Source organism: Roseiarcus fermentans (assembly GCF_003315135.1).
Classification (GTDB): domain Bacteria; phylum Pseudomonadota; class Alphaproteobacteria; order Rhizobiales; family Beijerinckiaceae; genus Roseiarcus; species Roseiarcus fermentans.
The window spans coordinates 1-57,671 of the sequence record NZ_QNRK01000029.1; the positions used below are offsets into that span (position 1 = coordinate 1).

The 57,671-nt window shown below is 67.5% G+C and carries 48 protein-coding genes and 2 pseudogenes (1 of these 50 running past the window's edge); 24 read left to right on the forward strand and 26 right to left on the reverse strand.

Features of this window, described 5'->3' with window-relative positions:
• The first annotated feature begins 354 nt into the window (after positions 1-354).
• The gene (gene rpsA, locus DFR50_RS22140; RefSeq protein WP_113891448.1) at positions 355-2,097 is read left to right on the forward strand and encodes a 30S ribosomal protein S1; all 1,743 of its coding nucleotides are present in this window, start codon (positions 355-357) and stop codon (positions 2,095-2,097) included.
• A gap of 211 nt (positions 2,098-2,308) precedes the next feature.
• On the opposite strand, the gene DFR50_RS22145 is transcribed toward rpsA, so the two are convergent.
• The 6 genes from DFR50_RS22145 to DFR50_RS22170 form a co-directional block, all read right to left on the reverse strand.
• Positions 2,309-3,721 (reverse strand): FAD-binding oxidoreductase, encoded by a 1,413-nt coding sequence (locus DFR50_RS22145; RefSeq protein ID WP_113891449.1) that lies wholly within the window; start codon positions 3,719-3,721, stop codon positions 2,309-2,311.
• A gap of 354 nt (positions 3,722-4,075) precedes the next feature.
• Entirely contained in the window at positions 4,076-4,363 is a 288-nt protein-coding gene (locus tag DFR50_RS22150) for a BrnA antitoxin family protein (RefSeq protein ID WP_113891450.1), read from the reverse strand.
• Positions 4,323-4,595 carry a BrnT family toxin gene (locus DFR50_RS22155; RefSeq protein WP_113891451.1) on the reverse strand — a complete coding sequence of 91 codons (273 nt, stop codon included), beginning with the start codon at positions 4,593-4,595 and terminating at the stop codon, positions 4,323-4,325. The genes DFR50_RS22150 and DFR50_RS22155 overlap by 41 nt, the downstream gene beginning before the upstream one ends.
• Before the next feature lie 124 nt (positions 4,596-4,719).
• The gene (locus tag DFR50_RS22160; RefSeq protein WP_113891452.1) at positions 4,720-5,982 is read right to left on the reverse strand and encodes a class I SAM-dependent RNA methyltransferase; all 1,263 of its coding nucleotides are present in this window, start codon (positions 5,980-5,982) and stop codon (positions 4,720-4,722) included.
• Positions 5,975-6,700, reverse strand: coding sequence for a TlyA family RNA methyltransferase (locus DFR50_RS22165; protein ID WP_113891453.1), 726 nt, complete (start codon positions 6,698-6,700; stop codon positions 5,975-5,977). Before DFR50_RS22165 ends, DFR50_RS22160 begins: the two co-directional genes overlap by 8 nt.
• 141 nt (positions 6,701-6,841) lie before the next feature.
• The gene (locus tag DFR50_RS22170; RefSeq protein ID WP_113891511.1) at positions 6,842-7,447 is read right to left on the reverse strand and encodes a LysE family translocator; all 606 of its coding nucleotides are present in this window, start codon (positions 7,445-7,447) and stop codon (positions 6,842-6,844) included.
• Positions 7,448-7,727: 280 nt separating this feature from the next.
• Between DFR50_RS22170 and DFR50_RS22175 the strand changes: the two genes are divergently transcribed.
• On the forward strand, positions 7,728-7,973 hold the full coding sequence (locus DFR50_RS22175) for a hypothetical protein (protein WP_113891454.1): 246 nt from the start codon (positions 7,728-7,730) through the stop codon (positions 7,971-7,973).
• Between the two features lie 254 nt (positions 7,974-8,227).
• Here DFR50_RS22175 and DFR50_RS22180 read toward each other — a convergent pair whose 3' ends face one another.
• Together DFR50_RS22180 and DFR50_RS22185 are read right to left on the reverse strand one after the other, a co-directional pair.
• Positions 8,228-8,911 carry a DUF2155 domain-containing protein gene (locus DFR50_RS22180; protein ID WP_113891455.1) on the reverse strand — a complete coding sequence of 228 codons (684 nt, stop codon included), beginning with the start codon at positions 8,909-8,911 and terminating at the stop codon, positions 8,228-8,230.
• A gap of 40 nt (positions 8,912-8,951) precedes the next feature.
• On the reverse strand, positions 8,952-9,359 hold the full coding sequence (locus DFR50_RS22185; RefSeq protein WP_113891512.1) for an NADH:ubiquinone oxidoreductase subunit NDUFA12: 408 nt from the start codon (positions 9,357-9,359) through the stop codon (positions 8,952-8,954).
• 186 nt (positions 9,360-9,545) lie between these two features.
• On the opposite strand from DFR50_RS22185, the gene DFR50_RS22190 reads away from it, so the two are divergent.
• The 11 genes and pseudogenes from DFR50_RS22190 (at position 9,546) to DFR50_RS22240 (ending at position 22,093) form a co-directional block, all read left to right on the forward strand.
• Entirely contained in the window at positions 9,546-10,133 is a 588-nt protein-coding gene (locus DFR50_RS22190) for a TetR/AcrR family transcriptional regulator (RefSeq protein ID WP_170153338.1), read from the forward strand.
• A gap of 3 nt (positions 10,134-10,136) precedes the next feature.
• Positions 10,137-11,438 carry a glycosyltransferase gene (locus tag DFR50_RS22195; protein ID WP_113891457.1) on the forward strand — a complete coding sequence of 434 codons (1,302 nt, stop codon included), beginning with the start codon at positions 10,137-10,139 and terminating at the stop codon, positions 11,436-11,438.
• 473 nt (positions 11,439-11,911) lie between these two features.
• Positions 11,912-16,780, forward strand: coding sequence for an LAGLIDADG family homing endonuclease (locus DFR50_RS22200; RefSeq protein ID WP_113891458.1), 4,869 nt, complete (start codon positions 11,912-11,914; stop codon positions 16,778-16,780).
• A gap of 7 nt (positions 16,781-16,787) precedes the next feature.
• The gene (locus DFR50_RS33650; RefSeq protein WP_113891459.1) at positions 16,788-17,441 is read left to right on the forward strand and encodes an ImmA/IrrE family metallo-endopeptidase; all 654 of its coding nucleotides are present in this window, start codon (positions 16,788-16,790) and stop codon (positions 17,439-17,441) included.
• Positions 17,442-17,609: 168 nt separating this feature from the next.
• Positions 17,610-17,822, forward strand: a pseudogene (locus tag DFR50_RS33655) (hypothetical protein); the annotation flags it as partial.
• Positions 17,823-17,830: 8 nt separating this feature from the next.
• A complete protein-coding gene (locus DFR50_RS22215; protein WP_113891461.1) occupies positions 17,831-18,025 on the forward strand; it encodes a type II toxin-antitoxin system HicA family toxin in 195 nt (64 codons plus the stop codon).
• A 4-nt stretch (positions 18,026-18,029) separates the two neighbouring features.
• Complete coding sequence (locus tag DFR50_RS22220) at positions 18,030-18,251, forward strand: type II toxin-antitoxin system HicB family antitoxin (protein WP_113891462.1); 222 nt, start codon at positions 18,030-18,032, stop codon at positions 18,249-18,251.
• A 150-nt stretch (positions 18,252-18,401) separates the two neighbouring features.
• Positions 18,402-18,646 (forward strand): annotated as a pseudogene (locus DFR50_RS33150) (GIY-YIG nuclease family protein).
• Positions 18,647-18,777: 131 nt separating this feature from the next.
• Entirely contained in the window at positions 18,778-19,794 is a 1,017-nt protein-coding gene (locus DFR50_RS31580) for a hypothetical protein (RefSeq protein ID WP_147262852.1), read from the forward strand.
• Positions 19,795-20,559: 765 nt separating this feature from the next.
• Positions 20,560-20,850 carry a GIY-YIG nuclease family protein gene (locus tag DFR50_RS22235; RefSeq protein ID WP_113891463.1) on the forward strand — a complete coding sequence of 97 codons (291 nt, stop codon included), beginning with the start codon at positions 20,560-20,562 and terminating at the stop codon, positions 20,848-20,850.
• Between the two features lie 532 nt (positions 20,851-21,382).
• Positions 21,383-22,093 carry a L,D-transpeptidase family protein gene (locus DFR50_RS22240; protein ID WP_113891464.1) on the forward strand — a complete coding sequence of 237 codons (711 nt, stop codon included), beginning with the start codon at positions 21,383-21,385 and terminating at the stop codon, positions 22,091-22,093.
• A gap of 31 nt (positions 22,094-22,124) precedes the next feature.
• Here DFR50_RS22240 and DFR50_RS22245 read toward each other — a convergent pair whose 3' ends face one another.
• The 11 genes from DFR50_RS22245 to DFR50_RS22290 form a co-directional block, all read right to left on the reverse strand.
• Positions 22,125-22,304, reverse strand: coding sequence for a hypothetical protein (locus DFR50_RS22245; RefSeq protein WP_113891465.1), 180 nt, complete (start codon positions 22,302-22,304; stop codon positions 22,125-22,127).
• A 186-nt stretch (positions 22,305-22,490) separates the two neighbouring features.
• Complete coding sequence (locus DFR50_RS22250; RefSeq protein WP_113891466.1) at positions 22,491-22,919, reverse strand: nuclear transport factor 2 family protein; 429 nt, start codon at positions 22,917-22,919, stop codon at positions 22,491-22,493.
• Between the two features lie 136 nt (positions 22,920-23,055).
• Positions 23,056-23,232 carry a hypothetical protein gene (locus DFR50_RS32235; protein ID WP_170153339.1) on the reverse strand — a complete coding sequence of 59 codons (177 nt, stop codon included), beginning with the start codon at positions 23,230-23,232 and terminating at the stop codon, positions 23,056-23,058.
• Between the two features lie 375 nt (positions 23,233-23,607).
• Positions 23,608-25,050 (reverse strand): aldehyde dehydrogenase, encoded by a 1,443-nt coding sequence (locus DFR50_RS22255; protein ID WP_113891467.1) that lies wholly within the window; start codon positions 25,048-25,050, stop codon positions 23,608-23,610.
• 47 nt (positions 25,051-25,097) lie between these two features.
• Positions 25,098-25,883 (reverse strand): coniferyl-alcohol dehydrogenase, encoded by a 786-nt coding sequence (locus tag DFR50_RS22260; protein ID WP_113891468.1) that lies wholly within the window; start codon positions 25,881-25,883, stop codon positions 25,098-25,100.
• Positions 25,884-25,887: 4 nt separating this feature from the next.
• The gene (locus DFR50_RS22265; RefSeq protein ID WP_113891469.1) at positions 25,888-26,937 is read right to left on the reverse strand and encodes a branched-chain amino acid ABC transporter permease; all 1,050 of its coding nucleotides are present in this window, start codon (positions 26,935-26,937) and stop codon (positions 25,888-25,890) included.
• A complete protein-coding gene (locus DFR50_RS22270) occupies positions 26,934-27,830 on the reverse strand; it encodes a branched-chain amino acid ABC transporter permease (protein ID WP_113891470.1) in 897 nt (298 codons plus the stop codon). The genes DFR50_RS22265 and DFR50_RS22270 overlap by 4 nt, the downstream gene beginning before the upstream one ends.
• Positions 27,827-28,549 (reverse strand): ABC transporter ATP-binding protein, encoded by a 723-nt coding sequence (locus tag DFR50_RS22275; protein WP_113891471.1) that lies wholly within the window; start codon positions 28,547-28,549, stop codon positions 27,827-27,829. The genes DFR50_RS22270 and DFR50_RS22275 overlap by 4 nt, the downstream gene beginning before the upstream one ends.
• A complete protein-coding gene (locus tag DFR50_RS22280) occupies positions 28,536-29,279 on the reverse strand; it encodes an ABC transporter ATP-binding protein (protein ID WP_113891472.1) in 744 nt (247 codons plus the stop codon). Before DFR50_RS22280 ends, DFR50_RS22275 begins: the two co-directional genes overlap by 14 nt.
• 18 nt (positions 29,280-29,297) lie before the next feature.
• Positions 29,298-30,623: an ABC transporter substrate-binding protein gene (locus DFR50_RS22285; RefSeq protein ID WP_425376086.1), complete on the reverse strand. Its 1,326-nt coding sequence runs from the start codon at positions 30,621-30,623 to the stop codon at positions 29,298-29,300.
• A gap of 53 nt (positions 30,624-30,676) precedes the next feature.
• Complete coding sequence (locus tag DFR50_RS22290) at positions 30,677-32,173, reverse strand: aldehyde dehydrogenase (protein ID WP_210209005.1); 1,497 nt, start codon at positions 32,171-32,173, stop codon at positions 30,677-30,679.
• Between the two features lie 184 nt (positions 32,174-32,357).
• Here DFR50_RS22290 and DFR50_RS22295 point away from each other — a divergent pair, with 184 nt between their 5' ends.
• The gene (locus tag DFR50_RS22295) at positions 32,358-33,212 is read left to right on the forward strand and encodes a helix-turn-helix domain-containing protein (RefSeq protein ID WP_170153340.1); all 855 of its coding nucleotides are present in this window, start codon (positions 32,358-32,360) and stop codon (positions 33,210-33,212) included.
• Between the two features lies 1 nt (position 33,213).
• On the opposite strand, the gene DFR50_RS22300 is transcribed toward DFR50_RS22295, so the two are convergent.
• Positions 33,214-34,743: a pyridoxal phosphate-dependent decarboxylase family protein gene (locus DFR50_RS22300; RefSeq protein WP_113891475.1), complete on the reverse strand. Its 1,530-nt coding sequence runs from the start codon at positions 34,741-34,743 to the stop codon at positions 33,214-33,216.
• Positions 34,744-35,107: 364 nt separating this feature from the next.
• On the opposite strand from DFR50_RS22300, the gene ectB reads away from it, so the two are divergent.
• Positions 35,108-36,418, forward strand: a complete 1,311-nt coding sequence (gene ectB / locus DFR50_RS22305) for a diaminobutyrate--2-oxoglutarate transaminase (RefSeq protein ID WP_281017055.1) — start codon at positions 35,108-35,110, stop codon at positions 36,416-36,418.
• Here the strand turns inward: ectB and DFR50_RS22310 are convergent.
• The 3 genes from DFR50_RS22310 to DFR50_RS22320 form a co-directional block, all read right to left on the reverse strand.
• Entirely contained in the window at positions 36,382-38,061 is a 1,680-nt protein-coding gene (locus DFR50_RS22310; RefSeq protein WP_113891476.1) for an ATP-binding cassette domain-containing protein, read from the reverse strand. The genes ectB and DFR50_RS22310 overlap by 37 nt on opposite strands.
• Positions 38,058-39,692 (reverse strand): ATP-binding cassette domain-containing protein, encoded by a 1,635-nt coding sequence (locus DFR50_RS22315; RefSeq protein WP_245428046.1) that lies wholly within the window; start codon positions 39,690-39,692, stop codon positions 38,058-38,060. Before DFR50_RS22315 ends, DFR50_RS22310 begins: the two co-directional genes overlap by 4 nt.
• 564 nt (positions 39,693-40,256) lie before the next feature.
• The gene (locus DFR50_RS22320; protein ID WP_147262853.1) at positions 40,257-40,445 is read right to left on the reverse strand and encodes a hypothetical protein; all 189 of its coding nucleotides are present in this window, start codon (positions 40,443-40,445) and stop codon (positions 40,257-40,259) included.
• Positions 40,446-40,725: 280 nt separating this feature from the next.
• On the opposite strand from DFR50_RS22320, the gene DFR50_RS22325 reads away from it, so the two are divergent.
• Positions 40,726-41,778, forward strand: coding sequence for a fatty acid desaturase (locus DFR50_RS22325; RefSeq protein ID WP_113891479.1), 1,053 nt, complete (start codon positions 40,726-40,728; stop codon positions 41,776-41,778).
• Positions 41,779-41,872: 94 nt separating this feature from the next.
• Here DFR50_RS22325 and DFR50_RS22330 read toward each other — a convergent pair whose 3' ends face one another.
• Positions 41,873-43,465 (reverse strand): glucosamine inositolphosphorylceramide transferase family protein, encoded by a 1,593-nt coding sequence (locus tag DFR50_RS22330; RefSeq protein ID WP_113891480.1) that lies wholly within the window; start codon positions 43,463-43,465, stop codon positions 41,873-41,875.
• A 105-nt stretch (positions 43,466-43,570) separates the two neighbouring features.
• Positions 43,571-44,461 carry a class I SAM-dependent methyltransferase gene (locus tag DFR50_RS22335; RefSeq protein WP_113891481.1) on the reverse strand — a complete coding sequence of 297 codons (891 nt, stop codon included), beginning with the start codon at positions 44,459-44,461 and terminating at the stop codon, positions 43,571-43,573.
• A gap of 588 nt (positions 44,462-45,049) precedes the next feature.
• On the opposite strand from DFR50_RS22335, the gene DFR50_RS22340 reads away from it, so the two are divergent.
• The 8 genes from DFR50_RS22340 (at position 45,050) to DFR50_RS22375 (ending at position 56,261) form a co-directional block, all read left to right on the forward strand.
• Complete coding sequence (locus tag DFR50_RS22340) at positions 45,050-45,814, forward strand: glycosyltransferase family 2 protein (RefSeq protein WP_245428044.1); 765 nt, start codon at positions 45,050-45,052, stop codon at positions 45,812-45,814.
• Complete coding sequence (locus tag DFR50_RS22345) at positions 45,811-47,034, forward strand: glycosyltransferase family 4 protein (protein WP_113891483.1); 1,224 nt, start codon at positions 45,811-45,813, stop codon at positions 47,032-47,034. Before DFR50_RS22340 ends, DFR50_RS22345 begins: the two co-directional genes overlap by 4 nt.
• Positions 47,035-47,073: 39 nt before the next feature.
• Positions 47,074-49,275, forward strand: a complete 2,202-nt coding sequence (locus DFR50_RS22350) for a hypothetical protein (protein WP_113891484.1) — start codon at positions 47,074-47,076, stop codon at positions 49,273-49,275.
• Entirely contained in the window at positions 49,262-50,164 is a 903-nt protein-coding gene (locus tag DFR50_RS22355) for a hypothetical protein (protein WP_113891485.1), read from the forward strand. The genes DFR50_RS22350 and DFR50_RS22355 overlap by 14 nt, the downstream gene beginning before the upstream one ends.
• Entirely contained in the window at positions 50,152-51,453 is a 1,302-nt protein-coding gene (locus DFR50_RS22360; RefSeq protein WP_170153342.1) for a glycosyltransferase family 4 protein, read from the forward strand. The genes DFR50_RS22355 and DFR50_RS22360 overlap by 13 nt, the downstream gene beginning before the upstream one ends.
• Before the next feature lie 109 nt (positions 51,454-51,562).
• Positions 51,563-54,016: a glycosyltransferase gene (locus DFR50_RS22365; protein WP_170153343.1), complete on the forward strand. Its 2,454-nt coding sequence runs from the start codon at positions 51,563-51,565 to the stop codon at positions 54,014-54,016.
• Between the two features lie 61 nt (positions 54,017-54,077).
• A complete protein-coding gene (locus DFR50_RS22370) occupies positions 54,078-55,415 on the forward strand; it encodes a polysaccharide biosynthesis/export family protein (protein WP_170153344.1) in 1,338 nt (445 codons plus the stop codon).
• 111 nt (positions 55,416-55,526) lie between these two features.
• Positions 55,527-56,261, forward strand: coding sequence for a class I SAM-dependent methyltransferase (locus DFR50_RS22375; protein WP_113891489.1), 735 nt, complete (start codon positions 55,527-55,529; stop codon positions 56,259-56,261).
• Between the two features lie 100 nt (positions 56,262-56,361).
• On the opposite strand, the gene DFR50_RS22380 is transcribed toward DFR50_RS22375, so the two are convergent.
• A protein-coding gene (locus DFR50_RS22380; protein WP_113891490.1) for a glycoside hydrolase family 16 protein crosses the window boundary here: on the reverse strand, positions 56,362-57,671 show its 3' portion. Its footprint extends 211 nt past the window's final position; the window shows 1,310 of its 1,521 coding nt (coding positions 212-1,521); its start codon lies off the right edge, out of view; the stop codon is at positions 56,362-56,364.

Sequence of the window (57,671 nt, forward strand, 5' to 3'; positions counted from 1 at the left end):
CCGATGAGGAAATCCGCAACCGGAGAGCCGTGTGCGGGAGAACCGCTCGCACGGTTCGGAGGGAGGGGAGGCGAAAGCCTTCCCTACCCCTATCCGGATTCGCGCCGCCCGTCAAAATTCGCGACAGGCGCGCCCTTCCTCCTTGCTCCCGCGGGCCTTTTCTGGTAGCGGCTGGCGCTCGCCGCATGAATTTTCCATCTGCGGCGTCCCGGGCGTTCTGTCGCCGGCCCATGCGCCGGCCCGCTGCAAAGAGCGGTGAGAGGGTTGCAAGACCTTCCCGGCGAGGGGCCGTCCGACCGTCAACTCGAACCCAAGCCGCCGGCGCCGCCCGTTTTGGGCACATCAGGAGACCCAATGTCGCGAACTCAGACCCACGCGCCCTCGCGCGAGGATTTCGCCGCGCTTCTCAGTGAGACCTATGGCGATGACGAGGCCTTTGAAGGCTCGGTCGTCAAGGGCCGCGTGGTCGCTATCGAAAAAGACATGGCCGTCATCGACGTCGGCCTGAAGACCGAGGGCCGCGTCGCCCTCAAGGAATTCACCAATCACGGCCGCGATCCCGCCCCCGGATTGGGCGACGAGGTCGAGGTCTACCTCGAGCGGATCGAGAACGCGCTCGGCGAAGCCGTCCTGTCGCGCGACAAGGCGCGCCGCGAGGAGAGCTGGGTCAAGCTCGAGCAGGCGTTCGAGAAGAACGAGAAGGTCGAGGGCGTGATCTTCAACCAGGTCAAGGGCGGCTTCACCGTCGACCTCGACGGCGCCGTCGCCTTCCTGCCGCGCAGCCAGGTCGACATCCGCCCGGTGCGCGACGTCGCGCCGCTGATGAACGTGCCGCAGCCGTTCCAGATCCTGAAGATGGATCGCCGCCGCGGCAACATCGTGGTGTCGCGCCGCACCGTGCTCGAGGAGAGCCGCGCCGAGCAGCGTCACGAGATCGTCGCCAACCTCGCCGAGGGCCAGGTGGTCGACGGCACGGTCAAGAACCTCACCGATTACGGCGCGTTCGTCGACCTCGGCGGCATCGACGGCCTCTTGCACGTCACCGACATCGCCTGGCGGCGCGTCAACCATCCTGGCGAGGTGCTGACCATCGGCCAGCAGGTCAAGGTCCGGATCATCAAGATCAACCACGAGACGCACCGCATCTCCCTCGGCATGAAGCAGCTGCAGGAAGATCCGTGGTCGAACATCGAGACCCGCTACAGCGTCAACCAGAAGCTGCGCGGCCGGGTGACCAACATCGCCGACTACGGCGCGTTCGTCGAGCTCGAGCCGGGCATCGAGGGCCTGATCCACGTCTCGGAAATGTCGTGGACCAAGAAGAACGTCCACCCGGGCAAGATCGTCTCCACCAGCCAGGAGGTCGAGGTCCAGGTGCTCGAGGTCGATTCGGCCAAGCGCCGCATCTCGCTCGGCCTCAAGCAGACCCTGCAGAATCCGTGGGAGGGCTTCCTCGAACGCCATCCGATCGGATCGACGGTCGAGGGCGAGGTCAAGAACAAGACCGAGTTCGGCCTGTTCATCGGCCTCGACGGCGACGTCGACGGCATGGTCCACCTCTCCGACCTCGACTGGACCCGTCCGGGCGAGCAGGCGATCGAGGACTACAAGAAGGGCGACCGGGTCAGCGCCAAGGTGCTCGACGTCGACGTCGAGAAGGAGCGCATCGCCATCGGCATCAAGCAGCTCGCTTCCGACCCATTCGCCGCGCGCAAGACCGGCGAAGAGGGCGCGGCCGGCGCGACCGAGGGCGGCGACCTGCGCAAGGGCGGCGTCGTCACCTGCGAGGTGCTCGAGGTCAAGGACGGCGGCCTCGAGGTGAAGATCGCGGGCACTGACCTCACGACCTTCATCAAGCGCAACGAACTCGCCCGCGATCGCGGCGACCAGCGCCCCGAGCGCTTCTCGGTCGGCGAGAAGGTCGACGCGCGCATCGTGCAGTTCGACCGCCGCGCCCGCAAGGTCGCGGTCTCGATCAAGGCGCTCGAAGTGGCCGAGGAGAAGGAGGCGATCGCCCAGTACGGCTCGGCCGACTCGGGCGCTTCGCTCGGCGACATCCTCGGCGCGGCCCTCAAGGCCCGCGAGCAGAAGAAGTAAGCCAGACCGGCGGCGCTCCCGCGAGCGCCGCCGAAGCCCGCCCGGCGCGCCCGGCCCTTGCGCCGCGCCGGCCAACGGCGCGGCTTTTTTGTAACCGGGACGGATTTCCGGGGCGCGGCCCTTGTAGGGCGCGCTCGCTGAGCGCGCCGGCGGGGTCAGCGACCCCGCCCTACACCGGCGCCCCGGAATCTGCGCCGGTTACGGCTTTTTGTTACAGCACCTTGCCCGGATTCATGATCCCGTTCGGGTCGAGCGCCGCCTTGATCCGGCGCATCACGTCGAGCGCCCCCGGGTCCTTGACGCGCGCGAGCAGATCGCGCTTCAGCCGTCCCACCCCGTGCTCGGCCGAGAACGAGCCGCCCATCCGGGCGACGATCGCGTGCACCACCTCATTCATCGCGTCCCAGCGCGCCACGAACGCGTCCCTGTCGGCGGCGACGGGCTGCGACACGTTGAAGTGGATGTTGCCGTCGCCGAGATGGCCGAAGGCGCAGACGCGGGCGCCCGGCTCGAACGCTTCGACCGCCTTCGTCGCCTCGGCGATGAAGGCCGGGACGTCGCCGACGGCGACCGACACGTCGTGCTTGATCGAACCGCCCTCGCGGTTCTGCGCCTCCGGGATCGACTCGCGCAAGGTCCAGAAGGCGTGGCGCTGGTCGAGCGAGGCGGCGATCACCGCATCGTCGATCACGCCCTCGTCGAACGCCGCCTCCAGCATGGCGGCGAACGCCTCGTCGAAGCCCTGCGGGATCTGCGTCGAGGCCTCGATCAGCACGCTCCACGGCGGGTCGCCCGCGAGCGGCGCGCGCGCGAGGCCGTGCCGGACGGTGATGTCGGAGGCGAAGCGCGCGATCAGTTCGAAGCTGGTCACGCCGCCGCCGAGCCGCGCGCGCGCCAGCGCCAGCAGGTCGAGCGCTTTCTCGGGGCTCTCCAGCCCGACGAACGCCGTCGCCCGCGCGCGCGGGTTGGGGAAGAGCCTGAGCGACGCGGCCGTGACCACGCCGAGCGTCCCCTCCGAGCCGACGAACAGGCCCTTGACGTCGTATCCGGTGTTGTCCTTGCGCAGCTTCGACAGCGCGTTGACGATTTCGCCGTTGGGCAGCACCGCCTCGACCCCGGTCACGAGGTCGCGGGCGTTGCCGTAGGCGATCACCGCGACGCCGCCGGCGTTGGTCGAGGCGTTGCCGCCGATGGTGCAGGTTCCTTCGGCGGCGAGCGACAGCGGAAACAGCCGGTCGACGTCGAGCGCCGCCGCCTGCGCTTCCGCCAGCGTCACGCCGGCCTCGCAGATCATCACGTCGGCGTGCGGGTCGATGTCGCGGATCGCCTTCAGCCGCCGGGTCGAGAGAATGATCGCGTCGCCCGATTCATCGGGCGTCTGGCCGCCGACGAGGCCGGTGTTGCCGCCCTGCGGCGTCACCGCGACGCCCGCCCCGTCGCACCACGCGAGCACGGCCGCGACCTCCGCGGTCGATCCAGGCCGCACCAGCGCCAGCGCCTTGCCGCGGAACAGCCCGCGCGGCTCGATCAGCGCGCCGGCGATCAGGTCGGGATCGGTCAGCGCGTGGGCGGCGCCCACGATGCCGGCGAGCGCGTCGAGCGCGGCCTCACGGTCAACCTTCATCCAAGCCGTCTCCGCGCCCGCCGCTTCGCCTTCGCACGGCGGAAAACGGCTGCGATTTCGATGGGGGGCGAATGGGGTACGCCGTGTCCGAAGGCGCCCGCCGCCATCCTGAAACCGATGTTTTCCCGCTAAGCGCCACTTAGGCGAGTCCCACCTCGTCCGACTATAGCCCGCCCGTCGCCCGCCGCAATGGATGGCGCGGCGGAGGGTTCAGACGCCGGCGTCGGAACGGCGATCGACGTGCGCGAGGTCACAGGCGGAGCGATCCCAATTGGGGAGGGCTCTACCTTGTCGTGAGCCCTCCGCGCAAGGCGCCAAGGCGGCGAACTGGGACCGTGCGTCGCGCGCAGACCGCTATCCGACGCCGAGGGCCTTTCGCAAGACCTGGTTCATCCGTGCTTGCCATCCCGGCCCGCTCGCGCGCAGGGCGGCGAGCACGTCGGGGTCGAGGCGCACGGAAATCTGTGTCTTCGGGCTGGCCAGCTTCGGGCGCCCGCGGCGGCGTGTGAGCGTGCCCTGGGCCTCGCGGACGACCTTGCCGCCGACGGCGTATTCGGCCCGCTCGATCTGCGCGTCCGTCCATTCCGGGGCGTCGTCGGGGTCAGCCCATTCGGGCGCGGACTTTGGCTGCTTCGCGTTCATGGCAATACCTCATCGAAATGACGTGCCGCGCGGGCGCGCGATCCGTCCAGACCACCATCACCACGCGATCGCCGACAAAGCCGTAGGTCTGATACCGGACTTCCCCATACGCTTTCCGGTCGTCGATCAGCGTGAGCGTTCGTCCGGAAAACACCATCTCGGCATCGAGAAAGTCGAGCCCGCGCTCTTGAAGAGTCCTTTCGCGCTTCGCGGGGTCGCAAGTGACCGTCATAGGCTTATTTGTATCACGACAAATAGTTCTGTCTATACCGTATCACGAAAAATAATCTCACCCAGAGGCGGATCGCCCTGATCCAACATCCCGCCTCGTCGTCGTTCGCAGATTGCGCCATGCTTCAGCGCAGGACGCCGCGCGGCTTCCGCTGTCTTTTCCGCGTGAACACCGCGGCGATTTCGATGTGGGGGGAAAAGCGGAACTGGTCGACCGGCGCCACCGTTCCGATGCGGAACCCGCCGTCGATCAGAATGCGGGCGTCGCGGGCGAAGGTCGCGGCGTTGCACGAGACGGCGACGACCAGCGGCAGACCGCTCGCCGCGAATTCCCGTGCCTGGGCCTCGGCGCCGGCGCGCGGCGGATCGAACAGCGCCCCGTCGAAGGCGGCAAGTTCGTCGGCCCGCAGCGGCCGGCGGAACAGGTCGCGCGTCTCGGCGGCGATCGGTTTCAGCGCCCGCCCGCCGGAGGCGGCGCGCGCGAGCGCGGCGATCGAGGCGGCGTCCGAGTCGACGGCGAGGACCTCGCATTTCCGGGCGAGGCGCAAGGCGAAGGCGCCCGCGCCGCAGAAGAGGTCCGCTGCCGCCCTGGCGCCGTCGAGCGCCCCGGCGGCGATCGCCGCGAGTTGCGCTTCGCCCGCCTCGGTCGCCTGAAGGAAGCCGCCCGGGGGAAGCGCGGCCAGCGTGTCGCCGAACTGGACGCGCGGCTGACGGCGCTCGATCACGACCGCGCCGTGGTTGGAAACGCGGGCGAGATCGAGCGCCTCGGCGGTCCGGGCGAGCTTGCGCTGTTCGGCGAGCCCGAGCGGACCCGAGCCGCGCAGGTCGACGTCGAGGCCGTCGAGCGTCGCGGTCACGCCGATGTCGAGGGGCTTGGCGAGGCCGCGAAGGTCGCCGGCGAGCGCCCGGGCGGCGGCGAGCGCGCCGACGAGCGCCGGCGCGAACAGCGGGCAGCCGTCGATCGCGACGATCGCGTGCGAGCGCGCGCGCATGAAGCCGACTTCGTCCGGCTCGCCGTGGGGAAAGCGGGCGTGGAACGTCGCCCGCCGCCGGCCGGCCCCGTGCGCGTCGATCAGCGGCCCGACCTCGGCGTCGACCCGCGCCCGGGCCAGCGCGTCCACCACGAGGCCGCGCTTCCAGTCGCGATAGAGCGCCTCCGACATGTGCTGGGTCGCGCAGCCGCCGCAGCGGCCGTACCAGGGGCAAAAGGGCGTCGCCCGTTCGGACGAGGCCGCCAGAACCTCGACCAGTTCCGTCCGTTCGCCGCCGTCGCGGATCCGGACGCGCTCGCCGGGGAGGGCGCCCGCAACCGCCTCGCCCATCGCCGTCACGCCGTCGCCGCGCGCGTCGAGCGCGACGATCGAGACGTCCGAAATCGCTTCAGTCATGGCGCGCCCCGATCAGGAATTCCTTGGCCCCGGCGCCGCCCGGCACCGGCGAGGGGACGAGGCCGACGACGCGCCAGCCCTCGGCCTCGATCGCCGCCCCGACGTCGTCGCAGGCGCGCGCGAGCGCCGCCTCGCTCTTCACCCGGCCCTTGACGATCCCGGCGGGCCCGACCTCGAACTGCGGCTTGATCAGGCTGACGAGCCAGGCCGACCGCGCCGCCAGCGCGAGAACATGCGGCAGCACAAGCCTTTGCGAGATGAAGCTGACGTCGCAGACGATCGCCTCGGGCTGATCGCCCACGAGCGCCGCGGTCAGGGCGCGCGCGTCGATCCCCTCGAGCGACCGGACGCGCGGATCGGCCGCGAGCCGCGCGTCGAACTGGCCGTGGCCGACGTCGACCGAGACGACGCTTCTCGCGCCGCGCTGCACCAGAACGTCGGTGAAGCCGCCGGTCGAAGCGCCGACGTCGAGGCAGGCGAGGTTTTCGGGATCGAACGCGAAGGCGTCGAGCCCGGCTGCGAGCTTGATCCCGCCGCGGGAAACCCAAGGGTGGGGCGCCTCCGCCTCGATCGCGGCGCGGTCGCCGACGAGGTCGGAGGGCTTTTCCAGCACCGCGCCGTCGACCCGGACGAGGCGGGCGGCGATGGCCGCTTGCGCGCGGGCGCGGCTCGGGAAGAGGCCCCGCTCGACCAGGACGATATCGGCGCGCTTGCGCATGGAAAAACATCATCCGAAGGAGCGGCGGCACGGCCGGGCGCAGGCGTCCTCGACGACGCCCTGGGGAGCGCGGCGGCAGGGGCCGGCGTCCGGCCGCGGGTATAGCCCGAAATCTCGCGACGCCAAACGAAAAGGCGGGCTCTATCGCCGGGCGAACGCCAGCCCCGCCGCCGCGCCGATCAGAACAGCGCCGGTCAGCCGGTTGCGCGCGCGGCCGAAGCGGAGGAGGGCGGCGCGCGCACGGGCGGCCAGGACCGCCCAGCCGCCGTCGACGACCAGCGCGATCGCGACGAAGGTCGCGCCGAGGATCGCCATCTGGCGTCCGGGCGGCGCCGCGGGATCGAGGAACTGCGGCAGGAACGCGGCGTAGAAGGCGAGCGTCTTGGGATTGGTCAGCGAGACGAGGAAGCCGCGGCCGAACGTCCGGCCGGCCGGGACCGCGTCGGTCAGCGCCAGGTCGTCGGCCGGCGCGCGCCAGGCGCGCACGCCCAGGATCACGAGATAGCCGACGCCGAGCCAGCGCAGCGCTTCGAACGCGTGACCCATCGTTCCCAGAAGCGTCGTGACGCCGAGCGAGGCGACGGCGAGTTGCACGACCATGGCGGCGCTGGTCCCGAGCACGGTGACGAGCCCGCCCGGGACGCCGAAGCGCAGGCTGTTGGCGACGATCAGGGCCACGTTGGGGCCGGGGATGAGCATCAGCGCGGCGGTCGCCGCGACGAAGGCGGCGAACAGCGAAAGGGACATGGCGACCTCCTGCGAGCGCATTGTCGCCCGGCGGCGTTCGAAAAGCCATGGCGCGGCCGCCGCCGCCGATCCGACCCGAGGGCGCCCCTGTACTCCCGTAAAGTTCCTGTTGACGGCGGTATTGATTCGCATAACCTGTGACGATTGCGCGACGGAGGCGGGAATGCGATTTGCGGGGTCGATTGTTGTTGCCGTCGCAGTTTTGGCGACATCGTCGGCCCGGGCTGCGGTCGAGCTGTCCACCGCCGCCGTGGCGTCTCCGGCTCGCGACGCCGGCGCGATGGGGTCGCGCGACTCGCTGGGCGCGCTCGATTCCTGGATGAACAGCGGCTTCACCGCGCGTTCGGCGGCCGACGGCGACGAACTGTTCGCCGTGGACGACGCGCTGTTGACGCGCCTCGGCGCGCCGGACCCCGCCGCAAAGCGCAATCCCTTCGCCAGGACGCTGCTGCTGATCATCTTCGCCGGTCTGACCGCCGTCTTCGCCGGCCGCAAGAACGGCGGGCGCGGTCTGATCGCCGGCTGACGGCCCGGGGGCTCGACCGCCGACGCGGGAACGTCCCCGAGCGCCGTCCGTCGACGGCCCGTCCGGATCACGCGAGCCGGTCGCGGTTGTTCCGACCGCCAGCGGCTCGACAGGTAATCAGGGCGGATGTCGCGGCATCGGTGGAGACGCGGCCGTTGGCCGCGCATCGCGCACCGCTCGAAATCGTTGTACCCGCTGATTTCAGGATCGAGACACCGCGAGTCTGCGGCCGCCTGCCGCGTCGACGGCGGCGCTCAGCGGCCGCTGCGGGCGTTGCCGGTCGTGTTCGCCGCCCCGCCGAGGTCGAGCGGGGCGTTGCTGTCGCCTCCCGGCAGCGGCGCCGCGACCACGGCCGGGGCCTTCGGCTTCGGTTTCTTCTTCGGCGGCGGCGCGGGCTCGACCTGGGGCGAAGCGGGCGCGGCGGCGTTGGGGTTGCCGTTCGCGTCCGTCCCGGCGTCCGGAACGTCCGTATCCGCCGCCGAGGCGCTCGTCGGCGGCCCTTCCTTGGTGACGGTTGTCCCGCCCTTGCAGTCGACCAGCCACACGTCGTAGATCGGGTGCTCGACGCCGTGCAGGCCGGGGCTGTCGGCGAACATCCATCCCGAAAAGATGCGCTTGAACGTGTGCTGCTCGTCGACCTCGTCGACCTGGGCGAAGGCGTCGGTGCGTGGCGGATCGGTCGGTGGACGCGACCAGCAGATTCGCGGCGTCACCTGAAGGGTGCCGAACTGCACGGTCTCGTTGAGCGCGACCTCGAAGGTGATGATGCGGCCGGTGATCTTGTCGAGGCCGTCGAACACCGCGATCGGGTTGGCGATCTTGTCGGCGCGGGCGGGCAGGGCGATGCACAGGGCCACGCCCACGGCCGGCGCGGCCCGGCGCGCCAAAGAGGCCAGGGCGCCGGTCACGCGCGCGGCGGAGGCGAACAACGAAATCATGCGGGCCGATCTGCCGGTCAACGGCGGCGGAATGAAGGCGTTACGGGCCCGGGCTCCAGGCCTCGTAGTCGCCTCCGGTCGACTGGCGGTGCGGCGTCGGGTTCAGAGTCGAGCCCTTGGGCCGGATCGCGGCCGGCGTGCCGGTGGGGTTGCCGATGTGCGGCTCTTCCCACGGATGCGGCTTGTAATCTTCGGCGCTCGGCGGGACGTCGACGGTCTGATGCAGCCAGCCGTTCCAGCCCGGAGGCGTCATCGAGGCCTCCGACAGGCCGTTGTAGATCACCCAGCGGCGCTCGAAGCCGAGCGACGGATCGATGCCCGGCCTGCGGTAATAGCGATTGCCGAACTGATCCTCGCCGACGAGCTCGCCGAAACGGCGGGTGTAGAGCAGGGTGTTGAGCGTCGCGCCGTTCCACCAGGTCGCGAAGCGCAGAAGAAACAGTTTCAGGTCCATCGAGAAGCCGCCAGCATGGACGCGCGCACGACCCCATGCGCGCGGACTGGCGGACTTATGGCCCGGCTGGCGGGCCGATGTCCAGCGATTCCCGACCGGCTTTCGGTTTGCAAGTCCCGCTTGCACGCCGTCAGCTTTTGCGCTACGCACGGTAATACGAATTACACGATGTCATCTGAAATGCCGACGAAGCTTCGCCCCTACCGGCAGGTCGCCCGCGCCGCCTCGACCGAGGACCTGCGCCGCCGCATCCTCGACGCCTTCCGCGCCGCCATGCGCGACGAATGGATGGACGACATCGCGCTCGACAGGGTCGCGAAGGCGGCCGGGACGACGCGGCAAACGGTGATCCGGCTGTTCGGCGGCAAGGAGGGGCTGATCGAGGCCCTGGCGCTGCGCGAACGAAGCGCGGTCGAATTGCGCCGCGCGACGCCGAAGCCCGCGACGCCGGAAACGGCGGTGGAGGCGATCCTCGTCGACTACGAGGCGCTCGGCGATCTCGTCTGCCGGCTGCTCGCCCAGGAGGATCGGCATCCGGCGTTGCGGGTCTGGCACGACATCGGACGCGCCTTTCATCGAAACTGGGTCGTGGAGATCTTCGCCGACGCCCTGCCGCCTGGCGAGGTCGCGCGCGAGGCGCTGGTCACGGAGCTGGTGGTCGCGCTCGATCTCTATGTCTGGAAGCTCTTGCGTCGGGATTTTCATTTTTCAGTCGAGAAGACGCGGGCGCTGATGACCGACATGGTGCGCAAGATCCTGGAGGGCTGAATCATGGCGTATGATTTTCTGCTGGCGTCGTTCGAGGGCGGCGGCTCGATTCCGACGGCGACGACGGCCATCCGCCGCCTGACGGCCCGGGGCCATCGGGTGCGCGTTCTGCTCGACGAAGCGGCGCGCGACGACATTGAGGCCGCGGGCGCGACCTTCGTGCCGTGGACCGCCGTCAACCGGGCGGGACGCACGCGCGAAACCGATCCGTTGTTCATGGACGTTCCGGATGGGCCCTGGACCCCGCAACAGGGCCTCGACGAGTTGCAGCGTGTGCTCGACCGGCTGACCATCGGGCCGTCGGCGGCCTATGCGGCCGACACCCTCGCGGAGCTCGAGCGCGCGCCGGCCGACGCCGTCGTCTCGATCGACATCTTGTGGGGACCGCTGCTGGCCGCCCGCGCCGCGGGGGTTCCGGCCGCCACCCTGGCCGGCTCCGGACCCATGTATGTCGAAATCCCGGGCGTGCCGCCGGCTGGTCCGGGCTTTCCGCCGCCGCGGACCGAGGCGGAGCGGGCGGAGCAGGCGGGCGTCGCCGCCTGGTTCGCCGATCAGGTCAACGCCCGGCTGCCGGTTCTCAACGCGACGCGCGCGGGCGTCGGCCTGGCGCCGCTCGGCCATGCGCTCGACCAGATGCAGGAGGTGGATCTCCACCTGATCGCGACCAGCCGCGCCTTCGACTTCCCGTCGACCGGGCTGCCGCCGAATCTGCGTTATCTCGGGCCGCTGCTGGATCAGCCGATGTGGGCGCGGAGCTGGACGTCGCCCTGGCCGGCGGACGACACGCGTCCGCTCGTGCTGGTGGCGATGAGCACGACGTTCCAGAATCAGGCGGGCGTCATCCAGTCGATCCTGGACGCCGCGGCGGATCTGCCGGTCCGCGTTCTCGCAACGCTCGGCCCGGCGCTCGTCGACGCCCGCCTGCGGGCGCCCGACAACGCCGTGCTCGTCGCCGCCGCGGCGCATGACGAGGTGATGCGGGAAGCCACGGTCGTCGTGACCCATTGCGGCCACGGCACGGTGATGCGGGCGCTCGCCAACGGTCGGCCGATGCTGTGCCTGCCGATGGGTCGCGATCAGAACGACAACGCGGCCCGGGTCGCAGCGCGCGGGGCGGGGATCAGGCTGAGCCCCGACGCCGGCGCCGCAGCGCTGCGCGAGGCGCTCGCCGCGCTTCTGGCCGACCTCTGCTATGCGCAGGCCGCCGCAGCGCTCGGCCGCGCCATCGCGGCCGCCGAACCCGAGGACGCGCTGGTCGACGCACTCGAGAGCCTCGCTGGACGCGCCCGCGCCGCCGCGGCGTAGCCGCCTCCGCCGGCGGCCGCCCGAGCGGGCCGCGAAAAGCTTCTTGCGCGGGCGGCGCGACTCGGCCGATGTTGCCGCCCGGGGCGGTCGCGTCGGCCTTGCGTGAACCCTTTGTTATCCACAACATCTTGTGCTTAGCGTCGGTCGCCGTCACAAACTATTGACGCCGGGCGGGCAGAGTCGTAGGTTCGAGTCGTTCCGGAAGACGGGCCTTCGGCGTATCGCGCCGGCCCCGTGTGAGAATGTTTTCCGGGCCATCTGCCGGGGGCGACACGCCGCCGGCCAACGCGTCAGTGACAGCGGGATCGACGATCGGGGCGGCGCGCCAGGCGCCGTTTCGGCGCGTGTCCGCGTGTCGGCGCGCAATTGGCCCGGGAGGTCGAGGAACGCGGGCGAACGCCTCGCGTTCGGAATTGGGCGGGGGCGGGCGCCGGGGGGCGGATCGCTCATCAGAGAGACGAGGGCGCGAGCACATGAGAATCGAGCGGCACTACACCGAAGCGGGCGCTTCCCCCTATGACGCGATCGCGTTTGCGGCGACCCGGAGCGAGATCCGCAACCCCGACGGCTCGGTGGTGTTCGCGCTCGACAACATCGAGGTCCCGGCCGCCTGGAGCCAGGTCGCGGCCGACGTGCTCGCCCAGAAATATTTCCGCAAGGCGGGCGTGCCGGCGCGCCTGAAGCGGGTGGAGGAAATGGACGTGCCGTCGTTCCTGTGGCGCTCGGTTCCCGACGAGGAGGCGCTGGAGGCGCTGCCCAAGGCCGAGCGCGCCGGCTCCGAGACCTCGGCCCGGCAGGTGTTCGACCGGCTCGCCGGCGCCTGGGCCTATTGGGGCTGGAAGGCCGGCGTGTTCGACCGCGAGGACGACGCGCGCGCCTATTACGACGAGATGCGCGCCATGCTCGCCCGCCAGATCGCGGCCCCCAACAGCCCGCAATGGTTCAACACCGGCCTGCACTGGGCCTACGGCGTCGACGGGCCCGCTCAAGGGCACTATTACGTCGACTTCGAAACGGCCAAGCTGGTCAAGGCGAAGTCGGCCTACGAGCATCCCCAGCCGCATGCCTGTTTCATTCAGTCGGTCGCCGACGACCTCGTCAACGAGGGCGGCATCATGGACCTGTGGGTGCGCGAGGCGCGCCTGTTCAAGTACGGCTCGGGCACCGGCTCCAACTTCTCCGCCCTGCGCGGCGAGAACGAAAAGCTGTCGGGCGGCGGCCGCTCCTCGGGCCTGATGTCGTTCCTGAAGATCGGCGACCGGGCGGCGGGCGCGATCAAGTCGGGCGGCACGACGCGGCGCGCGGCCAAGATGGTGGTGGTCGACGTCGACCACCCCGACATCGAATCCTACATCGACTGGAAGGTGAAGGAGGAGCAGAAGGTCGCCGCGCTCGCCGCCGGCTCGAAGGTGGTCAAGCGCCATCTCGCGGCGATCCTGAAGGCCTGCGTCAATTGCCAGGGCTCGGGCGACGACTGCTTCAACGTCGAGAAGAACCCGGCGCTCAAGCGCGAGGTGAAGCTCGCCCGCAGAAACGACGTCCCCGACGGCGTCATCAAGCGCGTCATCCAGGAGGCCCGGCAGGGCAGGACCCGGCTCGAATTCGACACCTACGACACCGACTGGGAATCCGAGGCCTATCTCACCGTCTCGGGCCAGAACTCCAACAATTCGGTGCGCGTCACCGACGCCTTCCTGCACGCGGTGGAAGCGGATTCCGACTGGAACCTGACCGCGCGCCTCAGCGGCAAGACCACGAAGACCGTCAAGGCGCGGAGCCTGTGGGAGAAGATCGGCTACGCCGCCTGGGCCTCGGCCGATCCGGGCCTGCAATACCACACCACCATCAACGACTGGCACACCTGCCCGGCGTCGGGGCCGATCCGGGCGTCAAATCCTTGCGTGACCGGGGACACACTCGTCGCCACAGCGGATGGACTGGAGCGCATCGCGTCCCTCGTCGGCAAGTCGGGGCGGGTGATCGGCGCCGACGGGCAGCCGCATCTCGTCACGAAAATCTTCCCGACCGGCCGCAAGCCGGTGTTCTGGCTCACCACGAAGGCCGGCTATCGCCTGCGCCTGACCGAAGACCATGTGGTGCTGACCGAGAACCGCGGCGGCGTGGCGGCGAAGGATCTGTCGCCGGACGACGTGATCCTGCTTCAGGGCGCGGGCTTCGGCCGCAAGGCGCTGGCGCGCGACGTCGCCTTCGGGGTCGGGCTGGCCGTCGGCGACGGCTGCCTCGTGCGCTCCGTCATCGCCGAGCGGCCGCAGGAGGTCGTCATTCTGACCATGCACGCCAACGAGCGCGGCGTTCTGGAGACGGTGGCGCGGGCGGTGACCGAGGAGAAGCTGTTGCGCAAGGCGGTCGGATCGCCGGGCCGCAACGACGGCGTTTCGGTCACGGACGGCGCCCCCGGGGCCCGGCTGGCTTTCGGCTCCCGCCCGGTGGTCGACCTCTTCAAGCAGTTCGCGGTGCTGGACGAACGGTCGGACCGCAAGCGGTTCACCGACGAGGTCTACAGCCTCGACCGCCAAAGCCTGTCGGCGCTGCTCAGCGGCGTCTTCACCGCCGACGGAACGGTCGCCAACAGCGGCGAGAAATCGCAGTACGTCTCGCTCGACTCGACCTCGCTCGAGCTTCTGCGCCAGGTCCAGTTGCTGCTGCTGTCGTTCGGCGTGAAGGCGAAGCTCTACCAAAACCGTCGCCCGGGCGCTCTCGTGTCGCTTCTGCCGGACGGCGCCGGCGGGCATAAGTCCTACCCGGTCAAGCAGATGCATTCGCTGCGGATCAGCCGGTCGTCGCGCTTCGTGTTCGAGCGCGAGATCGGCTTCCATCCGGAGAGCCCGAAGAGCGCGGCGCTGGCGAAGCTCAACGCCGAAGTCGGCGTGTACGAGGACCGCCTCGCCGATCGCGTCGCCTCGTTCGAGCCGGCCGGGGAAGAGGACGTGTTCGATCTGACCGAGCCGTCGACGCATCATTTCTGCGCCAACGGCGTCATCGTCCACAATTGCTCGGAATACATGTTCCTCGACGACACGGCGTGCAACCTCGCCTCGCTGAACCTCATGCAGTTCCTGAACCCGGAGACCAAGGTCTTCGACATCGTCGCCTACGAGCACGCCGTCCGCCTGTGGACGCTGACGCTGGAAATCTCGGTGGCGATGGCGCAGTTCCCCTCGCGCGAAATCGCGCGCCTCTCCTACGAGTACCGCACGCTCGGCCTCGGCTACGCCAACATCGGCGGGCTCCTGATGTCCTGCGGCATCCCCTACGATTCGGACGAGGGGCGGGCGATCTGCGGCGCGCTCAGCGCCGTCATGACCGGCCGCGCCTATGCGACCTCGGCCGAAATCGCCGCCGGGAGGGGCGCCTTCCCCGGCTACGCGCCGAACGCCGAGGCGATGCTGCGGGTGATCCGCAACCATAAGCGCGCCGCCGATGGCGAGGTTTCCGGCTACGAGAGCCTGTCGGTCGCCCCGACGCCGCTCGACCATGCCTCGCTCGTCAAGGCCGGCCCGGCCTTCGCCCCGTTGGGCGACGCGGCGCGCGCCGCCTGGAGCGCCGCGCTGACGCTCGGTCAAGCGCACGGCTACCGCAACGCCCAGGTGTCGGTGGTCGCCCCGACCGGCACGATCGGCCTCGTCATGGACTGCGACACCACCGGCATCGAGCCCGACTTCGCGCTGGTGAAGTTCAAAAAGCTCGCCGGCGGCGGCTATTTCAAGATCATCAACCGCGCCGTTCCCGACGCCTTGCGCGCGCTCGGCTACGACGAGCGGCGCATCGCCGACATGATCGCCTGGGCCGTCGGCCGGGCGACGCTCGCCAACGCGCCCGGGATCAACCACGCCGCGCTGCGCGCCAGAGGCCTGCCGGAGGCGTCGATCGACAAGGTGGAGGGCGCGCTGAAAGGGGCGTTCGACATCCGTTTCGTGTTCAACAAGTGGACGCTCGGGGCCGAGGTGCTGAGCGGGGCGCTGAAGATCCCGGCCGAGCGCTACGAGGCGGCGGGCTTCGACCTGCTCGCAGCGCTCGGCTTCTCGAAGGCGGAGATCGAGGCGGCGAACGTATTCGCCTGCGGCGCCATGACCTTGGAGGGCGCGCCTCATCTCAAACTGGAACATTACCCGGTGTTCGACTGCGCCAACCCCTGCGGCCGCACGGGAAAACGCTACCTGTCGGTCGAGAGCCACATCCGCATGATGGCGGCGGCGCAGCCGTTCATCTCGGGCGCGATCTCGAAGACGATCAACATGCCCAACGACGCCACCGTCGAGGATTGCAAGGACGCCTACATGCTGAGCTGGCGCCTCGCCCTCAAGGCCAACGCCCTCTACCGCGACGGCTCGAAACTGTCGCAGCCCTTGAACAGCCAGCTGATCGAGAGCGACGACGAGGAGGAGGACGCGCTCGAGACGCTGATCGCCGCCTCCGCCCCGGCGCGCGCGGCGCAGGTGGCGGAAAAGATCGTCGAGCGGGTGATCGAGCGCGTCGAGCGCTTTCGCGAGCGGGAGAAGCTGCCCGATCGCCGCAAGGGCTACACCCAGAAGGCGGTGGTCGGCGGCCACAAGGTGTATTTGCGCACCGGCGAGTACCAGGACGGGCGCCTGGGCGAGATCTTCATCGACATGCACAAGGAGGGCGCGGCCTTCCGCAGCCTGATGAACAACTTCGCCATCGCGATCTCGATCGGCCTGCAGTACGGCGTGCCGCTGGACGAGTTCGTCGAGGCCTTCACCTTCACCCGCTTCGAGCCGGCCGGCCTGGTGCAGGGCAACGACGCGATCAAGAACGCCACCTCGATTCTCGACTACATTTTCCGGGAGCTGGCGATCTCGTATCTCGGCCGGAACGATCTCGCCCATGTGGCCCCGGAGGACATCGGGAATACTGTGCTCGGCGGCGGGGTCGGCCAGGACAAGGGGCCCACGGCCGGCCCCGGCGCGGCGGCGGTGATCTCGAATGGGCTCGTCCGCGGCCGGCCGGGCGACAAGCTGATGCTGGTGCGTGGTCAGACTGGCGGCGAAGCCCCCACGGTGCGGGCGGCCGGCGGGGCAGGGGCCTACGTCCTCCAGGGCGCGACGGCGCTGAAGGGCGACCTCGCCGAGCAAGAACAGTCAGCGATCGAGATTGGCAAGACTTCAACTGGTGACGCGTTGCGCCTTGAATTTTCTCCACCTGAGTCGAGTGCTCACTCCTCAATCAAGAAGAGTCGTGAAGAAGCACGAATGAAGGGCTATGTCGGAGAAGCTTGCCCGGAATGTGGAAACTTCACTATGGTTAGAAATGGAACTTGCCTGAAATGTGACACATGCGGCAGCACTACTGGATGTTCTTGAGGTCAAAATGGTTAGCGATCACAAGGTACGTCGTCGACGTTACGAGGATGAAATTAAAGCGTCAGCTGATGCTTGGCGTAATAAGATTTGCGGAAATATCGCTAAGGATAATTTTAATATTACACAATGTATTAAGGTTCTTACGCAAAATAGCTGGATAAGATCGTATGATACTCGCCAATACCATGAATTGAGAGTTAGGTTTTACAACCAAGGGCGATGCCAACCATTTGCGTACGTAGAGCACAATCCAACCATTCTGTATTGCGATCATGAAGTTTGGTCCGAGGCATGTATTGGGGAGCCAAAGGCGAGATTCATACTGGCGCACGAGCTGGGTCACGTATTGTTGCACGACCATTACGCGCAACCTTTTACTGAGAACCTCAAGCGTTCCGCTTGGATGAAGGAAGAGTCAGGAGAGTGGCAAGCGAATACATTCGCTGACTATTTTCTAGTATCAGATGTGGCGATTGAGAGGTATCTAACGCCAACGGCTATTGCGATCTACTGTGGTGTCGAAAAGATTGTGGCGCTCCGACGGTTGGGGCCCGGGTTCGGCTATGTCGGCGAAAGTTGTGAGCGATGTGGAAATTTTACTTTGGTGCGGAATGGGAGGAGCTTGATATGTGATACGTGCGGTCAAACAACTTCATGTTAGCATTTAAGGAGTGAATCAAGATGACTACGTCAAAGCAGGACGCTTCCAAAGCGAGCAAACTTCTGAAAAGTAAGTCGACAACAAAGATCGTTAAATCTGTGGCTGCATCCGATCTTGCACAAGCGAAACATAAAGCCACCAAGAAAAAATGAAAAAGCCGCCCATCTTGGACTACGGGGATTGCGGTGCGAGCCCGCGCCGCTGACGCTCGGCGGGATCGACTTCGCCCCGGCCCGCGAAACCGTCGCCGGCAAGCGCGCGGAAGCGCGGATGAAGGGCTACGTCGGCGAGGCTTGCCCGGAATGCGGGAATTTTACCATGGTGCGCAATGGGACGTGTTTGAAGTGCGATACGTGCGGGAGCACGACGGGGTGCTCGTGACGTGACGCATGCCGACGACGGTCAAGGACATCATCCGTCGCCTTGAAGACGACGGATGGGCCCTCGTGGCGACAAGGGGCAGCCATCGCCAGTTCAGGCACAAGACCAAGAAAGGCCGGGTCACCGTACCCGGCAAGCTCAGCGCCGATTTGCAACCGGGCACACTGAAGAGCATCCTGCGTCAGGCCGGCCTCGAGGAGTGACTCCATGCGTTACGCCGTCGTGATCGAGAAGGGCGAGCGGAACTACTCGGCTTATGTCCCGGATTTGCCGGGTTGCGTGTCGGTCGGCGATACCCTGGAAGAGGTGAAGGCCGAAATCCGTGAGGCGATTGAGTTCCACCTCGAAGGCATGCGGGAGGACGGATCGCCGATCCCGCCGCCTTCGAGCTGGGCGGAGTATGTGGAAGTGGAGGTAAGGGCCGCTTGAGGGAACGGGGAAACGCGGGGCGACAGATTAAGACAGGGAATTCGTATCCGTCATCGCAAACCGACAAGCGGGCGGAGGCGCGGATGAAAGGCTAGGACAAGCCCGGCCATGACGGTGTCATGCTGAAGCGAGGAGGGCGCGGGCAAGCCGATGCGCGGGGGGTGGGATTACATCATGACCAACCGGCCGAACGGCACGCTCTATACCGGCGTGACGTCGAACATCGGCGTCGCGCCTATGAGCATCGCGAGGGGTTGGTGGAAGGCTTCACCAAGCGCTACGGCCTGAAGCGCCTCGTCTATATGGAGTTCTACGAGCCCATCACCAGCAATTCGGTGACACGTCCGCATTTCCCGTTCTCGAAACATCACCATCGCCGCTGCAAAAAGGAATAAAATGCACTCGCATTCATGCCAGGAGTGCGCGAGTAGCGGGCAGTGTGATCCGGGTCACGGCAAGCGATCAAGTTACGTGCGACAAATGCTCCGCTGGAGGTCGTCTGGCGAATGTCGGCAAGGAGGCTGCCATGGCCCCGATCACGATCACAAACATTGTTCCGAATGTTTTCCCAACTGGCGGTGCGGTTGGTCCAGGTCCTTATGCGACACTCTCAGGCACGGGTTTTAGTTCGGTCAGTTCTTTGTCATTTTATCTTCCAGGCTACGGCAGCAGTTGGTTGCTTCAAGAGCAGCTTTGGTGGTGGTATATTAATGACAGTGAGATATATATACAGATCCCTCCGGTGCTGGATATCTTTAACGGTCTTGACCCTACAAACACTTACGAGATGGAAATCACGCTCAGTGGAGAAAGTGGACAGACCCCTGTAACGGGTGGCTCTTTCACCTATTTATACCAACCAAAGGTGGAAGTGTACCTGACCACCCCTGTCTTCTGGTCCGGGCAAACCTCGACAGACGTGGGCACAGTTTGGTTGGATGTGCCCGCCGCTAACGGTATTCAGGTGAATTTGAGTTCTCCTCCGGATGTTATTTGTATTCCGGATGTTTTTACGGTTTCTGACTTTTTAGTGAATAGCCAAAAGCAATCACTGGCTAGTTTCAGTATCTTTGTCAAACCAACGGCCGCTTCCGAGCAGGCCACCATTACCGCACAGGTCTCGCATCCAAACGGAGCAAGAGGCGCCGACGCGAACCTCAAGTGCCAGATTTGTCAGGCGTCGACGAATATATTCGTTCCTATGGTCGATTCTCCGGTGAATTCGGGGCAGGCGGTCACAGTACAGGCTTACGTAAGATCGACCTCTCCGGATGTGGTTTTTGGCTTCACTCCGGGCGACTCGCCTCGAAACGTTTCCGTCAGGCCATTATTGCCGATTACTGTGCCAGTTTCCAATGTTGGCGCCGGTGGCTCAGGTTCGGGGCACTGTTACTCCCCGCTGACGCCGACCGTGACGCGGTTGTTCACGGGCTCATTCGACATCACGGCCAGTCAGGGCCAGGTTGGTGCTCCAACCGGATCCATCCAAGTGACCCGTCAACTGCCGCCACCACCTGTGCCACCGCCACGTCGTCCGATCTAGGATTACGGTGGCGGATTGCGGTGGCCGGGATTACGGTGACAGTCACTTCAACCACCAATTGCGGCTGGATGCCGACTTGACCGCAAGTCGAGTCGCGTCAGCAGCGCCCCATTCGGCAGACCAAGCCGTCGACCTCTTGCCGAACCTTGTTTTCCGAGCCTTCAGCCCTGTCAAGGGCGCGCTGGAAGCGCCGACTCCGGCGGGCTTCGCCCCTTGACCTCCTCGTCATGGCCGGGCTTGTCCCGGCCATCCACGCCGTGACGCTACTCCGACACTAACCGATTGGCCCTGAAGGCAGTCGAGCCGGCGCGCTACACATTCAGCCCAGAAGGCGCCACCCAGACTGAGGTCCTCGACGCGGAACCGCGTGGATGGCCGGGACAAGCCCGGCCATGACGGTGTAATACGGAAGCGAGGAGGGCGCGGGCAAGCCGATGCGCGGGAGTTGGGTCTACATCATGACCAACCGGCCGAACGGCACGCTCTATACCGGCGTGACGTCGAACATCGGCCAAAGCGCGCCGGCTCCCGCGGGCTTCGCCCCTCGACCCCGCTCGTCATGGCCGGGCTTGTCCCGGCCATCCACGCCGTGGCGCTGCGCCGGCGCCGGCGGATTGGCCCTGAACGCAGTCGAACCGGAGCGCTACGCATTCAGCCCGGGAGGCGCCACCAGACCAAGATCCTCGACGCGGAACCGCGTGGATGGCCGGGACAAGCCCGGCCATGACAGTGTAATGTTGAAGTGAGGAGGGCGCGGGCAAGCCGATGCGCGGGGGCTGGGTCTATATCATGACCAACCGGCCGAACGGCACGCTCTATACCGGCGTGACGTCGAACATCGGCCGTCGCGCCTATGAGCATCGCGAGGGGTTGGTGGAAGGATTCACCAAGCGCTACGGCCTGAAGCGCCTCGTCTATATGGAGTTCTACGAGCGCATCACCGACGCCATCCAGCGGGAGTCGAACATGAAGCATTGGCCGCGCGCCTGGAAGGCGCAGCTGATTGTGAATTACAATCCAGGTTGGGTCGACTTGTTCGAGACCCTGAACCAGTAGACGTCAACGCGCTGACAGCGCGCCGACTCCGGCGGGCTTCGCCCTTGACCCCCTCGTCATGGCCGGGCTTGTCCCGGCCATCCACGCCGTGCCGCTGCGCCGACGCCGGCGGATTGGCCCTGAAGGCAGCCGAACCGGCGCGCTAGGCATTCCAGCCCGGAAGGCGCCACCCAGACCAAGCTCCTCGACGCGGAACCGCGTGGATGGCCGGGACAAGCCCGGCCATGACGGGGTTACGGGGGTTACGGTGATACGCCGAGGTCACGGCGACACGTCCGGACATCCCCATTCCCCCTCCGGCCGGCGGCAGCGAGGGCCGGCTGCCGGCTCGTCGCCGGTCGCCGGCGCCGCCCGAGCGAAACCGGCGACCTTGCCGGCGGGCGGGTCGTCGGCCCGCGCCTCGGCGACGCCCAACGCGCCCGTGTTCGACAAAACGCCTCGGCTTGCCAATCGAGCCGCGCGACGGCAATAGATACCGCTGGTACGCCGGACTCTTCCCGAGTCGAGCAAAGGACATCGGAACGCCGAGATCATGATCACGAACCGTGGACGTATCGATGTGGGCGCGAGGAACGCGGGAGCCCCGCCCGACCTTCGGTCGGCGCGTCTCGACCGGCGTTGGTTTCTGTTCGGCTCCGCCGCCGGTCTCGGCGCGCTGGCGCTCTCGGGCTGCGCGTCAACGGACGACATGCTCCGCGCCGAGGCGGCGAAGGACTACGGGCCGGTCCCCGACGAGAAATTCCCGATCCCGGCGGTCGACGTCAGCAAGATCGATCCCAAGTATTTTCGAAAGATCGTGGACTATGACAGCCTTGAAGCGCCCGGCACGATCATCATCGATCCCAGCAATTACTATCTCTATCGGATAGAAGGCGAAGGAAAGGCGACCCGCTACGGGGCCAATGTCACCCGGCCGGAGTTCAAATGGAGCGGCGACGCTTATGTCGGGCGCAAGGCCGAGTGGCCCGTCTGGACGCCGCCCAAGGAGATGATCCAACGCCAGCCCGAGGCGGGCAAATACGCCCGCGGCATGCCGGGAGGTCTCGACAATCCGCTCGGCGCCCGGACGCTCTACCTTTATCAAGACGGCAAGTACACGCTGTGCACGATCTACAGCACCAGCGATCCCGACTCGATCGGGACCGGCGTCACCAGCGGCTGCACCGGCCTCCTCAGTCAGGATATGCTCGACCTCTATCCCCGAACGCCCGTCAAGACGAAGGTGATCATCCTGCCGGCCTAGCAGGCCGTTGAAAAAGTCGCCGGGGACTCGCCTAGTGGCTGCCCCGCCCGGTGTTGTTCTGGGCGTAGCTGGTGGGGTCGTAAGGATTGGTTTCCACGTAGTGACCGGCGAAGACCTGAGAGGATGTCCCCGGGGAGATGTCGACCCCCTGATTGGCGTTGCAGCCGGCGAGCGCGAGCGCCACAGCCGCGACAATCATCGGGATCCGCATGTGCGTTTTCCATGACCAGCGGAGACGAGGCCGGCGCGCAACAGACTTGGCGCCTCCGGCGATCCGGTTCAAGAGTTCGGGTGCGAATTAGAATGACGGTGAACTCAGGGTGACGGCGCGCGAGCGCGAACGCGGCGAGCGCGACTGCCAGGTCTCTGAGATCTTATCGAGACGCCGCATGGCCGGCTAATCGCTGTTCGTCAAGGCAGTCCAGGCCGCGTGAGAGTCCATATAGTCTCTCCAGTGCGCGATCTTCCGGTTTTCAAGCTCGATAATCGAGCAAAACCGGTTTTCGTAATTTGCCTTTGTCGCGAGAATCGTCCCGTGGACGTCGTATTCGATGACGACGACGCGACCGTTATCCGCTCGGTTGACAATCAGACTGTCTGCTGACCGGAGCCTGATGCTGCCGACATATCCCCTGAAGCTCTCCATGAGAGGTGTGCGTCCCCAGATCATACGAGGCCAGCCGAGGTCGTAGCGGACCTCGTAGCCGATATCGTCGGCGACGATATCGAAGAAGTGTTCGCCATCGACGAGATCGCCCAGCGCCTTTCTGACCAGCGCGAAATAGGGTTCCGCCCCTGCATAGGCGGCATATTTGTTATCAGGCATTCCAGAATCTCCATGCGGTGGCAATTACGGCAATGACGATGACACGACCGGAATGCCCCTTTGCGTTGGTTGCACAGAGCTCGCGCATCGGCAAGGAGACGAAGATTTTGTTGATGACGGGCGCATCACCGTAACCCTAGCGGCCGCGCCCGGTGTTGTTCTGCGCGTAGCTGATGGGATTGTAAGGATTGGTTTCCACGGTGCGGCCGGCGAAGACCTGGGAGGATGTCCGCGGCGAGAGATCGACCCCCTGATTGGCGGTGCAGCCGGCGAGCGCGAGCGCCACAGCCGCCAGAATGATCGGGATCCGCATGTGCGTCCTCCATTTCCAGCGGAGCCGAGGCCGGCGCGCAAGCGAGCTTGGCGTATCCGGCGATCCGGTTCAAGAACTCAGGACGAGGCGAGTTGCTTGGCGGGACGGCGCGTCGCGTCGGCAGCGCCAGCCTCGACAGGGCTGGAGGCTCGCAAGAGGTCCATGCGAGAGGTCGACGGCGGGGCGCGTGGCGGGGCTGCGACCGCGGCAGGGTCGGCGAAGCCGCCGCGCGGCGCTGAAGTTGCGACAGGGAGCCCGGCTAAGCAAGGATTGCCCGCAGCGCCTTACGATTGGAGGGCGCCCGTCTCGGGCGCCCCGGCGGCGAGACGCCGCCGCTCCCACGCGACCTTCGTTGGGCGGACCAGCGGACTCTGCTCAGAACGGATAGTGCTGCGGCCCCTCGATCGTGATCCAGCGCAGATCGGTGAACTCGGCGATGACGGACCTTCCGCCGAAGCGGCCGTAGCCGGAGGCTTTGACGCCGCCGAACGGCATTTGCGCTTCGTCTTGCACGGTCGGACCGTTGATGTGGCACATCCCCGATTCGATGCGCTTTGCGACGCCGAGCGCCCGCTGGATGTCGCGGCTGAAGACCGCGGCGGAGAGCCCGTATTCGGTGTCGTTGGCGACGCGAATCGCTTCATCCTGTCCGCTGACCCTGACGACCGGCTTCACCGGGCCAAAGGATTCCTCGCGGTAGATGCGCATCTCGGGCGTGACATGGTCGATGATCGTCGCTTCGACGACTGTGCCCTCTCGTTTCCCTCCGGCGACGACTTTTCCGCCCTTGGCGACGGCGTCCGCGATCAGCTCGTCCATGCGTTCGGCCGCCGATCGATCGACCAGCGAACCCAGCACGACATGGCCGCGGGGGTCGCCGGCGGGCAGGACGGACGCGCGCTTGGCGAGTTTGGCGACGAAGGCGTCGGCGACGGACGCATCGACGACGATCCGCTCGGTCGACATGCAGATCTGGCCCTGATTGGCGAAGGCCCCGAAGATGGCGGCGTCGACCGCCGCATCGAGATCGGCGTCGTCCAGCACGACGAGCGGCGCCTTGCCGCCGAGCTCGAGCAGGACGGGCTTGAGATGCTCGGCCGCGAGTTTCGCAATGATCTTGCCGACCTTCGAGGAGCCGGTGAAGTTGATTCGCTTGACCGCGGGATGGGCGATCAGCGCGGCGACGACCTCGGGCGCGTCCGCGGGCGCGTTGCAGATCACGTTCACCACGCCCTTCGGGAATCCGGCGTCGTTGAGGGTCTGGACGATCAGCCGATGCGTCTCCGGGCATGTTTCCGACGACCGCAGGATCACGGTGTTGCCGCAAGCCAGCGGCGTTGCGATGGCGCGCACGCCGAGAATGACCGGCGCGTTCCAGGGCGCCATGCCGAGAACGACGCCGGCCGGCTGGCGGATCGCCAGCGACAGAACGCCCGGCTTGTCGGACGGGATCACTTCGCCGGCGATCTGCGTCGTCAGCGCCGCCGCTTCGCGCAGCATTCCGGCGGCCAGGTGAACGTTGAACCCGGCCCATGGGCCCGTTGCGCCGATTTCCTCGAGCATCGCTTGCGCGAATTGCGGCACGCGGGTCTCGAGCAGATCGGCCGCCTTGAGGAGCAGCGCGCGCCGCGCGCCTGGCCCGGTCTCGGACCAGGAGGGAAACGCCGCCGAGGCGGCGGCGACCACCTTCTCCACATCCGCCGGCCCGGCCGCCGCCGCCTCGCAGGCGATCTTCCCGGTGACAGGATCCGCGCGCGTGAACGTTGCGCCCGACGCAGCGGCGACAGACGCGCCGTCAATGATGAAGTCGACTTTCATGGCTGACCTTGCTGGGTTTGAGTTGACGTTTGGCTGCGCCGAGGCAATCAGAAGCCGAGCGCCGTCGCGTTGATCGACGCTTCCAGCCCGCCGTCCACCGGCAGGTTGGCGCCGTTGATCCAGCGCGCGCCATCGGAGCACAGGAAGAGCGCAGCCGGGGCGATGTCCGCGGCCGATCCGGCTCGGCCGACGCGGGCGATGTCGTCGTCGACCCGCGGATCGCCGAACAGCTTGCGGAACTCGGGGAAGATCGGCGTCGTAACGGGGCCGGGACTGACCGCGTTGACCCGAAGTCCGCGGCCCCTGAACAGCGGCTGATGCGCCGCCTGCTGGGTCCAGAGCAGCAGCAGCTCCTTGGACAGGGGATAGCCTTCGCCGTCGGGCACATTGTGCTCGACGAGCAGGGCTGCGATGTCGGGAAAGCCCGGAGCCGCGACAAAGGCCTTGGCGCGCTCGAGGTTGGCGCGCCAGCCGTATCCCGCGATCGAGGCGACGTTGACGATCGCTCCGCCCTCGCGCAGCCGCGGCGCGACCGCTTCGGTCAGCGCCCTGAGCCCGTAGAAATTGATCGCCAGCGTCTTCTGCGCGCCCGACACGCCCGACACGCCGGCGACGTTGCACAGGGCGTCGACCCGAGCGGGGAGCGTTTTCACGACGGCCTCGATCTCCGCCGCCGAGGCGATGTCCAGCCTGACGAACTCGCCCGTCGGGGAAGCCGGCGCATTGACGTCGAGCCCGACCACGTCGGCCCCGAGCGCCAGCGCGAGCTGACCGATCCGAGCGCCGATTCCGGAAGCGATTCCAGTAACGACAATCGTTTTGCCGAAGAGCATGTGGCTATTTCCTCCGAGGTTGGGCGGCAAGGCGCGGCGTTTGCGCCGGCGAGGACGAATGCGTCTTGAACCGAAGGCGATAGCCGACCGGGAGCAGACTCAGGCCGTATCGCGCTTCCACCCAGCCCCACAGGCCGCGCGGCAGAAAGAGCGCGAAGCCGAGCGCAGTGGCGCCGAGGCCGATCAGGTACCAGACCCCGGCGGCGCCGAAGAGCGCCTCGATGGCGAAGAAGATCACCGCGCCGATCAGGGCCCCTTCGAACGTGCCCAGACCGCCGACGAGGGCCATGAAGATCATGTAAGCGGTCCATTGCGGACTGAAGTAGGTCTTCGGCTGGAAGGTGATCGCGTTCGCCAGCCAGAGCGAACCGGCGAGCCCGGCGCCCAGCGCGGCGAGCACAAAGATCAGCCGCTTGGTCCGCGCGACTTCGACGCCGACGCTCGCGGCGGCTTCTTCGTTGTCGCGGATCGCCTGAATGCCGGCGCCGGTTCGACTGCGCAGCAAGGCGAACAGGAGCAGCAGCAGGAACGACATTCCGGCGAGCGCCATCCAGTAGGTGTAGGCGTGCCGGGCGAACGCGCCGTACCGGTTGAGCGCGACCAGGGAGGTGCCGGTCTCGCCCTGGATCAGCGGATCGAGATTGACCAGAAGATGGAAGAGTTCGGCCACCACCCACATGCCGATGGCGAACTCGCCGTCGCGCAGGCGCAGCATGAAGTAGGAGAGCGGCCAGGAGACGAGGCCGGTCAACGCGGCCGCCGACGCCAGCGCGCCATAAACCGGCATGCCTCCGTCCGCCAGCCGAACGGCGAAATAGGCGCCCAGGCCGAAGAACGCCTGCTGACCGATCGAGACGAGGCCCGCGTATCCAGCCAACGCGTTCCACATCGTCGCGAGGATGACGTAGACGAACAGCGTGGTCAGTTTGTCGATCGCATTGTCGGAGAAATAACCAGGTCCCAACGCCAGCGCCGCAATCAGCAGCGCCACCGCGACGACGGACGCGCGGGAAGCCGTCGTCCAGCGTTCGACCCGGAAGGGCGAAGCGCTCATCGGGCGCCTCCGATCCAGGCGCGGAGCCGCCCGCCTCGGGCAGCGAGCGTCAGCCGCGCCAGCACAACGGCGAGGAACGTCAGATGGCCAGCGATCAGGAAGCCCTGCGGATGCAGTTGCGCCCCTAAACTCTGAGCCACGCCCAGCACGATCCCGCCGATCAGCGTCCCCCACAGCGAGCCGACGCCGCCGATCACCGCGCTTTCGAAGGCGAACAGGAGCTGCGCGGCGCCCGCATAGGGCGCGAAGGTCGCGCGAACGGCCATGAAGAAACCGGCGACGCCGACGGTGACCATCGCGATCGACATCGCGACCGCGTTCACGCGGCCGGCGTTGATCCCCAGGAGCCCCACGGTGTCGGGATCTTCCGCGGTCGCCCGGATTGCTCGGCCGAGCGGCGTGCGCGTCAGAAAGAGCTGAAGTCCCCCCAGCATCGCGACCGCGGTGACGAAGGTGATGAGCGCCAGCGTGCCGAGCGAGACGTCGTCGCTGAGATCGAAGCTGTCGTAAGACAGCGATCCGACAAACGGCGCCAGCGAACGGGTGTCGGCGCCGTAGGCCTGAAAGAGAAGATTGTCGATGACGATCGCGAGACCGAAGGTCGACAGCACCGGCACGAGTCGACCCGACCGCGCGCTCCGCTCGAGAATGGTCTTCTGCAGCAGCCATCCGAGGATCGCCATGGCCGGAAGCACGGCGACCAGGCCGAGGATCGGCGAGACGCCGAACCGATCGGCGAGCCAGAACAGCGCGTAGGCCGCGAGCACCGCCAGACTGCCATGGGCGAGGTTGATGATGCGCATGACGCTGAACAGAAACGACAGGCCGCAGGCGATGAGCGCGTAATAGCCGCCGAGCAGGACGCCCTGGATGATCTGATTGATCCAGGTCATGAGGCCGCGGCTCTCGTCCCGCCGAGCCCGAAATAGGCGTCGGTCACCTGCTCGCGTGTGAAGTCGCCGGCGCGCCCGTCGAGGATGATGCGACCCTCCAGCATGCAGATCACGCTGTCGGCGACGCCGAGCGCGCGTTTCAGGTCTTGTTCGACCAGGATGATGGTGGCGCCCGAGGACATCAGGGCGTTCAACTGGCGGTAGACGCGGTCGACGACGAGCGGCGAGAGGCCGAGCGAGATCTCGTCGAGCAGGAGCAAATCCGGGTTCGTCATCAGCGCGCGGCCGATCGCGGTCGCCTGTTGCTCGCCGCCGGAGAGGCTCCCGGCGCGGCTCCGCCTTCGTTCCAAAAGGTTGGGAAAGGCCTCGAACACCGCCTCCAGCGTCCAGCGGCCGGGTCGTCCCGCCGCGCGCGCCAGCAGCAGGTTCTCCTCGACGGTCATGCGGGCGAACAGCCGGCGGCCCTCGGGGACCAGGGCGATGCCTGCGGCGGCGCGCTTGTGGGACGGCAGGTTGGTGACGTCTGCGCCGGCAAATTCGATGCGCCCCGCGGCGGCCCGATGGGCCCCGGCCAGAGTTCGCAGGAGCGTGGTCTTGCCTGCGCCGTTGGCCCCGACGAGCGCCAGCGTCTTGCCCTTTTCGAGCGAGAAGCTCACCCCTCGAACCGCTTCGAGCAGGCCGTGGCGCGCCGTGAGCCCGCTGATCTCAAGCAGCGCCATGAACGTCCCCGCCGAGATAGGCTTCGACGACGGCGGGGTCCGCCATCACGGCGCGCGGCTCGCCGTCCGCGATGACGCGCCCCGCATCCATGCAGACCAGACGGTCGACGACCTGCAGAAGGATGTGGACGATATGTTCGATCCAGACGACGGCGATCCTTCGGCGGCGCAATTCCTGAATCGCCTCGACCAGTTCGCTCGCTTCGGCGTCGGTGAGCCCGCCGCCGATCTCGTCCAGCAGCAGGAGCCCCGGGTCGGCCCCGAGCGCGCGCGCCAGTTCGAGGCGCTTGCGGTCGAGCAGTCCGAGCGTTTCGGCGCGCCGATTGGCGACCTCGCTCATGCCGCAGAGGGCGAGCGCGTCGACGACGCGGTCATAGGCCTCTGCGCGCTTGCAGCGGCCGTTGGCTGCGGCGACGAAGACGTTTTCGAAAACCGTCATGCCGCCGAAAGGCCGCGGGATCTGGTGAGTCCGGACGATCCCGAGCCGGCAACGCGCCGCGCTGTCGAGCGTCGTCACGTCCCGCTCCCGATACGCGACAGCGCCCGACGAAGAGGGCTGGGCCCCGGACAGAATGCTGAGCAGCGTCGTCTTGCCGGCTCCGTTGGGCCCGACGATGCCGACGGCTTCGTCATGCGCCACGGAGAAGTCGACGCCCTCCAGAACCACAAGCGCTCCGAAGCGCTTGTGGATGTCCCTGGCCGTCAGCAGCATCGTCGTCGGATGGCTCATGCGCTTCGGCTTGCCGGATCAGCCGTTGAACGGAATGAGCTTGGCCCCGACAGGCACGTTCGGATCCGTCGCGTTTTCCGTCACGACATAATCGAGGCGGAACTTCGAGCCGGCCGGCGCGCGGATCCACTGGGTGCCGATGATCGGCCCCGGAGAGACGTTCGGAACCGGGCCGGAGGTAAAGTCCACCGGTCCTGCGATGGTCGTCGTCTTCAGCGTCGAGAGCGCCTTGGCGACCGCGGCTTTGTCCTTCGGGTTGCTGCTCGCCTGCAACGCGGAAGCGCCGGCGTCGAGCAGCGACAGCGTGGCGCCGAGCTGCTGGGTCCACTGTTTTCCCGACGCTTTTTCATATCCGTCGGCGAGTTCGGCGCCGGAAACGCCGGTGAGCGACGATTTGTAGGGGAAGGCCTTGTGCCAGTATGCGGCGCTCGAGATGTTGTAGCCGAGCTGGCCGAGCGCCTCGATGTCGGACGGGAAGAGGCCCGTCTTCGCCGTCTGGCAGATCTTGACCATCTTGGTGTAGCCCTGCTGGGCCGCCTGGCGCCAGAAGGCGGCAAAATCGGGCGGGATCGGGAAGGTGTTGAAGATTTCGCACCTCTCCTTCTTGAACAGGGCGATTTGCGCCGAATAGTCGGTGGTCCCGTCTTCGTAGGGGCCCGGGTCGACGATCGTGAAGCCGGCCTTGCCGAGCGCCGGCGCCAGATTGGCGCGGATCGCGTTGCCGTCGGCGTCGTTGGGATAGAGGACCCCGACCTTCTTGTTGGTCGGTATCAGGTTCCATTGCGAGACGTAGGTCTTGAAGAATTCCCCGCCGCCAAAGCCGAAATGATAGGTCCACTTGAAGGGCGACGGCGCCCCTGGCTTGGCGCCTCGGCCAAAGTACCAGGCCTCCCAGGGCATCACCGTCGAGAGGCAGGGGACGCCTGCGGCTTCGCAAGCGTCCGCCACCGGATTGATGGTCTCGGGGGTGGAGACGGCCAGCATCAGATCGACGCCGTCGCCGTTGATCAGCGACTTCGCCAATTGCCCGGCGCGAGAGGGGTCGGACTGCGTATCCTGGTCGAGGATCTGCACGTCGTAAGTCTTGTCGCCGACCTTGAGACCGTTCTTCAGCGCCGCACGGGCGAGTTCGAGCACATAGCCGTCGGTCTGGCCGAAGCCGCCGAGCGGTCCGGTGCGGGGGCTGATGAAGCCGACCCGCAGCACGTTCTCGGCCGCTGCGAAGGCGCGCCCGGCGCCGCTCGCCCAGGCAAGGCCTGCGGCGCCCGCGGAAAGCATCAATCCGCGCCGCGACACGGACGGCCCAAGAGCGGCGAGAGACACAGAGTTCAACCCATCAGTCATGGCTTCCTCCCAATTTGCGCCGTCCTTGGCGTCGGCGCCGTTATGGTCATCGTTCAGATCGGATAACGGGCCTTGCCGGAATTGAGGGTGATCCAGCGAAGCTCGGTGAACTCGTGAATTGCGGCCGCGCCGCCGAACCGGCCATAACCCGAAGCCTTGACGCCGCCGAAGGGCATTTGGGCTTCATCATGCACCGTCGGGCCGTTGACGTGGCAAATGCCGGAATCGATGCGCCGCGCGACAGCGAGCGCCCGGCCCACGTCGCGGCCGAACACCGCGGCGGACAGTCCGTATTCCGTGTCGTTGGCGACGCGCACCGCCTCGTCGACCCCCGACACGCGCACGATCGCAACGACCGGCCCAAAGGACTCCTCGCTGTAAACCCGCATCGCCGGGGTGACATGATCCAGCACGGTCGCGTCCATCAACACGCCCGTGGCCGGCCCGCCCACCAGCAAATGGGCGCCCTTGGAAACAGCGTCTCGGATCAGGGCGTTGACCCGTTCCACCGCCTCGAGGCCGACGAGCGCGCCGAGCGGCGCCTTGGCCTTGCGCGGATCGCCGGCGAGCAATGTCGCGGCTTTCGCCGCCAGGCGGCGCGCGAATTCGTCGGCGATGCTCTCATCCGCGATCAGCCGCTCCGTCGCCATGCAAATCTGGCCCTGGTTCATGAAGGCCCCGAACGCCGCCGCCGCAACGGCGTCGTCGAGATCGGCGTCGTCCAGAACGAGGAGCGGAGCCTTGCCGCCGAGTTCCAGGAGCACGGGCTTGAGATGGCGCGCGGCGAGCTCCGCGACCTGCCGTCCGACCCGGGTGGACCCGGTGAAATTGACCCGGCGGATTGTTGGGTGGGCGATCAACGCCTCGACGATCCGCGCAGCGTCGGCGGGCGCGTTGCTGACGACATTGACGACGCCCTCGCCGCAACCGGCCGCGTGAAACACCTCGCCGATCAGACGGTGCGTTCGCGGACAGATCTCCGAACCCTTGAGAACGACGGTGTTGCCGCACGCCAAGGGCATGGCGGCGGCGCGGACGCCGAGAATGACCGGCGCATTCCAGGGCGCCAGTCCGAGCACCACGCCGACCGGTTCCCGAAGCGCCATCGCGATCACGCCCGGCTTGTCGGAGGGGATGATTTCTCCGGTGATCGCAGTCGTCATCGCCGCCGCCTCGCGCAGCATGGTCGCCGCGAGCGCGACGTTGAACCGGCCCCAAGCCTCGGTCGCTCCGGTCTCCTCGGCCATGGCCTCGCAAAAATCGTCGCCGCGCCGATCGAGTTCGGCCGCTGCTGCGCTCAGTCGGGCTCGGCGCTCTCCCGGGCCCAGGCCGGACCATCGCGGGAAGGCGGAGGCCGCCGAGGCGGCGGCGGCGTTGGCGTCGGCGATGCTGGCGGCGGCCGCCCGCGTGGCGCGCTCGCCGGTGACCGGGTTCAGCCGCTCGTAGACGGCGCCGTCGGAACTCGGGAGTTCTCGGCCATGAACCAGAAGGCCAACCTCGAACAGTGCGACCTCCCTTGTTCGAGGCGGCGGGAACCCGCGGCGCCTCATCTCCCGGAATTTGTCGGCCTTTTTTCCGGTTCCCGTCCATTAGACGGACGCGCATCCTGCTTCACAATGGACATTTATCCAATTTTCTTGCACTTCTCTCGAGACACGCTACACGCGACGGCGCATGACCGCGCATCGGCCCAGACCTCCGCTCGTCACCGGAAACCCTCATCGACCGTCCTTCGTGGCGACGCGGATCGAGGCCGCAATCGCGGATCGGACGTGGGCTACGCAGAGTCTCGATGGGATTCGCTGCTTTCGCGCCTTCTTCCTGCGCCGCGGGACCGGCAGCTTCGGGACTCGCAATGGGCCGTTGCTCGAATTGTCGGCGCCGCAGGTTCTCTGGACGCCGTTTGCCGAGCGAGGCGAGTTCCGCCTGTTCGCCGGCGGCGACGGCGCGACGCTGCTGGCGACCGAGGACGTCGTCTGGAGCAGCATCGGGGAAAGCCGGCTGGGCGCTCAGTTGCGGCCGCTGATCGACCGCACGGTGTTGGCGCCGGCCTCGCGACTGGGCTCGAGCCTCGCCGAGATGGAGGCCCTGTTCGATGGTTTCGAACGCGAAACCCGCGATCCAGGCCCTGGCGCTTCCGCGATGGGCTCGCTCTATCTCGGCCTGTTGATGATGCATCTCTGGCGCTCTTGCGGGCTGGCGCGGGAATCCGATGCGCTCGACGCCGGGGCGCCGACCGCCCAGCGCTTTCGCCAGCTCGTGGAACTGCGCTATCGCGACAATCTCGGGGTGGACGATTTCGCCCAACTTCTCGGGGTCACCCGCTCGCACCTGCATTTCGCCTGCGTGAAGGCCCTCGGGCGTCCGCCGCAACGGGTGGTCCACGAGCGACTGGTCGCAGAAGCCCGCCTGCGCTTGCGAGACACGGCCCAACCGATCGAGCAAGTCGGCTACAGCCTCGGCTTTCGCGACGCTGCCTATTTCAATCGGTTCTTTCGACGATTGTCCGGCCTTACTCCCGGCGACTATCGAAGGGCGGCGCGAACCGCGCTTCCGGCCCCGCCGACATCCTACACGGCCTGGCCCTAATTTAGTCGTGAGCGTCGAGCAACTCGCGACCGCCGGTCTCGATCGCCGAAACCAGCCCATCAATCGCTTCGAGGCTCGCGTTGGGATGAAGCATCGTCAGCTTCAGCGCCGGGGCCGCGCGGTAGGTCGTTCGTCCGATGACCGCGGTTTGCTTTCGCCACAGCGAACTCGGCAGCATCCGGTTGATCCTGTCGACCTCCGCCGGGTCGGCGGTGGGGCTGCGCCAGCGAAAGATCACGATGTTGGTGACCGGTTCGGCGAGCAGTTCGAGGGCCGGGCTGCGCGCGATGGCTTCCGCCGCTCTCCGGGCGTTGGAAAGGGTCGCATCCACGATTTCGGCGACGCCTTGGCGACCGAGGGCGCGCAGCGACATCCAAAGCTTCAACGCCTCGAAACGTCGAGACGTGAGCAGGGACTTGCCGACCAGATTCGGGCCCGGGTCGAAGGCGTCGTCGATGCGGTCGAGGTACGGAATATCCCGGCTCAGCGCCGACAGCGCCCGTCCGTCGCGCGCGACGAACGCGCCGCAGCCGACGGCCTGAAACAGGAGCTTGTGGAAGTCGAAGGCGATCGAGTCGGCGAGATGGACGCCGTCGAGCAGGCGTGCATGGGAACTCAGCAGCAGCGCCCCCCCGACCGCGGCGTCGACGTGGACCCAAAGGCCGTGGTCGCGCGCGACGGTCGCGCATTCGCCGATCCTGTCGATCGATCCGAGGTCGGTCGTTCCGGCGGTGAGCGCCAGCGCGATCGGGCGGTCGCCGTCCTGCAGCAGCCGCTCGATCGCCGCCGCGAGCGCCGGGCCGCTGAGAGAGCCGTCCGGCGCCGCTACGGGAACCACCGCCCGGTCGCCGAGACCGAGGACGTGCGCGCCCTTGCGGACCGAAAAATGCGCGAACTCCGAACACAGGATGCGCCAGCGCGCCGCCTCCGGCGGCAGGCCATCGGCGGCGATCGACCAGCCGGCCAGGGTTGTCGCCGCGCGCTCCCGGGCCAGCAGGAGGCCCATCATGTTGGCTTCGGTGGATCCGGTGGTGAAGACGCCGTCGGCGGACGCGCCGAAACCGGCGAGCGTTCCCAGCCATTCGATCAGGAGGCGCTCGATCGTCGTCGCCGCCGGGGCCTGGTCGAACGAGTCGAGCGACTGGTTGGTCGCCGCGATGAAGATTTCCGCAACCAGCGACGGCAGCATGGGCGGCGGGTGCAGGTGGCCGGCATAGTTCGGATGCCACACCGACACGGCGTGCGCGCCGATCCGTTCGCCTGCTTCCTGCGAAACGAAGTCGAGTCCCAGCCCCTTCTCCGGGAGGATTTCCAGGGCCGCGAAGGTCGCCCGCAGGTCTTCGAACGCCGCGCCGCTCGTCGGCGCGGTTGCGCGCGACCATCCGGTTCGAATCTGGCTCAGCGCTGACGTCAGCGCCTGCTCGAACAACGCCCGGGACCGGTCGGTCCCGTCGAGAAACGCCCATTCGACGGCGCGTCCTCGACCTTCCTCAAAGGCCGCCTTCCCGCAAACCTGGCTCGCTTCGTTCATCGGACTGTCGTTTCGTCTGTATAGTTTACGTCGTCAAGATCGCGGCGAGATCCGGAACGCGGGTCACTGCGGGTTGGGGTTCAGACTATGCGTCGTTTCGCTCCGGGTAAAGTCTTCTGCCGAATTGTCTGCGGTCTGTTGCGCCCAACATGACCATATCTCTTATTAACGCCATAACAGAGGCTACGACTTCATTACGATCTCGCTGGTCGTGGTGCGCGTTGCTGTATCTTTGTTGTAACACTGAATATTAATGCCAGAGCATAACCAGGACATAACTGAGATATTTTATAAAACGTGTGAGTAGACTTTTTTAGTTGGTTTTGATAGACTTATAAAAGTTGCCGTCATCAAGGGTGCCGTCGTGAAGGATAAGATAATCAGGATAAGGCCAACAGAGCTGACCGACGGACTTGAATCGGAGGTGCGTTGGTACAGCAGGCGCATGTCCGCCGTCCTGAGCCGAGCCAAGGGCGCCAAAGTCTGGGACGCTGCGGGGGCGGAATACATCGATTTTCTGACCGGGTGTGGCGCGTTGAACTATGGGCACAACCCGGATCCCTTGAAGAGGGCGCTCCTCGACTACATTGAGATGGACGGAATTGTCTCCACGCTCGATTTGCGGACAAAAGCCCGAGCCGAATTCATGATCGGCTTCGAAGAGACGATCCTGCGTCCGAGGAAGCTGCAGTACAAAATGATGTTTCCCGGCCCGACCGGGACGAACGCCGTCGAGGCGGCGCTCAAGCTCGCGCGAAAAGTCACGCGGCGAACGAACGTCGTCGCCTTCACCAACGCATTCCATGGCGTGACGCTGGGTTCGCTGGCGGTCACGGCGAACCGCGCCAAGCGCGCGGGCGCGGGCGTGCCCTTGGGTCAGACGACATGGCTGCCGTACGACGGTTACTTCGGACCCTCGGTGGACACCGCGGATCTGATCGCCCAAATGGTTCAGGATCCGGGAAGCGGCATCGATCCTCCCGCCGCGTTCCTGCTGGAAACGGTTCAGGGGGAGGGCGGCGGTCTGTGCGCGTCCGCAGGCTGGCTGCGCCGCCTCTGCAAACTGGCCCGGGACATCGGCAGCCTGGTCATCATCGACGACATCCAGGCGGGATGCGGCCGGACGGGAACCTTCTTCAGCTTCGAGGACATCGGCGTCGAACCGGACCTCGTCTGTCTCTCGAAGTCCCTGAGCGGCTACGGGCTCGCCCTGTCCATGGTGCTGATGCGCCCTGAACACGACGTCTGGGCGCCCGGCGAGCACAACGGGACTTTCCGCGGCCAGAATCATGCTTTCGTCACCGCGCGGGCGGCGCTCGCCTACTGGAGAGACGAGACATTCCTGCGCCGGCTCGCGGACGCCATCGAAACGCTGGACGCCTGGATTGCGAGACTGGTCGCGAGCGACCCGTCGAGGTGGTCGGCGCGCGGTCGCGGCCTGCTTCGCGGCGTGGCTTGCGGCGACGGGGAGTTCGCCGCCCGGGTGTGCCACGAGGCTTACCAAGCCGGGGTCCTGGTGGAGACCTCGGGCGCGAAAGGCGACGTGGTCAAGTTCCTTCCCCCGCTGAACGTCTCCGCCGAGGACATGGACGATGCGCTTGGGCGCCTGGACGGAGCCTTTGCGCTTGTCGCAAACGATTATGGGCGCGGCGCCGAACTGGCTTCCGGCGATTGAGCCGAGGTCGGCCGGGCGCGACCCATGAAGGCCGGCGAGCGGTTGCGTTCGATTGAAACCACCCGACCGGCCCGCATGGTCACGACCTGGTCGGCGACCGCCAGGAACCGGTCGTCATGGGTCGCCGCGATCACGGTCACGCCGTCCCGGCGCAGCTCGGGCAGGAGTTCGGTGTAGAACCAGAGGCGCCAGTCGGGCGACTGGTCGGCTGCCCACTCGTCGAGGATCAGAAGCGGCCGCGGCCTCACGAGAAAGTCGGCGAGCGCGATCCGCCGGCGATCGGCGCGCGAGAGGCCCTCGAGGCGCATCTCGCCGGAGGGCGAAACGCTGTCCGCGACGCCGAGTCTGTCGAGGGCGGCCGGGAAGGCTGCGCGCTGGCTGGCGGTCATGCCGCAGACGACCCGACCCAGGTGGTGGTCGGACAGGATGGTGGAGCTGAGCATGCGCAGGTCGGCCGCATGGGCGGCGACCCCGTCGATGGCGATCGTCCCGCGCAAGGGATCGCGCCGCCCGGCCAGAAGGCTCAGGATCGTCGATTTTCCAGAGCCGTTATGGCCGACAAGAAAAATGATCTCGCCCGCCTCGACTTCGAAGACGGCGGGGCCCACCCGGAATCGCGCGGCGTCTCCCTCCGTCGCATAGTCGTAGACGACGTCGACGACCGACAGGGCGGCGAAGGGCTCGCCCCCCGCGCGCCGTGGCCGTGGCTCGCGCGGCGCGGCGTCGAGCTCGCGGGCGAGACGCAGCAGCTCGCCCGCCGCCTGGTCCGCCAGAACCAGGACCGGAAAGAACCGCACCAGGGACAGGGGCGGGAACGCCAGCACCGTGGCGATCGCGCCGAGCGCAACGCGTCGCTCGTCGGCGGCGACCAGCGGCATGGCGCAGACGATGGCTGCCGACAACGCCAGGAACATCATGTTGGCCGCCGCGACGAGGGGCGCGGAGGCGCGGCTTTGCGCCGTCCGCATGGCGCCGATCCGCGCCATTCCGGCCTGACAGGCCTCGGTCAGATAGAGCCGCGCCGCATGGGGAAAGAGCTTGAGGACAGCCACCCCCTGTCTCAGGCCTTCGACGTCGCCGCTCCACTGTTGCTCCTGCGCGCTCAGGTCTTCGCCGAGGTCGCCGCGGCTGAGGTTCGCCAGCACGAACAGGCTGAATGCAAAGGCGTAGGTGACGAAAATGGCGGCGCCGAGCATCGGCGCCAACGCGATCACGCCGGCAATCATCACCAGATGCACCGCCACGAAAAACACCGTGTCGGTCACGACCTCCACCGAATCCCGAACGCGGGCGCCCTCGACGAGAAGCGCCAGGCGCAACCGCTCCGGCCCGAGACGCTCCACGGTTTCGGGCGCGAGTTGGGACAATCGCGCTGCAATGCGAAGCCGCAGACGCGAGACGGCGGCGAGGAACCAGGACTGAAGCCAGAGCATCGCGGCGCTTCGCAAGGCGACAATCATCAGCACCGCCAAAGAGACGCCCACAACGAAGCGCACGCTGTCGGAATCGAAGCCGGCCCCGGCGCTCGTGCGCGCGAGCACGGTCAAGGTCGTCGCCTCGATGAGAACGGCAAGCGCCATGACCACCGCCAGGGTGGTCCAGAAGCGCGGGCGGATCGCGAACACCATGCGCAGGATATTCATGCTTCCACATCCGCAACGGCCGGGGACATGGTCACGATTCGTCCGTCCCGCATGTCCACCCTGACGTCGGCGCGGTCGAAATACTGGTCATCGTGGGTGGCGACGACGACCGCGCGTCCCTCGCGCCGCCATAGGTCGAGCAGCGTCTGGTAAAAGAAGGCGCGAAACTGCGGGTCCTGGTCGGCCATGGGTTCGTCGAGCACGACCAGAGGCCGGCCCGGCGCGAGGGCGGCGACCAGGGCCAGGCGCTTTCGCTGGCCGAGCGACAGGGCTGTGGTCGTCGAGACCGAATCTCCGACGATCTCCACCTTGTCCGCAAGATGAAAGGTCGGCAGCAGGGCGCGCAAATCCTCGCCGAATCGATCCCAGAATCCGGGCCATCGGCGCAGGATGTGCGGTTCGGCCAGCGCCAGCGCGGCGAGCCGCCGCAACTCGGACGGGCGCGCCGGCCGTCCATCGACCTCGATGCGCCCGGACGCCGGCGCATAAACCCCGGCGATGAGCTTGAGCAGCGTGGTCTTTCCGCTGCCGTTCGGCCCCGTCACGAACACCACGCGCCCTGGCGAAATGGCGAGATTGACGTCCTGTGTCGCCATCCGCGGGTAGGGAGCATAGCGGTAGCCGACGTCGGACAGGACGAGGCTCTTGAACGACGCCCGCGGCGGCGCGTCGGCCCGGTCGTCGATGAAGGTCAATGCGCGGTCCGTGTCGACATCGATCTGCGCGATCCGTTCGAGGCGGCGCGAGGCGGCGTCGCCGCGCGTCAGGAGCGGCAATGCGCTGTAGGCGCTCTCGGCGCCGTCCCAGACCGCACAGAAGACGGTGAGAATGACGAACGCCGGGCTCGCGCTCCCGGTTGCCGGAAACAGGATCACCGAGGCGGCGAAAATCCAGTAGATGGAAAAATCCATGGCGGCGATCCCCGAAACGGACACCCGGGTGAGCTGGCGCGCTGCGCCGGCGGAACGCTGTTCGGATGCAATGAGCTGGTTGGCCATGAAGTCGCCGAGCGCGTCGCGGTCGCCCTTGAGCTGGCCGAGGGCCAGGAGCAGATCGTCGAGGTTCGCCGCGAAGGCCTCTTCGGCAACGAGCGCCGTCCGGTTGAGCACGAGCGCGCGCCGGCCGACGAAATGGTACACCAGCGGGCCAACGGTCGCGAGGATCAGCGCCAGGAACGCAGCCGACAGGTCCTGGCTGATGACCGCTGCTGCGCCGATAACGACCAGGACCAGCCACTGCATTGCGCTGACCAGCAGATCGAGCGCCTGCGGCAGCAGCGACAGGTCGCGGATCGCCGCGTCGAACAGCGCTTTCGCCTGCGAACGCTCCGCCTCCCGCGGCTCGAGCGCCGCGAACACTTCGAGGACGGCGTCGGCGATTCCCGACATCACCCGCTCGACAAGCTGCGCGCCGACCCTCAGCCTCGCCAGATGGGCCGTGAACAGCGCCGCCATGGCGGCCAGGACCGCCAGCAGGTAGGGGATGGACGATTCGCCCCGCGCCCCGCGCCACGCCGCCTGCCCGACGCCGGCGAGGACCGCGATCTGGCTTGCGCTCACGACGATGGCGAGGGCGAAGGCGAACAGCGTCAGTCGCGGCGCATAGGCGAGGCAATGCGCCGCCAGCCGCATTCCGGGCAAGTTTGGCCCGCTTCCTGCCCGGTTGCTCGCCATGGCCCCTAAGTCCTCGAGTCCCGGCGGTCTCGGGGGAGGCTGGTCATGGCGAAGCGCGCCGCTGGCGCCGCTGTTTCCGGGATTGTCGGCGCCCGGCCTGGGATCGCGCGCCCTGCGTCGGTCGAGGGCGTTCGGCGCAGGCGAAATCTGCCGCCGGCATGGCGCCGACACAGCGCATTCCGTTCCGAAACCCACGCCGGACGGATTTCGTGACGAAACACAGCGAGCGTGTCGAGTCCGTTCATGGGACGGCCTTCATCTGGCGTTCGACGATGCGACCGAAATCGAGCGGACCCTGTCGGCGACCTCGAGATAACGGGAATCGTGGGACAGGGCGATGACGGTCCTGGCCGCTCGTCGCGATGACCGGGACAATCGACCGGGAAAGCCGCTCGCCGAACACGGGGTTCCGGTCGGCCGCCCATGGTCGAGCGCGCAGGAGAGGCCGGTTGTCGGCGAGCCGCGACGTTCGCCGCCGCTGCGCGAGCGTCGGCGTCCGTCAGGCGGACAGCTTGCGCCCGCTCAGCCTTGCTCGGGCGTCTCGCCCGCCGCGCGCGCGGCCCTGATCAGGGCCGTGAGCTGGCGCCGCAGCGCCGGGCCCTGGACCTGCTGGATATCGTAGCGATCGCGTCGAAGCGCGTTGACCATCTCCGCGAGCGTCGCGAAGCGTCCCGACCTCGCGAGGTGAAACGCCCGCTCCAAAGCCGTCATCGTCTGTTCCATACCGGCGACCCTGGCGGGGGTTTGCGCCTTTTGCGAGGCCCGCTGGAGCGCCGGCGACGGAGCGACCGGCGCCCGTGTCCGAACGCCCGAGGGCGCGACTTTCCACGACCGCCGCGGAAAACCGGCTTCGCGTCTTCATGCCGCCCCGATTGTGAGGCAAAGGCGAGTTGCGACATGCGGCGACAGGCCCACTTGCCGCAGGCGCAGTCGACTCCCGCCGTTCGACGCGAAGATTCCGTTCGAACGGCGCGGTCGGAGTTTTCCAATCATGTCAATGCAGACGACCGCCGTGCGGCTCGCGGCGCGCGACTGGGCGCAGGCGCTCGGCCCTTACCGCAAGGCGGACGCCGGGCGGGCGGTTCTCGAACTCGCGGTCACCTTCGCGCCGTTCGCGGCGCTCTATGCGGCGATGCTCGTCGCCGTCCAGCACGGCCTCGTCTTGCTCGCATTCGCGCTGACGCCGTTCGCCGCCGGGCTCCTCGTGCGCCTGTTCATGATCCAGCACGACTGCGGGCACGGCGCCTTCTTCCCCAACAAGCACGCCAATGCGTGGGTCGGCCGGGCGATCGGCGTCCTGACCATGACGCCTTACGATCACTGGCGGCGCAGCCACGCCATCCACCACGCGACGTCGGGCAACCTCGACCGGCGCGGGATCGGCGACATCGATACGCTGACGGTCGGCGAGTACTTTTCCCGATCCTGGCGCGGTCGGCTGGCCTACCGGCTCTATCGCAACCCGCTGGTGATGTTCGGCCTCGGCCCCGCCTATCTGTTTCTGATCGAGAATCGCCTGCCGATCGGTTTCCTGCGCAAGGGGGCGATGCCGTGGCTCAGCGCGCTCTCCACCAACGCCGGGATCGCGCTGGCGGCGGGACTGCTGATCTGGGGCGCGGGCCTGGCGCCGGTCCTTATCGTCCATCTGCCGATCGTCGTCCTCGGCGCGACCGCCGGCGTGTGGCTCTTCTACGTCCAGCATCAGTTTCAGGGGACGACCTGGGAGCGGTCGGCCGGCTGGAGCCAGCCGGAGGCGGCGCTCGCCGGCAGTTCGCTCTACGAATTGCCGCCGCCGCTCGACTGGTTCTCAGCCAACATCGGCATCCATCACGTGCACCACCTGTCGAGCGGCATCCCCTTCTACCGGCTGGGGACGGTGTTGCGCGACCATCCGGACCTGGCGAAAGTCGGACGCCTGAGCCTCCGCGACAGCCTCGGCTGCGTTCGGCTCGCCCTCTGGGACGAGGGAAAGCGCAGGCTGGTGTCGTTTCGCGAGGCCCGCGCCTCGCGGCGTCTCGCCGAGCCGCGCGCGGCGGCGCGGTAGCGCGTCTGGCGCCGAGGATTTGCCGGCAAGGGGCCGACGCCGGCGCAAACGGAAGCGCCGACCCGGGACGCGTTCCGGCTCAGCGGCCTGCCGCTTACGCGTCGTTGCCGAAGCGTTGCGGCAGGGGGATGGGACCGGCGTCGCCGTCGGCCTCCCGTTCGACGCGCCTGCGACCCGGGGCCGGGACGGCCGGCGGGTCGGAAGGCGTCTTGCGCAGCGAAACGGTCAAGCTTGGCGCGCCTCGGGTTCTGCCGAATCCGTCGATCACTTCGAACCCGGACGCCGCATTGAAGGTGTGGACGCCGAACCGGTCGCTCGTGATCCTGGCGACCTGCGTCTGTTCGAGACCGGCGCGGTCGATTCGGTCGATGCGCCAAAGGGCGATCGCCGAGCCATAACTGGGCGAGCAGTCCTGCACGGGCCGCAGGCGCTCGCCGCGGAAGGCGATGACGCCGCCGCCCGAGCGCGCGGCGCGCGCGTCGAGAACGACCGGATTGTCGGCGCAGGGGCGCCAGGGTCCGCGGATGTCGGGCGCGTAATAGGCATTGAGGACGTCCCAGCCGGTGGAGCGCCTGACCCGCGTCGCGGCGAACATCCACCAGCCTTCGCCGTCGCGCATCACGGTCGCGTCATAGGCGGCGACGCCTTCGAGGAGCGTGGCTTCCCGCCGCCAGCGAAACGGAAAATCGACCGCGCGATAGAGGTCGACCCTGGCCCGGTCGCCCGATTCCGGGATCATCCAGACGGCGCCGTCGCTCTCGAACACGTGTGGATAGGACAGGTGGCAATCGTCCTCGAGCGCAGGGCGGGGGGGCGAGAGAGCGCCGTCGTCCTCGAACATGGCGACGGCGATGCGGCCGCGCAGTGTAGCGAATGAAAACTCCTCCATGAATACGGCCGTGCGGCCGCGGTGGCGCAACACGAAAGGGTCGGCGAAATAGCGGCGCCCGTCGTCGGGCACGACCGCGAAATCGCCGTCCCGCCCCTCGATCAGGCCGACGCCCCCGGTCTTGCGCCAGGCGACCGACCACTGCTCGCGCCCGGCCAGCCGAAGCGACAGATAGCGGTTCACTTTCCAGGCCAGGCTCGAGGCCACGAAGGCGAGGGACCCGGCGACGGAAGCGTCGCGGCGCGGCGGCGTGAGGCGCCGCGTGACCGGAATCGGCTGCCGCTCGAGCGCCTTGATCACCAGTTCGACGGCGATCGAGCAGGCATTGTCGATGGCGTGCAAGAGGACCTTGCGATCCGCCAGCGCCGGCGTCGCCGTCACGCTGTCGAGGGGGCGCTCGGCGTCGTCGATCGCGATGACGATCCGGCGGTTGTCGAGCAGCGCCGACACGAGGCCGATCTCGCCCGGCATCCCGTCGAACAGCGGCGTCAGCACGCGCCGGCCGCCGGGACACAGGCGTCCCGTGCAGTCGATGGCGGAATCGAAGCCGTGGCCTCTCTCGATGTCCGCAATCGGCAGCGATGCGATTTCAGCCGCGTCCACCGTGTCGACGGCTGCGCCGGACGGAATCCGGTAGAGGATGCGCTCGAGTTCGAACGCCACCCGGCAGGCGGCGGGTAGACGGACGGCGTTGTCGAGGGCGAGGAGAAGCACCGCGACGTCGTAACGGACGCGCAGGGCCTCGATCAGCCACAGGTGCCAGCGCAGAACGCCGCCCTTGTCGAGCGCGATGGTCACGAGCCGCCGATCTTGTCCTGGGTCCGACCGGACCGTGCCTGGGACGGGCTGTTGATGCGGATTCATGTTGCGCTCTCGCCCGCTGATGAGAATGTGGTTCAATATTCAGACTTTGTATCCGATGAATTTCACCCCGATCAGAGGATAGGCGAACAATTTTCTCAACCGACTCGGAAGTCGTGCGATCGCCTTCTCATACATCAAGACCGGCCACAGCGGAATCGGGGCGTACAAGACCAGGCCTTTATAATTCAAAATGAAGCGGAACCGACGGAATCCAACTGCCGTAAAGATTTTGACGAGATCTGCATTGCTGTATTCGCGCAGATGGAATCCGCGCGGCGTACTGTCGAAATATTGTGAGATGTCGTGAGGGCCGCCGAGGCGGTTCGGCGTTATGCAGAGATACACGCCTCCCGGGCGCAAGGCGCGGAACACCTGGGAGAGTTGTTCGAACGCGTCGTCCGCGTGTAAATGCTCCATCAACTGGTTGCTGTAGACGATGTCGACGCTCCCGGGCGGAACCGGAATCTCGACGCCGTCTGTGAGCAGTAAAGTGAAATTACAAGGAAATTCGACTCCTCTGGCAATTTCGTCCGAGACTTCCAACGCATAGACACGCTTAACTTCGTTTGCGATTTGAACCGCGAGACTACAGTCACCGGCGCCGATTTCCAGGTAGGTCATGTTCGGATTGATAAACGACCGCAGTATGCTGAATTGTCTGCTCGTCTCGTCATCCGCTCTTCTCGGCGACGTCTTCATGACATTCTGGGGATGGTCGGGAACGAGAGAGAACAGCTCATTGTAGACGGCTGTGTAAAGCATGCGGCGTTCGGCGCGCGACGCCGCCCGCAATCGATCTGAGAGCTGACGCTCGACGGTGTAATGACGGGTGATCTGTTCAATCGATCGTTTCACGATAAATTGAAATCCCTGATTAGCGGTCAAAGCAGAAACGGCGAATTGCCGCCAAATCGCCGGCTGCGCAACCATTGACTGTCAGGCTGGCAGCCGTGTCACGCGACGAAAGGCTCTCGCCCGCGTTTCAACGCCACACTGTATGTTTGCATTGTTATTGCGTGTCTCGCCGACACTTGCAACGAGAACGAGTGATAGCATGATAGCGACGCGCGTGCAAAGCTTGTCGGTCGAGGCTGCATTGTAAACAGAGTCATCTTTGCGACTGCATGATACGGAATGACTCCAAAGTTGGGGTTTGGTCTTGGGTATGTATACCCATTTCGACTAAAACGCACCTTTCGGTTCCTTTTGTGATCGCGGTGTGATATGAGCATACCGCTCTTGATAGCAAAATCTTGTATAAATACCAAGAATGAGCTATTGGACATCGTCAACGGTTTGACATAAAATTGTTATTAGTGACAACTTGGGGCTTATCGAGAGTATAATGTCACGTATACCCTAGATTATAGAGGGTCTCTACGTTCATATTGCGGATCCAGGTCGCTTCCTTCGGGCGAGCGACTGTGTGGGACGCGTTCTCTATCCAGTCGGAGGGTTCACGTTATGTCGGAGCGAATAGACCTGACAGAGCGTTTGGAAGGCGCGGGGCTACGAGGCTTGGCGCCCTCCGATGCGCCGACGCCTGAGACCTTGTCCTTCCTCGATCCCGCGTGGCGGCACGTGCCGATCCCCAGGGTCAGCGTCGTGATGCCGACCCTCAACGAGGCGCCGAACCTGGCGCACGTGATTCCACAGATCCCGAACTGGGTCCACGAGGTGATCGTCGTGGACGGACGGTCCACCGACGGCACGGTCGAGGTCGCCCGTCAGCTTCGCCGGGACGTTCGCGTCGTTCTGGAGAGCAAGCGCGGGAAGGGGGCGGCGTTGCGCGCCGGATTCGCCTGCGCGACCGGCGACATCATCGTCACGATCGACGCCGACGGGTCGATGAACCCCAATGAAATGATCCTCCTCGTCGGCGCTCTGCTCGCCGGCGCCGACTTCGCCAAGGGTTCCCGCTTCATCGAAGGCGGCGGGAGCACTGACCTTTCGACGTTCCGCGCGCTCGGCAACTGGGGGCTGACCACCTCCGTACGCCTTCTCTACGGCTGCCGCTTCAGCGATCTCTGCTATGGCTACATGGCGTTCTGGCGACGCTGGACTCCTCTGTTCGACGGCGAGACCGACGGCTTCGAGATCGAAACCGTCCTGTGCGTCCGGGCCCTGCAGCACGGGCTCAAGATCGCCGAGGTCGCGAGCCGCGAGGCCGAGCGCGTCCACGGCGTGAGCAATCTGCGCGCGATCCCGGACGGTTGGCGGGTGCTTCGCACAATCCTGCGCGAAAGGGTGGCGCCGAATTCGTCCCGGGCGGCGTCGGCATGACCACCGCCGCCTCCGGATCGTGGCCGCTCGGGGTCTTTCCCGGCTCGTCGGCCGCCGCGCCGCGGCCGGCGGCCGCGAGTCTCGACGACGGAGGCCCCGCGCGAATCCTGATGGTCAGCGCGCGGTTCTTTCCCCTCGCCGGGGGGGTCGAGACCCATGTCTACGAGACCGCGCGCCGGCTGGCGGCGCGCGGCTTGCGCGTCGACCTGCTCACGACCGACACGACCGGCGCCCTGCCGGCCCGGGACCATCTCGACGGCGTGTCGATCATCCGGGTTCCGGCGTGGCCGCGGGGGTCGGACGTGCGCTTCGCCCCGCGGATCTACGACGTGATCGCCGCCGGGCGGTGGGACATCGTCCATGTCCAGGGATACCACACCTTCGTTGCGCCGATCGCCATGGACGCGGCGCGGCGCGCCGGGTTGCCGTTCGTGCTCACGTTCCATAGCGGCGGCCATTCCTCGCCGCTGCGCAGGGCGGTGCGCGGCGCCCAGCGCCTGGCGCTTCGGCCGCTGGTCAACGGGGCGGCCCGGCTGATCGGCGTCTCGCGCTACGAGGCCGATTTCTTCAGCCGGACGATGGGCGTCGCGCGGCACCGGTTCCACGTCGTCCCGAACGGCGGCGAGCTTCCCCGTCCGGCGGTCGGCCGGACGCGCCGGTCGGGCGATCGTCTGATCGTTTCGATCGGACGACTCGAGCGCTACAAGGGCCACCACCGGGCGATCGAGGCGATGCCCCATATCCTGAGCCGACTGCCCGGCGCGCGTCTGCGCGTGCTCGGCGAAGGCCCCTACGAACGTCCGCTGCGCCGGCTCGTCGCTCGCCTCGGTCTCGCCGACGCGGTGACGATCGGGGGCATACCGTCCGGCGACCGGCGGGCGATGGCCGATCTCTTGGCGAGCGCCGACCTGGTCGTCCTCTTCAGCGACTACGAGGCCCATCCGGTGGCGGTGATGGAGGCGCTGGCGCTCGGCCGCAAGATCGTCGTCAGCGAGGCCGCCGGACTGGCCGAGATCGTCGCCGAGGGCCGCGCGCGCGGCGCGCCGCCGGCTTGCCGCGCCGAGGAGCGCGCCCGGCTCATGGTCGAGATGATGGAGGAGGGGCCCATTCCCGAAGCGGTTGCGCTTCCAACCTGGGAGGATTGCGTCGATAGCTTGTTGTCGATCTATCGTGACGCGCTCGGCCGCGAGCGGGACGCAACGCGGGCGGCAGGCGTCTGAGATGAGGCCTTCCGACCCCCGCTGCGCCTGCGGTCCGTCATGATCGCGACCGTTTTCCGCTGGCTCGGCTATGGCTGCGACCCGCGCGGACTCGACTGCGTCGAGCCCGCCGAAAGCGCGGGCTGGGCGCCGCTGCTGGCGCTCGTCGCCGCCGCCGCGCTCCTCGGCATGGCCTTCGCCGAGCGCTTGTCGCTCGTCGGCTCGTTTCCCGCCGAAGCGGCGTTCTGGCCCGGCGTGGCCGTGATCATCGTTCCGGCGGCGATGCGGATCGCCTGGCCGCGCGTGTCCCGGACCGAGAGGATCTGGCTGCTCAACGTCGTGACGATCAGTCTCTATCTCACCCGGGTCATCGCCAGCCCCACCACTTTCTACGGCCATGACGAGTATTTACACTGGTCGAGCACGATCGACGTTCTCGAGCGCCACCATCTTTTCACCGTCAACACGCTCCTGCAGGTCGGCCCCTCCTATCCGGCGCTCGAGATCGTGACCGCGGCCCTGGTCCAGTTGACCGGGCTCGGCGTCATTCCCTGCGCCATCCTGCTCGTCGGCGTCCTGCGCCTGCTGTGCGTGTCGCTCGTGTTCCTGGTGTTCGAGGCCGTCTCCCGGTCGTCGTGGGTGGCGGCGCTGGCGGCCGTCGTCTACATGGCGAACAGCAACTTCTACACATTCCTCGGTTCCTTTTCTTATGAAACCATTGCCGTCGACTTTCTGTTCGCTGCGATCTTCGTCGCGCTCCTGGTTTCTCGGCGGCCCGAAGCGCGCGGGACGCGGTCGGCGGCCGCGTCGACCGCCGGGCTGGTGGTCGTCAACGCCGCCATTCTCTTCGCCCTCGCCGTCAGCCATCACCTGACATCCTGGATCGGCGTCCTGATTCTCGCGTCTGTGGCGGTCGCGGCCTTCGTGCGCGGCGACCGCAGGACCGGATGGTCGGTCGGGGCGTTCGCCCTCATGGCGTTCCTCGCCAATGAAGTCTGGAAGTCGGTCTCGGGCGGCCGGGCCGACCTCTATATCGAAGACCTCCTGGCGATGTCCCTGCGCGCCTTCTTCGGCTTCCTCCGGGGGAGCCGGGCCGGACGCATGCTGTTCGAGTCCGCCGACGGCGCGCAGCAGCCGGCCGTCTACCGGGTGGTCGCGATCCTGTCGGTCGCACTCGTTTCGGCGGGACTGGTCGTCGGCTTCTTCCGCGCTCTGGGTCTACCGGGCGGGCGCGCCGCGTCCGCGTCCGCCGCCGGCCCGAAGCCGGCGGTTCTCGGCATGCGCGACAACGCCTTCGCGATCGTGCTGACCCTGCTGACGTTCCTGTTTCCGGTGAGCGTCGCGATGCGGCTGACGGGCGGCGGCTGGGAACTGGGCAACCGGATGTCGGCCTTCGTCTTTCTCGGCGTCGGCCTCGTGGTCGCGGTCGGCGCGGCGAGGGTCTGGATCACGCCGCGGGCGAGCCGGACGCGAGCCGCCTTCGCGGGCCTCGGCCTCGTGGTCCTGCTGGTCGGCGGAATGATCAGCGAACTCCCGCCCGATCTCCTCGCCGGGCCCTACCGCGCGGCGGCCGACGGCAGCTCAGTCGAGCCGATGGGGATCGCGACCGCCGAATGGACGCGGGAATGGCTCGGGGAGGGGCGGCGGTTCGCCTCGGACCGGGTCAACCGTCTGCTGCTCGCGACCTATGGCGGCCAGCGGATCGTCACCCAGGAACAGGACGGCGAGGAACTCGGGCTGACGATTTTCGACCCGACGTTCTCGCCCTGGGACCGCATGATGGTCCAGAACGCCGGCGCCAATTTCCTGCTGGTCGACCTGCGCCTTCAGCACGCCCGGCCGCTCTTCGGCTACTATTTCTCCGCCGGCGAGCCGCGCGATCTGCACGCCGCGCCGCCGCTCGCCGCCGATCTGGAGAAGTTCGACGACCTCCTGCAGGTGGGCCGGATCTACGACAACGGCTACGAGGTCGTCTACGATGTCGGCGCCCTCGTGGAAGAGACGCCGCGCAACAGCGCCGCGCCGATCGACGGCGACACGGTCCGGCTCGACCGGGCGTCGTCGGTCGCGAGAACGGTCAAGGAACGCGACAAGGTCGGCTACGACGCCGCCTCGCCCGGTCCGCCCGAGCCGCCCGACAGCGATTCCCCCGGCGCGGCGCAGTCCCTGAAGCTGGAACAGGGCGCCGCGACGGCGAGCAGCCTCGGCGGCCGCGTCGTGGTCAATCAAGACGAGGGAGTCCTGCGCCATGTCGCGAAGTGATTCCCGCGCCACGCTCCTCGAGCTCGCCGCCGCGCTGGCCTGCGTCGCGGTCCTGGGGTGGTCGCCCCATCCCCTCGTCGACCTGGCCGCGGCCGCGCCGCTCGTCGTCTATCTGCCGGGTCGCGCGGTCCTGCGCGCGCTCGACGCCGATCCCGAGGGGCGGCTCGAACGGGCTTCGGTGACGGTGGCGCTGAGCCTCGCGCTCGTGATCGTCTCGGGCCTGCTCCTGAACCTCGCGGATTCGATCACGCGGCAGGGCTTCCTCCTCTTGCTCGGCGCGATCGCCTGCGCGGCCTCGATCGTCGCCCTCGCGAGGGCGCCGCGCGCCGCCGCGCCGGCCGCGCCCGAAGCGCCGCGGGCGCAGCGAGCCACGGCGTGGGCCGCGAACCTGACGATGGCGACGCTGGCGGTCGCCCTCGCCGGCGCGGCCGTGGCGTTGGCGGTCGTCCTCAATCTCGACCGGCGCGACTTCGTGACCACGCAGCTTTGGGTGGTTCCGAAACAGGGGGATGCGGAGGCGGTGGTGATCGGATTGCGCAACGCCGAGGCGGGCGCGGAACGCTATGCGATCGAGGTGCTGGTGGACCACAGCCTCGTCCAGTCGTGGAGCGACGTGCCGCTGAAGCCTGGGGAAACCTGGACGACGACCTTCCGGTGGGCGGGCCTCGGCAAGTATCCGCGGCCTGTCCAACCCTTGAAGGAAGGGGCGCGCGGTCAAGGCGCGCCGCTCGCCACCGTCTCCGAACGGGTCGGCCTCGGCGCGGCGCCGCGCGTCGAAGCGCTCGTCTACCGCTCGGAAGACAGGTCCTCCGTCTACCGGCGGGCCTGGACAGCGCCGCAATGCGCGCTCGGCGACGACACGCATGGGAGGCCGCCATGCGTATTCTGATGCTGACGCAGTTCTACCACCCGGCGATCGGCGGCGAGGAGCGCCACGTGCGCGATCTGGCCGGCTTCCTGGTCGGACGCGGCCACCATGTCGCGGTCGCGACCGTCTGGCGCGACGGCCTGCCCGAGCGCGAGGTCGACCAGGGGGTGCGCATCGTCCGCATCAAGGGGCTGACGCAGCGCTGGCGCGGCCTCTTCACCGACCCGAACCGCACCCACGTTCCGCCCTTTCCCGACCCGGGGCTGACCGCCGCACTTTGGCGCGTGATCGCCTCGGAGCGGATCGAGGTGGTGCACGCCCACAACTGGCTTCTCCACGCCTTCCTGCCGCTGAAGCGGGCGAACGGCCCGCGCCTCGTGGTGACGCTGCACGACCTGAGCCTCGCCTGCGTCACCAAGTCGGCCATCCATCGCGGCGAAACCTGCAGCGGCCCGGCCTTGCGCAAATGCGCCGCCTGCGCCGCCGATCACTACGGCGCGGCCAAGGGTTCGATCACGCTGGCGGCGAACTGGATGTCCGGCGGCCTCGAGCGGCGCCTCGTCGACCGCTTCCTGCCGGTGAGCGCCGCGGTCGCCGTCGGCAATCGTCTGGTCGACGGCCCGACCCCCTGGGAGGTGGTGCCCAACTTCGTCCGCGACGACGTCGCCTCGCCCGGCGGCGCGGGAGACGAGCGCCTCGCCGGGCTGCCGCGCGAGCCCTTCATCCTGTTCGTCGGCGATCTTCGCCGCTTCAAGGGCGTCGCGGTGTTGAGCCGAGCCTACGCCGGGCTGGAGGGCGCGCCGCCTTTGGTCCTGATCGGCCGCAACTGTCCCGATACGCCGACGCAATGGCCCAGCAACACCCACGTCTTTCACGACTGGCCGCACGACGCGGTCATGCACGCCTGGAGCCGGAGCCTTGCCGGTGTCCTGCCGTCGATCGGGCCGGAAGCCTGCGCGACCGTGCTGATGGAGGGGATGGCGAGCGGCAGGCCGATGATCGCGACGCGGGTCGGCGGCAACCCGGACATCGTCCACCACGACGTCAACGGCCTGCTCGTGCGTCCGGGGGATTCCGACGGCCTGGCGCAGGCGATCGCCGCGCTCGCCGCCGACGAGGGGCTGCGCAGCCGGCTGGCGGCTGGGGCGCGGCGGACAGTGAAGGCGTTCATGGCGTCGAGCGTCGGTCCCCGCATCGAAGCGGTCTACCGCGACGTTCTCGACCACCGCCGGCCGGCCCCCGCGACCGCCGCCGGGATCGGTTTCGGCGACTTGTGTCTACCCGGGGCAGGGGGCGAGGATGGCGGTTAGTCAGGATCGGGCGGCCGCCCCCCCGGCCGGGCGCGGGGCGGTTCGGCGTCGCGACCCGCGCCGGGCGGAGGGTTCGGACCGCGGAGCGGGACGCGATTGGCTGGCGCCTGTGCGGCGGGCGCGACGGTCGCTCCACGTCCATTTCGATTTGACCTTCAACGCCGGCGCGCTGGCGCTGGCGACGGCGGCGAACGGCGCGTTCGGCTTCGTCTATTGGTGGGCGGCGGCGCGCGACTTCGCGCCCGCGGCGGTCGGTCTCGGCTCGGCCGCCATTTCGCTGATGCTGCTCCTGAGCGTCGCCGCCGACATCGGCTTCGGCACGCTGCTTCAGGGGGAAATCCCGCGCGACCGGACAATGGCCCCGCATCTCGTCGCCGCGGCGCTGGCGGCGTCGCTGGCGAGCGCGGGCGCCTTCGGCCTCGCCTATCTCGTGGCGGCGTCCCTGTTCGCGCACGGGCTCGGGGTCGCGCCGGAAGCGTCGGTCTCGACGCGGCTCTTGGTGGTCGTCGGCGTCTGCCTGCAAACCGTGACCGCCGTGCTCGACGCGGCGCTGATCGGCATGCTGCAAGCCTCGCTTCGCCTCCTGAGGAACCTGCTGTTCTCCGTGGCCAAGCTCGTCGTCCTGATCGGCTTCGCGGCGATCGCCATCCGCGAGGAGTGGCAGGTCGACGCGATCGTCGGGTCCTGGGCGCTCGGCCAGCTGGTCGCCACCCTCGGCCTCGTCGGCCTCGCGTTGGCCAGGGGGGTCCGCATCTGGGCCTGGCCGAGGTTCGATCTGTTGTGGCGACTCGGCGGAATCGCGTTCTGGCACTACGTGCTCAATGTCGCCTCGATCGCGCCGAGCCTGATCCTTCCGCTGATCATCGCGCTCGTGGTGTCGCCGGCGCAGAACGCGGCCTTCTACGCCGCATGGATGCTGCTCAGTCTGGCGAGCGTCCTCCCCGCCGCGCTCGCCAACGTGCTGTTCACCGTTGGCGCGGGCGATTCGTCGTCGAGGGCCTCGAGCGTCCGCTTCTCGCTCCTCGTCTCGCTCGGCGTCGGCGCGGTCGCGGCGACCGGGTTCGGGCTGCTGTCGAACGTCCTGCTCGGCCTCCTGAATCCGGTCTATCCCGGTCTCGTCGGATCGGATCTGCGCTTCCTCGGGCTGAGCGTTCCCCTGCTGGCGGTCAAGGTCCACTACATGACGGTGCAGCGCCTCGACGGAAAGATCCGCCGCGCCGCGCTGGCGCTCGCGGCCTTCGGCGCGGTCGAGGTTCTGTTCGCCGCGATGGGCGCCAAAATCGACGGACTCTTCGGCGCGACCGCCGGCTGGCTTCTGGCGATGGGCGTCGAGGCGGCGTGCCTGTCGCCGGCGCTGTGGCGCGCGACCGCGCCGGCGGGGGCGCGCAGGCGCGGCCGGGCGGGCCTCGGGCGAGACGCGGCGACGATGCAATCGACAAGGGCGGAGGAGGGGCGGGCCATGGCCGCGAATGCGATTCAAGAAGCCGAAGAGGCGGGCGCCGACGGCGAGGCCGACGCGCCAGCCTCGTTCTCCATCGTCATCTGCGTCCATACGCTCGACCGCTGGCCCGACGTCTGCGACGCCGTCCGGTCGGCGCAGGCGCAGGACCTTCCGGCCCGGGAGATCGTCGTCGTCGTCGATCACAACCGCGCGCTCTACGAGCGCTGCAGGACGGCGTTCGGCGACGTCGTCGTGGTCGAGAACCGTGGGCAAAAGGGGCTGTCGGCGGCGCGCAACACCGGCGTGGCCGTCTCGGGCGGCCGGATCGTGGCGTTTCTCGACGATGACGCGGTGGCCGAACCCGGTTGGCTCGCCGCCATGTCGCCGTGGTTCGACGACGCGCGCGTGTGCGGCGTCGGCTCGGCGGCGCATGCGCGCTGGATCGGCGCGCGTCCGTCCTGGTTCCCGGACGAGTTTCTCTGGGTCGTCGGCTGCGCCTATCGCGGCCTCGAGGCGGGGGAGGTGCGCAACGGTCTCGGCTGCGCGATGGGCCTGCGCCGATCGATCTTCGAGCGCGTCGGCGGGTTCGATCCGCGGCTCGGGCGCAACGGGTCGCGGCTGCCGATCAGTTGCGAAGAGACCGAGTTCAGCCTGCGGGCGGCGCGGGCCATTCCCGGCGCGAAATTCGTCTATGCCCCGGGCGCCGGCGTCGCGCACAAGGTTCCCGCCGAGCGCTTGACCTTCGCCTATTTCGTGCTGCGCTGCTTCGCCGAAGGCGTGTCCAAGGCCCGGGTCGCAAAGCTCGCGGGCGCGCGGTCGCTGGCGACGGAACGCGGCTACGTCCTCGGCGCCCTCATGGCCGGCGTCGCCCGCGGCGCCGCCGGCCTGGTCGTCCGGCTGGACGTCCGGGCGGGCGCGCGCGCCGCCGCCATCGTCGCCGGACTCGCCAGCACGGTCTCGGGCTACGCCTGGGAGACGCTGGGTTTGCCTGCGGGCCGCTCGCCGCCGCCGCCCGGATCCGGCGACGCCGCTGCGGGGCGAGCGCAATCCGGGCGTCGCGTCGCTGCGCCGGCGGCGGGCGCCGGACCGTGCGCCAGAAGTCAAAGTTCGGCCACAAGATGAGTTTTTACTTAAAATGGCGGGACTTAGCTTCAAGTCAATTCGAGCGATGTTGGAGCGAAACGTGAAGAACCTGCACACTCTGGCGGCCTGCGTCGCCATCGCCGTCGCGGCTCCCGCCATGGCCTTCGCCGGCCCGCGCTATCCGGGGGCCGACAGCGGTCCTCCCGGCGACGCGTTCTGCTCGCAGGACGACGCCGAGGCCGCCCTGTTTCGGTCCGGCGACCGGATCACAGTGACCGTGTACGAGCGGATCGACCCCGATCCGAACGACCGCCTGCCGTCGGACAGGCGCACGTTTCCCAGTTACCGGCTGCGCGCCGAGGTCAGCGGCGACTTCAGGATCGCCGACGACGGCTCGATCTCGGTCCCCATCATCGGGCAGCTGACCGCCGCCGGTAAGTCGGTCCAGCAATTGACCGACGCGATCGGCAAGGCGTTCGAGTCGAGCCTGGGACATGTCGGGATGATCTCGATCGCGGTCGCCGAGCATCAGCCGATCTATGTCGACGGCGTCGTCAAGAGCCCCGGCGCCTACAAGTACACCTCCGGACTGACGGTCGCGCACGCGCTCAGCCTCGCCGGCGGATTCGAGGACATCAAGCTCGAATCGCACCAGATTCTGGTGCAGACGATGCAGGAGCTGGGCACTGGCGAGCAGGCGAAGCAGACGCTCGAGCGTCTGCTCGCGCGCCAGGCGGTGCTGCTGGCCGAGTACGAGGGGTCTCCCGCGTCCGTGCCCCAGTCCCTGGTCGATCTGGCCGGCGAAACCCGAGCCAAGGCGCTGATCGCCGCCCAGGTGAGCGAGCGGAACTCGGTGGTCGAGGCGAACGACATTCAGGAGCAGGGCCAGACCCGCATGGTCGACAGCGCCCGGCAGGCGCTCGAACTGAGGCAGAGCCAGATCAAGTACGTTGAACAGGCGATCGAGCAGCGCACGGCGCGGATGGACACGTTGAAGTCGATGGTCTCCAAGGGGCTCTTGTCCGGACCGTTGTACCAGGACGCGCAAGCCCAGTACCTGGACAACCTGTCGAAGAGGGAGGACGTCACGCTCGGCATCCAGCAGACGCAGCAGCAACTGGTCGACGCGCAGGCGAACCTGGTCAGGCTGAAACTCGAGGCGAGGCACGCGCTGCAACACGAGATCGCCGATTTGGAACTGCAAATCGCAAATCAGTGGATCGTCTATCGATCGCATCTGACGACCATGAACATCCTCAACGCAGATCCCGACGCGTCGCCGGGGGCCGCTCCGCTCGCCTACGAGATCGTGCGCCGGGTCGGCAGTTCCGCGGCGACGTACCGGGTCAAGCCCTCCTGCCTCCTGCAGCCGGGCGATCTCATCAAGGTGTTCTTGCCGATCGGGAAAGAACCGAACGACACGGTCAGTGAGAAATAGCCGGAGCGGAACGCGCCGGCGCAGCCTGCCGGGCGCCGTCTCGCGGCGTGAAGGAAATTATCAAGATCAGGATGGAGTGATGGCGCTTTATAAAGATCCGGGAGAGCGGTCATGTTCGAGCGATCGGTGAAAACGCTGAATCAAATGGCGCCTGTGTTCCAGAGACTGAACATCGATGTCCCAATCAAGCGATCCTTTGAATTCGCCTTCTGGTCCAAGGAGTGGTTGCGGCGAAAGTTCGCCGCGCCCGGGGAACCCTTCCTCGGGGTGTACGAGCCGTGCTTCACCGCCCTGGTTGACCTCCGTCTCGAGGATTTCGCGGGCAAGCGCATTCTCGACGTCGGGTGCGGTCCCCAGGGCACACTCGAGTGGGCCGACATGGCCGCCGAGCGGATCGGTCTCGATCCGCTCGTGGACCAGTACCGGCTCCTCGGGATCGATTCCCACAAAACGAAATACGTGAAGGCGCCCTCCGAGCACATTCCGTTTCGCGACGGCTATTTCGACATCGTGTCGTGCTTCAACGCGCTCGACCACGTCGACGACGTCGACGAGACGATCGGCGAGATCAAGCGGGTTCTGGCGCCGGGCGGACTTCTTCTGCTGGGCGTCGACGTCAATCATAGTCCGACCATGGCCGAGCCGGTCACCCTTCGCTGGGACATCGTGGACAAGTTCAAGCCCGAGTTGGCGCCTGTTTTCCTGCGGCGCTGCAAGAAGACCTCGAGCTACGTCGATCTCCTGAAACCGGACACCGACTTCGACGAGCAAACGTGCGGCGATCAGCCGGGCGTCCTGATCGTCAAGTTCAAGAAATCGACCAATCCGGCCGCGCCGCCGAACTGACGCAGCGGAAGGCGACAATGGCGAGCGCGGGGACGCAATCGCGGCCCCGCGCTCCTGTTCTGGCGCCCGTCGGACAGACGGGCGCCTTTGTAAGCCGGGCTCAGTGAAGCGCGGGCCTTCCGTCGAAGGCGGCGAGGTTCTGACCCAGGGGCGCATGCACGCCGACCTGAGGCTCGCTCGCGAACCCTGCGCCAAACCCGCCCGTGATCGCCGCGGCCAGATCGCTGTGGGCGACCTGGATTCCGCCGGCGCCGGCCGAAGCGCCGATCGACGGGGCGTGAAGGAGCTTGGCCACGACGTCCGAGGCCTGTCCCGTCGCCGCCGATGTCGCCGCCGGCGGATCGAGCACGGTCATGGTCTGGGAAGCGGTGTAGTTATAGGTTCCCGCGACCTCGTCACGCGCCTGAACCGTGAGCGTCGCCGTCGGCTTGCCGCTGCCGGTGTAGTTCGACGTCAGCGTCAGACCGCTGTTGGCCTGCGCCTGCGACAGGACGATCCAGCTGCCCGAAAAGGTCTTGTGATCGGCGGCGTCGGAGATCGTTTCGTAGCTCGGCAGACCCTTGATCAGCACCTGGGTCGAGGTCGAGGTCGACGGCGCCGTGACGCTGACGCCCAGTCCGACCTTGCCGCCGCCTTCCGTGACCTGCAGCGCCTTGTTGGCGATCGACAGCGTCAGTGGGCCGGAGGTCGACCCGCCGCCGGTGGACCCGCCGCCGGTCGATCCGCCGCCAGTGGACCCGCCGCCAGTGGACCCGCCGCCGGTCGACCCGCTGCTGGTCGCCGTAACGTTCGCGCCCTTGATGGTGTCGCCGCTGCCGGGCGCCTGATAGACCTGGACGTCGTTGACCAGCATCGGCATCGACTGGGGCGAGGAACTGTCCAGAGACGTATGCCAGCCGGCGGTGCTGGAGTTCGCGACCTGGTTGCTCATGATCAGTTCCATGGGCTCGTTCGGGATCGTGGCCTGCGCGCTGGTGACTTCCGCGATTTCCTTCCCGTTGAGATACCAGGTGATCGACTTGCCCGGAATCCAGTCGATCCCGTAGGTGTTGTAGCCCGCCGTTAGATCGACGCCGGTATTGACCTGGCCGCCGACGGTGCCGCCCGACGTGTGGAGATGATAGGCGAGAACGTCGTTGGCGTTGCCGGAGCCGGAGTATCCGCCCTCCTGCATGTCGATCTCGAAGTTGTCGCCCGACGAGCCGGCGCCCGAGCCCGGCAAGAGCCACAGGCTGGGCCATTGCCCGTCGCCGCCCGGCTCCTTCATGCTGATCTGCACGTAACCGCCGTCGATCTCCATCTTGCCGTAGGTCGACACCGCGCCGGCGCTGATCGGAAAGGTCTGGTTCGCGCCGTCGTTGACGCCGGCGACGCTCTTCTGCACGGCGTTCAGGGTCAGGCCGTTGTTGA

Coding starts and splice junctions, on each gene's coding strand:
- rpsA (WP_113891448.1), top strand. CDS start 355: ATGTCGCGAACTCAGACCCACGCGCCCTCGCGCGAGGATTTCGCCGCG.
- DFR50_RS22145 (WP_113891449.1), bottom strand. CDS start 3,721: ATGAAGGTTGACCGTGAGGCCGCGCTCGACGCGCTCGCCGGCATCGTG.
- DFR50_RS22150 (WP_113891450.1), bottom strand. CDS start 4,363: ATGAACGCGAAGCAGCCAAAGTCCGCGCCCGAATGGGCTGACCCCGAC.
- DFR50_RS22155 (WP_113891451.1), bottom strand. CDS start 4,595: ATGACGGTCACTTGCGACCCCGCGAAGCGCGAAAGGACTCTTCAAGAG.
- DFR50_RS22160 (WP_113891452.1), bottom strand. CDS start 5,982: ATGACTGAAGCGATTTCGGACGTCTCGATCGTCGCGCTCGACGCGCGC.
- DFR50_RS22165 (WP_113891453.1), bottom strand. CDS start 6,700: ATGCGCAAGCGCGCCGATATCGTCCTGGTCGAGCGGGGCCTCTTCCCG.
- DFR50_RS22170 (WP_113891511.1), bottom strand. CDS start 7,447: ATGTCCCTTTCGCTGTTCGCCGCCTTCGTCGCGGCGACCGCCGCGCTG.
- DFR50_RS22175 (WP_113891454.1), top strand. CDS start 7,728: ATGGGGTCGCGCGACTCGCTGGGCGCGCTCGATTCCTGGATGAACAGC.
- DFR50_RS22180 (WP_113891455.1), bottom strand. CDS start 8,911: ATGATTTCGTTGTTCGCCTCCGCCGCGCGCGTGACCGGCGCCCTGGCC.
- DFR50_RS22190 (WP_170153338.1), top strand. CDS start 9,546: ATGCCGACGAAGCTTCGCCCCTACCGGCAGGTCGCCCGCGCCGCCTCG.
- DFR50_RS22195 (WP_113891457.1), top strand. CDS start 10,137: ATGGCGTATGATTTTCTGCTGGCGTCGTTCGAGGGCGGCGGCTCGATT.
- DFR50_RS22200 (WP_113891458.1), top strand. CDS start 11,912: ATGAGAATCGAGCGGCACTACACCGAAGCGGGCGCTTCCCCCTATGAC.
- DFR50_RS33650 (WP_113891459.1), top strand. CDS start 16,788: ATGGTTAGCGATCACAAGGTACGTCGTCGACGTTACGAGGATGAAATT.
- DFR50_RS22215 (WP_113891461.1), top strand. CDS start 17,831: ATGCCGACGACGGTCAAGGACATCATCCGTCGCCTTGAAGACGACGGA.
- DFR50_RS22220 (WP_113891462.1), top strand. CDS start 18,030: ATGCGTTACGCCGTCGTGATCGAGAAGGGCGAGCGGAACTACTCGGCT.
- DFR50_RS31580 (WP_147262852.1), top strand. CDS start 18,778: ATGGCCCCGATCACGATCACAAACATTGTTCCGAATGTTTTCCCAACT.
- DFR50_RS22235 (WP_113891463.1), top strand. CDS start 20,560: ATGCGCGGGGGCTGGGTCTATATCATGACCAACCGGCCGAACGGCACG.
- DFR50_RS22240 (WP_113891464.1), top strand. CDS start 21,383: ATGATCACGAACCGTGGACGTATCGATGTGGGCGCGAGGAACGCGGGA.
- DFR50_RS22245 (WP_113891465.1), bottom strand. CDS start 22,304: ATGCGGATCCCGATGATTGTCGCGGCTGTGGCGCTCGCGCTCGCCGGC.
- DFR50_RS22250 (WP_113891466.1), bottom strand. CDS start 22,919: ATGCCTGATAACAAATATGCCGCCTATGCAGGGGCGGAACCCTATTTC.
- DFR50_RS32235 (WP_170153339.1), bottom strand. CDS start 23,232: ATGCGGATCCCGATCATTCTGGCGGCTGTGGCGCTCGCGCTCGCCGGC.
- DFR50_RS22255 (WP_113891467.1), bottom strand. CDS start 25,050: ATGAAAGTCGACTTCATCATTGACGGCGCGTCTGTCGCCGCTGCGTCG.
- DFR50_RS22260 (WP_113891468.1), bottom strand. CDS start 25,883: ATGCTCTTCGGCAAAACGATTGTCGTTACTGGAATCGCTTCCGGAATC.
- DFR50_RS22265 (WP_113891469.1), bottom strand. CDS start 26,937: ATGAGCGCTTCGCCCTTCCGGGTCGAACGCTGGACGACGGCTTCCCGC.
- DFR50_RS22270 (WP_113891470.1), bottom strand. CDS start 27,830: ATGACCTGGATCAATCAGATCATCCAGGGCGTCCTGCTCGGCGGCTAT.
- DFR50_RS22275 (WP_113891471.1), bottom strand. CDS start 28,549: ATGGCGCTGCTTGAGATCAGCGGGCTCACGGCGCGCCACGGCCTGCTC.
- DFR50_RS22280 (WP_113891472.1), bottom strand. CDS start 29,279: ATGAGCCATCCGACGACGATGCTGCTGACGGCCAGGGACATCCACAAG.
- DFR50_RS22285 (WP_425376086.1), bottom strand. CDS start 30,623: ATGACTGATGGGTTGAACTCTGTGTCTCTCGCCGCTCTTGGGCCGTCC.
- DFR50_RS22290 (WP_210209005.1), bottom strand. CDS start 32,173: ATGAGGCGCCGCGGGTTCCCGCCGCCTCGAACAAGGGAGGTCGCACTG.
- DFR50_RS22300 (WP_113891475.1), bottom strand. CDS start 34,743: ATGAACGAAGCGAGCCAGGTTTGCGGGAAGGCGGCCTTTGAGGAAGGT.
- DFR50_RS22310 (WP_113891476.1), bottom strand. CDS start 38,061: ATGAATATCCTGCGCATGGTGTTCGCGATCCGCCCGCGCTTCTGGACC.
- DFR50_RS22315 (WP_245428046.1), bottom strand. CDS start 39,692: ATGCGGCTGGCGGCGCATTGCCTCGCCTATGCGCCGCGACTGACGCTG.
- DFR50_RS22320 (WP_147262853.1), bottom strand. CDS start 40,445: ATGACGGCTTTGGAGCGGGCGTTTCACCTCGCGAGGTCGGGACGCTTC.
- DFR50_RS22325 (WP_113891479.1), top strand. CDS start 40,726: ATGTCAATGCAGACGACCGCCGTGCGGCTCGCGGCGCGCGACTGGGCG.
- DFR50_RS22335 (WP_113891481.1), bottom strand. CDS start 44,461: ATGGTTGCGCAGCCGGCGATTTGGCGGCAATTCGCCGTTTCTGCTTTG.
- DFR50_RS22345 (WP_113891483.1), top strand. CDS start 45,811: ATGACCACCGCCGCCTCCGGATCGTGGCCGCTCGGGGTCTTTCCCGGC.
- DFR50_RS22350 (WP_113891484.1), top strand. CDS start 47,074: ATGATCGCGACCGTTTTCCGCTGGCTCGGCTATGGCTGCGACCCGCGC.
- DFR50_RS22355 (WP_113891485.1), top strand. CDS start 49,262: ATGTCGCGAAGTGATTCCCGCGCCACGCTCCTCGAGCTCGCCGCCGCG.
- DFR50_RS22360 (WP_170153342.1), top strand. CDS start 50,152: ATGCGTATTCTGATGCTGACGCAGTTCTACCACCCGGCGATCGGCGGC.
- DFR50_RS22375 (WP_113891489.1), top strand. CDS start 55,527: ATGTTCGAGCGATCGGTGAAAACGCTGAATCAAATGGCGCCTGTGTTC.